Raw genomic sequence first — 57,449 nt, forward strand, 5'->3', positions numbered from 1 at the left:
ATGGCTTCAGCGAAGACCATGTTCTCGCGAGCCTTGGCCTGCCCCCTGAGAAGTGGTCCTCCCTGAGGTATGGCTTTGAGCCATGTGGAGGATGTCATCATGGGACGGAAGAAGCATACGGCAGAAGAGATCGTGGCCAAGCTGCGTCAGGTGGATGTCTTGGTCTCGCAGGGGCGCAGGGTTGCCGAAGCAATCCGGTCGGTTGAGGTCACCGAGGTTACGTATTACCGCTGGCGCTCCGAATATGGTGGGCTGAAGGGGGATCAGGTGAAGCGGCTGAAGTCCCTGATGACTGAGAATCAACGCCTTCGCCGGGCTATCTCTGATCTGACCCTGGAGAAGCTTATCCTGAAGGAAGCTGCCTCGGGAAACTTCTGAGCCCGGCTCGCTGCCGGGCGTGTGTCGACGACGTCGTTGCCGAGCATGGCGTATCAGAACGCTTCGCCTGTCGTGTTCTGGGCCAGCATCGTTCGACCCAACGCAAGACCGCCGTGGTGGTCGAGGACGAAGCCGCTCTGACGGCCGCGATCATCGCATTGGCCGTCCAGTACGGGCGCTACGGCTACCCCGCTTCGCTTCAAACTCCCGCCGACCCAAGCGGCGGGAGTCGTTGCGATGGGTTCTCAGCCCTCCTTGAAGCCATATTCCGGCACGCCGTCTTCGTTATCGTAATACTTGTACGGCAGGAACTTTCCCGAGAGGTTCATCTTGACCCGGTCGCCCTTGTTGTTGGGCTCGCGCTCCATGGTCATGTTGAAGTCGATGGCCGACATGATACCGTCGCCGAAATCTTCCTGGATCAGCTCCTTCCAGGTGGTACCGTAGACCATGACAAGCTCGTAGAAGCGGTAGATCAGCGGGTCGGTCGGCGGCATCTGCGGGATGGAGCCGCGATACGGCGCCTCGTTGAGCATCCGCTCCTCGGCCTGGGTCAGGCCGAACAGCTCGGCCGCCTTCTTCGCCTGGGCTTTCGGCAGCTTCATCTGGCCCATGCAGGCGGCGGTGATGAGGATCGGCGAGATGCCGCCGATCTCGGCCTGGATGTGCTTCCAGGTCCAGCCCTTCTCACGCTTGATGTCGAGGAGCTTCTCGGTGAGGTCTTCGCGCTTCATAGGGGGCCTCCGTTGGAATCTTCAAAAAATCAGGCGCGCCTGCCGACCGGGTCGGTCGCCGCGATCGCGGCCGCGTCGGCCTCGCTCAGGGTCGGGCGCACCACGGGCGGGTTGCGCTGGTCATACCCGGCGGGCATCGCGTCCCGCAGGGTCTTCGAGCGGGTGACGAGGAAGTCGATCAGGTGGTTGCGCAGGGCGTAGTAGCCGGGCGCGTGGTGCAGCTGCGTCCGGTCCCGGTCCTTGGGCAGCGGGTTCTCGACGATCTCGGCGACCTTCGCCATCGGGCCATTGGTCATCAGCACAATGCGGTCGGCGAGATAGATCGACTCGTCGACGTCGTGGGTGATCATGAACACGGTCTGCCCGGTCTCGACGCAGATGCGCCGGACCTCGTCCTGAAGGGTGCCGCGGGTGAGCGCGTCCAGCGCCGAGAACGGCTCGTCCATCAGGAGGATCTTGGGCTCGATCGACAGGGCGCGGGCGATGCCGACGCGCTGCTTCATGCCGCCCGACAGTTCGGACGGGCGCTTGTGCTCGGAGCCGGCCAGACCCACCGTCCGAATCGCCTTGCGCGCCCGCTCCTCGACCTCGGCCTTGGGGGCATTCCGCCAGCGCGACGACACCGCGTAGGTGACGTTGCCCAGCACCGTCCGCCACGGCAGCAGGGCGTGGCCCTGGAAGATCACCGCGCGATCGAGGCTGGTGCCCTCGATGGCCTCGCCTGCCGCGATGACGACACCCTCGGTGGGGGCTTCGAGGCCGGCCAGGATGTTGAGCACCGTGGTCTTGCCGCAGCCCGAATGCCCGATCATGCACACGAACTCGCCGCGGCGCATGGGCAGCCACATATCCTCGAACACCGTCGAGGTCTTACCGCCGGGGGCCGGATAGCGCCGGGCGATTCCCTCGATCGAGATGAATTTTTCGGACGACATGGGGCGGGTTCCGGCGGTCTTTGCTGCGGGCTCGGCTGCGGGCTCGCGCCGCGCGAAGGGAAGGATGCTCACCCGCCTCACTCCGGAAAGGTCACGAGGCGCTGGGCGCGGGCCAAAAGCTGGTCCAGGATCATGCCGACGAGGCCGATCACCAGGATCGAGACGATCACGTTGTTGATCGAGAGGTTGTTCCACTCGTTCCAGACGAAGTAACCGATGCCGGTCCCGCCCACGAGCATCTCGGCCGCCACGATCACCAGCCACGCGATGCCGATGGAGATCCGCATGCCGGTGAGGATCGTGGGCGCGGCGGCCGGCAGGATCACCGTGAAAGCGCGGCGGATCGGCCCGACTTCAAGAGTGCGGGCAACATTGAGCCATTCCTTGCGGGTGCCCGACACGCCGAAGGCGGTGTTGATCAGCATCGGCCAGAGCGAGCAGATGAAGATCACGAAGATCGCCGACAATCCGGAATCCTTGATCGTGTAGAGCGCGAGCGGCATCCAGGCGAGCGGCGAGACCGGTTTCAAGAGTTGGATGAACGGATCAAGCGCCCGACCCATCAGCGGCGACATGCCGATGAGGAAGCCCACCGGGATCGCGACGATCACCGCGAGCAGATAGCCGAGCGCCACGCGGCCGATGGAGTAGGCAAGCTGGATGCCGAGCCCCTTGTCGTTGGGGCCGCGATCGTAGAACGGATCCTTGAGGTGCTTCCAGATCGTGGCGCCGACGTCGAGCGGCCCCGGCATCGCCGACTTGCCGGTGGTGGCGGCCTGTCCCATCAGGGCGGCGTATTCGGGGTCCATCGCCTGCGTTTTGCCGACCCCGCTCACCGCGACCTGCCAGATGAGCAGGAAGCCCACGAGGATCGAGAGCGACAGTAGGGCCGCCCGTAGGGGAAGAGTGCGGGCCATGGTTCAGCCCGCCTTCCGGATCTTGAACGAGGCGAGGTATTCCTTCGGCTTGTCTGGATCGAAGGTCTTGCCCATCACCGAGAAGGTCTTGCTGGTGGTGGCCGGCGGCGTCTGTCCCTCCTGACGCATCAGCTTGGCCGCATCGGTCGCGAGGAAGACCTTTTCGGCCACCGCCTTGTAGTCGACCTCGCCCTTGAGCTGCCCCCAGCGCTGCATCTGCGTCATGATCCAGACAGCGAAGGATGACCAGGGGAAGGGGTCGAAATCGACTCGGTCCGGTGCCTTCTTCACGTTGCCGAGGCCGTCGGCATAGGTGCCGGTTAGCACCTGCTCCACCACCGTCACCGGCTGGTTGAGGTAGTTCGCCGGCGCGATCTGGGCGGCGATCTCCTTGCGGTTTTCCGCCTTCGAGGCGTAGGCGGTGGCCTCGATGATGGCGCGCAGGAGGGCCGCGTAGGTGTTCGGCGTCTGCGTGATGAAGTCGTTCGAGGCCGCGAAGGCGCAGCACGGGTGCCGGTCCCAGATGTCCTTCGACAGGATATGGATGAAGCCGACGCCGTCATAGACCGCGCGCTGGTTCACCGGATCGGGCGCCAGGAACCCGTCGATGTTGTCGGCGCGCAGGTTGGCGACCATGTCCGGCGGCGGCACCGCGCGGATCTGCACGTCGGTGTCGGGGTCGATGCCGGCTTCCGCGAGGTAGTAGCGCAGCAGGTAATTGTGCATCGAGTAGTCGAACGGCACCGCGAGCTTGAAGCCCTTCCAGTCCTTCGGGTCGCGCCGGTCCTTGTGCTTCATGGCGAGCGTGATCGCCTGACCGTTGACGTTCTCAATGGCGGCCGCCGTGTACGGCGTCGGGTTCGAGCCGACGCCAAGCGAGATGGCCAGCGGCATTGGCGCTAGCATGTGCGCCGCGTCGTATTCCCGGTTCAGGGTCTTGTCGCGGATCACCGCCCAGCCGGCGGTCTTCACGACATCGACGTTCAGGCCCTGTTTCTCGTAGAAGCCCATGGGTTTCGCCATGATGATCGGCGTGGCGCAGGTGATCGGGATGAAGCCGACCTTGAGGTCTTTCTTCTCCGGCACGCCCGCGGCCGCGAAGGCCTCGGCCGCGAACTTCGTCGGAAAGAACTGACTGACGGCCGCCATCGCGGTCGCCGCGCCGACGCTGCGCAGGAACGCTCGGCGCTGGGCATCCTCGGGGAACAGCGCACGCATCACCGCGCCGTCCACCACCCGCTGGATCTCGGCGTCGGGCGAGAGCGCCGCCTCGTGCGCGGCCTGACTCGCATGCTCGCCGCAGGTGCAGCCGCCGCGCGACAGGCGTCGCTTTCCGTCGAAGGGATTGTCGAACAGGGCCATGGGGTCCTCGCGCACCATCGGTGATGGCGGCTCCAGCGCAATCGGCGTGCCACTCGAAAAAGATTCGGAAAATCGTTGTCTCTCAGTCGATTACATCGGAGCGGACAGATCACGAGATTTCGTGTAACCTGAGATCTCGTAGTATAATTACGACATCTCGTGATAGGGGCGTGTGATTTGGTGATTGAGACGGGTCACGACGATTTCGGCGCGGTGTTCGAGCAGCTCCCCGAGCCGATGCTCGTTCTCGACCCGAATGCAGACCGGATCGTCGATGCCAATCCGGCCGCCGCACGGCTGCTCGGCTACGACCGCGAAACCCTGCGTGTCATGGCGGCGAGTGCCCTTCATCCGGGACAGGTCCCGGCCCTGATCGTGTTCACGCAAGGGGCGCTGGCCAAGGGGCATTGGTGGTCGCAGGCCCTCATACCCCGGCACGCGGACGGCAAGAGCCTGCGCCTCGAATATGCCGCGAGCCCCCTCTCGGACGGCCGCCTCCTCCTGACGCTCTCCGACCTCGACGCGCGTCGCCGCCGTGTCATCGACGGGCAGGCCGACCAGCACATGCGGGCCGGCATCGCCGAGTGGCAGCGGATGGAACGGATCTTTCGCGACATCGAGCGCGAGAACCAGCTCATCCTGCGCGCGGCCGGCGAGGGCATCTACGGCGTCAACGCCGACGGCATCACCACCTTCATCAACCCGGCCGCCGAGCGCATGCTCGGCTGGCTCGCCACGGATCTGGTGGGCAAGGACATGCACGCCACCGTGCACCACACCCGCCCCGACGGGGCGCATTATCCCCACCACGACTGCCCGATCTACGCGGCCTTCCGGGACGGCGCCGTGCATCAGGTCGACAGCGAGGTGTTCTGGCGAAAGGACGGAACGGCGTTTCCCGTCGAGTACACCTCGACGCCGATCCGCGACCGCGGGCAACTGCTCGGCGCGGTCATCGTCTTTCGCGACATCAGCCAGCGCCGCGAGGCCGAGGAGCGCCTACGTAGCGCACTCGCCGAGGTGGACTCGTTGCGCGAGCGCCTGGAGCTCGAGAACGCCTACCTCAAGGAGGAAATCCGATTCGAGAGCCATCACCAGGGCATCATCGGGCGCTCCCTCGCCATCGAGGCGACGCTCCGTCAGATCGATCTCGTCGCCGGCACCGATGCGACGGTCCTCGTCACCGGCGAGTCGGGCACAGGCAAGGAGTTGATCGCCCGCGCGATCCACGAAGCGAGCCGGCGGCGAGAGCGCCCCCTAATCCGGGTGAACTGCGCCGCCGTGCCCCGCGAGCTGTTCGAGAGCGAGTTTTTCGGTCACAGCAAAGGCGCCTTCACCGGCGCCCTGCGGGACCGCGTCGGGCGCTTCGAACTCGCCGATGGCGGCACGCTGTTCCTCGACGAAGTCGGCGAGATTCCCCTCGACCTTCAAGGCAAGCTGCTGCGGGTGCTGCAGGAGCGCTCGTTCGAACGCGTCGGCGAGGAGCGCACGCGCGCCGTCGACATACGGCTCGTCGCCGCGACCAACCGAGACCTCAAGGAGGAGGTCCGTCGTGGGCGCTTCCGCGAGGATCTCTACTTCCGGCTCAACGTGTTCCCCCTCGCGGCGAGCCCTCTCCGCGAGCGTCCCGAGGATATCGCGCTGATCGCCCAGCATTTCCTGAAAGGGGCCGCGCGCCGCCTCAACATTCCCGAGCCGCGCTTGACCGAAGGCGACGCCCGCCGACTCGCGCGTTACAGTTGGCCCGGCAACGTCCGTGAGTTGGAGAACGTGATCGAACGCGCGGCGATCCTCGCTGTCGGCGGGCGGCTACGTTTCGATCTCCCGGAGACCGAGCCACCCCTGCGCCTCGCCACCCCCCCAGCCGTGCTTCCCACGGACCGCCCGCCGACCGAGACCGACCGCCGTGCTCGCGACCGCGCCGAGATCGCGGCGGCGCTTGCCCTCACGGGCGGCCGGGTGTTCGGGCCAAACGGCGCCGCTGCTCTGTTGGGATTGCGCCCCACCACTCTCGCCTCGCGGATGAAAGCTCACAGACTAGAGAAAAGATGATGTCGATCGCTCCCGAAACGTCGGGATTCAAAGACTTGATAATCGTGAAAATCACAAGCTCTATCGATCATCACTTCCGCCAAAACCCTACCGTTTCGGGACCCGCTCGGTCTTCGCCAGCCAGGGGCAATCGGTAAGCATCGGCGGCGTCGCCAGCGATCCGTTCTGCGTCGCCGGCATGCCGCCCGAGGCGGTGCGCTTTTGCCTCGGCGGGCCCTCGACCCGGCAGCAGATCAGGCAGAGCCTGAAGGTGCTCGCCCACGCGCTGGAAGGTTCGCCGGCACTGGCATCAACCTATATCTAAGCGACACTCCGCCGGGCGTACCTGTTTCGTGGATGCGGCACGAACGTCTGCTTCCTTGACCGATTTTCCGGGGAGCAGCCAGTCGGCAAGCCACCCGACCCGGTCGTTGGCCTCTGTTTCGACAGCCTGGAAGCGGACCTTCCGAGGGTTGGCCGGGGATCGACAGCTGCCGATCTCAGCTGAGCATTGCGCCATCGGGTACGACGGGCGCGATGATGGTGTGAAACGAGATAGTTTGAGGCGAGCCCCCGCCTGCGCGGCCGGCTCGCTGAGGAAGACGGGGATCAGACAGGGACAATCTGGCGAAGGCACCTTCGCTAAAAACCCCTGGAGGACAGGAAGAACGGACCGCGGCGCTCGAACAGCGCCCGCGGGACGTCGGTGAGGCGCCTTCGCCCCTCTCCTCAACGATGAAGATCCTCAAATGACACACCATGACGTGCCCACCGGCGTGGACGCTTCCGCTTGCGCCTTCGAGCCGACCGGCCTCTCTCTCGGAGCGGACGCCAGTCAGCCCCCAGGCCATCCGGGAGCCTGGCTGTTCAAGGCGCGAGCCCTCGACAGCCACCGGCCCGGACCGCTCACGCTCTTCGTGCCCGGCCACTTCACCACCCTGATCGAGCAGGCTTCAGGGATGCTACTGCATCCGGAGGATCTCGTCGGGTCTCACACCCTGATGGTGACCCTGACGATGGACCCGGTGCTCGGTCTCACCGTCCGCGTCATCGGCCTCGACAGGGGCATCACGCTGCGGACCTGGGCAAAGGACGATGCCGCCGTCCGGGGAGCCCTCGAAGCGGATGGATCGTGGAACGCCCAGCGCGCCCTGCCGGTGCCGCGGCGCCTGCGGAGGGTGATCCTGATCGAACCGGATGACGGCGCACCGCACCCGGTGGGGACCCAGCTCGACCGGTGGGCCGAACGCGGCATGCTCGTCGTGCATCGCGAGCGCGTCGCGTTCGAGGAGCCCGGGGCGGTGGACTGCCTGCGGCAGGCGTTCGAGCGGGCCAAGGACATGCACGACTGGGTCGCCGTCGATGCGGTGATCCTGACACGGGGATCCGGCTTCGCGTTCCGCGTCCTCTCGGACCGGGACATCGTGCGGATGTGCTGCAGCCTGGGTGTTCCCGTCCTGGTCCAGCGCGGCCGGCTGCCGACGCTGATCGACGAGGCCGCGTGGCGCTCCTTCAACACCGGTGAGGGCATCAACCAGGCGCTGCTCGAGATCCTCCGCACGGAGGTGAGAGAGGCCAACCTTCCGCGCCTCAAAGCGATCGTCGACGAACTGGCCCGGGACCAGGCCGACCCTGCCGCTGACCCGCAGGGGTCCCTGTACGACTGAGGTTCGCGATCCGGCCGTCCACTTGGACGGTCGGATCATCCGCCACCTCCACCAGCCACGCACGAAACGCCCAGCCCGGAACCCGGGCGGGATGCCTTCGCACGTCCCTCACCACCCCTCCACGAGATCACGCTTACACAATCATGAGACATCATAGATTCTACAGCCGGAGCGAGCCGCCATCGCGGTCCCTACTAGGCCGCACCGAGGGCGACCCCGGAGCCGGTCGAACGCCACCGCCGGGCGCCCCCTCGCAGCCACGACCATCCGTGGTCGAGATGGGCGACTTCATCGGCTGGCTGCGACAGAGGCTTCAGGGCGAGCACGCGGTGCGCGCCTGCGTGCTTGGCATCGAGCCGGCCGGCGGCGACAGCGTCCTGCTCGTCCTCGGCGAGGCGGATCCGACCGGCACGGCCGACCCGCCCCGCATCAGGGCGCGCCTCAACCCGGCAGAGCGCTCGGCCATCGCGGCGGAGCGCGGCGGCACCTTCGATCCGGCATCACTCGTCAATCGAACCGTCGAGATTCAGCTCCGAACCAGCCTGCGTCAGCGCTTTGGCCGAGGGGCCGGTGTCCAGGCCAAGGTCGTCGGCCTCATCGCGGTCGGCGACGTGCCGATCGAGATCGTGCTCCAGCGCGAGGCCGTGCTGCAGCGTCTGCGGTCGGACGGCGTACCGTTCGGACCGAAGACGTGGCAGGAGCCGGACGATCCCTACCATGTCGCGCTGATCGTCTCGGAGCACGGCGATGCCCGTCGCGATGTCGAGACTTCGCTCCAGGCTCTGGAGGCCGCGGGTCTCCTACGCATCCACCGGATCTGGGCGGTCTTCGAAGGACCCAGCGCCGAACGCTCGCTCGTGGCGGCGATGACCGAGGCGGAGGCGCTGCATGCCGAGCACGGCCTCAGCGCGACCCTGGTTTGTCGCGGCGGCGGGCCGGTCTCGGCATTCGGCCCGCTGAACAGCTGGGCGGTGGCCGACAGGGCGCAGCGGATCCCGAACCTCGTCTGCGGGCTCGGACACGCCGCGACCCCGCGAACGGCGCTGGATGAGGTGGCATCGCTGTCGGTGGCGACACCCACGGCAGCGGCGGTGCTGATCCGGGACTTGGCATACAGGACGGCCGTCCGTGCCTCACGTGCCTTGGCCGGCTTCGACCAAGCGGTTCAGGACGACATCGAGAAAGCCGGCCGCATCGCGCTGGCTCGGGCGACAGCCGGCTTCGAGGAGGCTGTCCGGCTGTGCCTGACCGAGGCTGAGATCCGGCTCGGCATCGTCGGACAGGAGATCGAACGCAGCCTTCTCAGCTCGATCGCCGGGCTCGCTATCGCCAAGGCCGATGGCGGCGCCCACGCGCATGATCAGGAGGCTTCGCCAAACCTGCCCGCGTCCGAGGTCGTACCCGAGGAGGATGGGGTCGCCCTGGTGATCGAGGCCGGCACCGGCCTCGTCATGACCAGCGCTGCTCAGGCTCAGCAGGCGTCGCATCTCATGCTGCAGTTCCTAGACGGGGTCGTCACCGTCCAGGTCACATCCCAATCCCCCACCGCACACTGAACCGCAAAGGATAGAGAACCATGACCCAGACCGAGACCACTCCGATCCCGTTCCTCGAGGCGCTGCAGCGGATCGAGGAATTGACTCGCATGATCCGCATGGAGGGCCTCGAGGCCTTCGAGACCATCGAGGGCGCGTTCGAGGAAGTTCGAGAGCTTCGCGCCGTGCTCAATGCCCGGGTTACGGACATGCGCCGACTTGTGGCTTGAAATAAAAATCACGCCCTCGAAGCATAAAGCCGCGGATTTACTAATGACCTGACATTACGAAACCGTGGCGAACGGGACCGTGTTCGAAAGGGCACTCCCCGCGTTCGCCACGTGTGGCTACGCCACCAAATCCCGAAATTCTCCGATCCTTCAGCCGCCCATGCTTGAATTGAAAGAGCGCAAATCCTGACCCCAATCCTCGGATCCGCGCGAGCAGATGATCGCAGCGATCGGTTTCGGTCAAGGCCATCTCAGCCCCGGATCGAGGGCGGCGGATTAGCCTGATACCGACAAGAAGCCGGCGAAGCCAAGCGTTCAACCCAATGATTTGATCGCAACACTCACAACCCTTCGCTATACTTTTCTGTTGAGGGTTCTCAAGTGGCTTCGGTCCCCGCGAACAGGCCTACGTTGTATTCGCGGAGTCTTGCATGCCGGTCCGCGCCTTTTTCTCGACTCTGAACAGACAATTTCGCTTTTCTCTCCAGAGCTGAACAAATTAACTTCCAGTCATGCGGATGCAAGATCTGAGTAAGGTCTGGTATGGCAGCAATCGCAGTCTTCAAGTCCGCAGCGCGGAGGCCCTTCTTGTAGATACGCGAGTTCACTGTCTTGCCCTCATGACCCAGCGTCGTCTCGCGAATGGGGTCGATGACAAGTTGCTTGATCATTTCTGTGTTGCCGAAATGCCGGAACGAGTGGAACGTCTTCTCCTCTTCCCGTGCCGTCGGCACAGCCTCATCCAGAACAACCGTCCATCGCTTGTCGAACAGGTTCGACAATGGCGTTTTATCGCCGAGCTGCGCAATGTCGGAGAATATCAGATCGTGCGGTGATCCAACCTTATTCCGCACGAAATCAAGAAAGCCGAGCCTGATCAACTCGGGATGAATTGGGATCGTTCTTCTCGAGACCCGATTTTTAAGTCGCCGTCTCGTTGTCGGTCTGATCTGGAGGGATTGCTCTTTTGGATCGATATCGCCCAACTCTAGATAGACAAGCTCGGACAATCGTCCACACGTGTAGTATCCGAGAAGGGGCAACCAATAGACAGCAGCAAAAATTTCCTGGTTCGTAGCGACTTTCAAAGCCTCATTTGTCGATACTCCTAAAGTCCAGATCGTGTGAGAGAATAACTTCCTTACATCGTCGTGTTCGAAAGCTGAACGCTTCTCGCCATCGCGCTCGGGATCGATCAGTCGAAAATCGCTCAGAAGCTCGACATGTCCGATGGGCCGCTCATGGCCACGACAGTATTTTGCGATCGTCGAAAGCTGCGTGATGTGACGATTGATCGTCGGAGGACTGAGCCCGACCTTCTCGCCTTGTTCCGCTGTCCTCATCTCGGTTCCGCGTGCAACCAAGTCCCATATGGAACGGTCTTTATCCCGCGCACTCTTCCCGTACGATTTCGGCAGATTCGAGAGGTTCTGGATATAGCTGACCAGATGGTCGTGCTTGATATGCCGCAGGTCATCGGTACCGGCAGTGTCACCCAGCAGTTTCGCGACAGCGCGATGCTGATCCGCAGTCTTTTTATCCCAAGTTTGGCCCTTGTGCGCAATCAGCCGCTCGGTGATCTTCGTCAGAGAATTCGTGGTTGTACCAGTCTGCGAATCTGTCTGATTGGCCTCGATCGGAGCGGATTGTTGTGCTGGATCCGCATTCTGCTCCCATGGTTTCTCAACGTCATCTCGCCGGTCACCAGCATAAGGTGAAGGAGGAATGTCGTCGGCCGTGACTGCTTCGGGCATCGTAGTTTTAGATGGGTACGACACGGGCACAGGTGTGGATGAGTGATCCGCCTCAGATGCGCCTCTCTCAGCGACGAAAGACGGATCCTGCACATCCTTGATGCTGTCGGTCGCTCCGTCCTTGTTTTCTACGGCATTCGATTCCGACGTCGTCGCTCGTACGTCGAAGTTCCCCCATTCGAACCGGTCAGCGCCATCGAAGTCAGACTTGGCCCAACCGAGTTCATCGGTTGGTATTTCGCCCTTGGCGCGCATCGCCGAGAGCTTCGTCCGAGCTTCGTGCGGATCGAGCTTGGCTTCGTCGTAGATCTCGGAGAATTCCTGCGAAACGAGCGCCGAGATCGCCGCGAGCCTGCGCAGGCATTTGGTGATGCCGCTCTCGGTCAACGGCTCGCCCATGGCGGCGAGCATCGCCTGGAGATAGGCGCGCGGCGGCGTGAACCGACCGGTTTCGTCCGGCCGCCCGAGATCGCGCAGGTACCCGTTCTCGATCCGACGCTTGATCGCGCCGCGCTCGGGGAAGGTGAATCCCTCCTGCTTCAAGCGGCCATCCAACGCCGTGTCGTACCCGGCCTCGAAACCCTCCTCTGCGGCCAGCCTCTGCAGCCGTCCGAAGATGCGGTACTCCCGTGCCCGACCACCCATCATCGACGGCCAGTCGCCAACAAGGGGTGCATGCTGCGGCCAGAGATCGCGATGGAGCCGGGCGAAGCGTGCGCTGCGCTCCCGGTCGAGGAAAGCCCTCAGGTGGTCGCGGATGTCGGTCGCAGAGCGCATGGAAAATTCCTCCCGAACGCGGAGACTTTCTGCGTTCAGCGCCCAGCCGAGTGTGCGCGCACTGGCCGGGTCGGAGGTGCCAAGGCTCAAAGCGATCGTGATGGATGTCCTCGCTTCCGAGGCCACCAGGTCTCGCGTCCGCTCATCGCAACGGAATCGCCTACGCCACCAATATACCGCCCCGCGGCGGTAAACGTTAGAACAAATCGTCAACGGCCTGCCCCTGTGGACAAGCGCGTGCAACACCTCTGCGTACAATCGGCCAAGCCGCGACAGCGGCTGAGAACCAAAAGCAATCAGATCAACGACTTAGCGGAGGCTTGGCTGGGGCGCCAGGATTCTCAGCCAAAACCGATTGGGTACAACAACAAGGGGTTAGCCTCTCAGTCACCCGTCTCCAACGGCATCGAACCCGGGGAATGGACCATCCCAGCGGACCTGGGTCAACACCATAGCCCCTCGAACTTCACAGAGAGAAAGAGCCAGTCCAGCGGCGGTGTTGGGCTGGTTGGAGTGGCGCGGAAAGGAGCCTCTACGACTTCGATTGATATTCTGGTTATCGCCATAAGCAGACATCAACCTACGGCCCGGCAACAGACATTCACGTTCTGCTGAACGACCGTCCGGTGTTGACCCTAAGCGGGCTTTGGAAATGTCCGCTTCCTAGCAGCCCAATCTGCGCACGGACGACCGCGATGGGTGGTTTGCTGCCGGTCTGCTTTTCGCAAGCAATATGGCAAAACCGGACGTCCTTCCAAATCGCAACCGTTGGCGGCTGTGCGCCATAAACGGAAGTTTGCTGCCTGCCCGGAAGCGGACGTTCCGCATGCGACCCAACCCAGCCGCCCGAAGCGCAGTCGGAATTACTTCATAGCGGCCGTTCGTCAGCCATCCGGCAACTTCGGCTCGGAGCAGGAGACGATAGTTGGCCCCACGCCTAGGAACCGACGTTCAACGCCACTTGCGCAGTTACCGTTGTCGTTCTTGGAATGCCAAGCATTGATGACGTAGCCTCAGCCTGGGTGTATGCGCCTATCGCCGCAGCTTCGCCTGCAAGAATGGGAGCCCTTCGCGTGGAGCGAGCCGCGAACCTCACCACCGACGACTTCCGCGCCCTCGCCGACGCGTTGCCTCAGATGGCTTGGGTCGCCGATCCGAACGGCGACATCATCTGGTACAATCAGCGCTGGTACGACTACACCGGAACCACCATCGAGCAGATGTTCGGCTGGGGCTGGCGCGACGTCCACCACCCCGATCACGTCGAGCGCGTCGTGGAGCGCATCAGCGAGGCGTTCCGGACCGGCGAGCCGTGGAAGGACACCTTCCCGCTCCGCGGCGCCGACGGCGAGTACCGCTGGTTCCTGTCGCTGGCACAACCCCATCGCGGGCCGGACGGGGCCATCCTGCGCTGGTTCGGGACCAACACCGACATCACCGAGCGCAAGGGACTGGAGCGCCGGCTCGCCCGCCACGCCATCGACCTGCGCCGTTCCAACGAGGAACTGGAGCAGTTCGCCTACGTCGCCTCGCACGACCTCAAGGCGCCGCTGCGCGGCATCGAGAACCTCGTCGGCTGGATCGAGGAGGACCTGGAGGGTTCGCTGATCGGCGACGTCCAGACCAACATGGAGTTGCTCAAGAGCCGGGTGCGGCGGCTCGACAGCCTGCTCGACGACCTCCTGGCCTACTCCAGGGCGGGACGGGCCGACGCGGCGATGGACACGGTCGACACGAAGGCGCTCGTCGAGGAACTCGCCGTCCTGGTCAGCCCTCCCGAAGGCTTCGCGATCACGGCGGACGATTCCTTGCCGACGTTGCGGGCGGCCCGGGCCCCGCTGACCCAGGCCTTGCAGAACCTGATCGGCAACGCCATCAAGCATCATGACCGGCCGGCCGAGGGGCATATCCGGGTCGAGACCAAGCCTGCGGGGGACGCGGTCGAGTTCGTCGTGACCGACGACGGGCCAGGCATCCCCGAGCAGTTCCGCGAGCGTGTCTTCGGCATGTTCCAGACGCTCAAGCCCCGCGACGAGGTCGAGGGCAGCGGCATGGGGCTGGCCATCGTGCGCAAGTTGGTCGACCGCCAGGGCGGCAAGGTCTGGCTCTCCGACGGGCCCGACGGGCGCGGCTTGGCGGTGCATTTCACGTGGCCGCGCGACGGCCGGAAGGGACAGGCAGATGGGCTCGACGGTTAACATCCTGCTGGTCGACGACGACGAGGTCGACGTTCAGGGGCTCAAGCGCGCCTTTAAGAAGAGCAAGATCGGAAACCCGATCACGGTCGCCCGCGACGGCGTCGAAGCCCTGGAGATCCTGCGCGGCGAGAACGGGCATGCCAAGCTGCCGAGGCCTCACCTGATCCTGCTCGACCTGAACATGCCGCGCATGAACGGCATCGAGTTCCTGGAGGCGATCCGCGCCGACCAGGACCTGCGTTCGGCGGTGGTGTTCATGATCACCACGTCGAAGGCCGACGAGGACCGGATGCGGGCCTACGGCCACAACGTCGCCGGCTACATCGTCAAGCGCGACCCGGCCAACACCTTCATGGAAGCGGTGGCGCTCCTGGAGCACTACTGGAAGGTGGTCGAGTTTCCTGCATAGTCCCCATCGTGACGAACCCGACCCGCATCCTGCTGATCGACGACGACGCGGTCGACCGCGCGGCCGTGCGGCGGGCGCTCGCCAAGTCCGGCCTCGCCCACACCCTGACCGAGGCCGCCGGCGGCGAGGATGGCGAGCGCCTCGCCTCCGAGGAAACGTTCGACTGCATTCTGCTCGACTATCGCCTGCCGGGCATCGACACGTTCGCGCTCCTGAAGACCCTGCTGGCGGCCGAGGGCGAGACGCGGGCAGTGCTGATGCTGACCGGCGAGGCCGATCCGGATCTGGCGATGCGGCTGATGCGGACCGGCGCGCTGGACTACATCGACAAGGCCGAGGTCACACCTTCTGGGCTGGCGCGGGCGATCCGCTTCGCCGAGGCTCGGCGCGCCTTCCAGGCGGAACTCGCCGAAGCCCGTCGCGAGGCGGAGGCGAAGTCGCTCGAACTCGACACGCTGAACCGGCAGAAATCGCTGCTGTTCTCGATCATCGCCCATGACCTGCGCAACCCGTTCCAGGCGCTGCTCGGCCTGTCGGAAGTGCTCGGAAAGGCCGTCGCGGCGCGCGACCCCGCCTCCATCGAGCGCCGCGCGAAGGGAATCCACGAGGCGGCGACGCAGGCCTACGCCCTGCTGGAGAGCCTGTTCTCCTGGGCGAGCCTGCAGATGGACACGTTGGCGGTCACCCTCACCGACGTCGACCTCGGCATCCTGGCCGGAGACGTCCTGAAGGGAGCCGCCGAGGCCGCCTCGGACAAGGGCCTGAGCTTGGAAGCATCCTGCGACCGCACGGTGGTGCGTGCGCAGCGGGACATGCTCGCCACCGTGTTGCGCAACCTCGTCAGCAACGCGATCAAGTTCACGCTGCCCGGCGGCACCATCAGGGTCGCCGCCCGGCGTGAGGGCGACGAGGTCGAGATCTCGGTCACGGATACCGGCGTCGGCATGCCGCCAGGCAGGGTGGACGACCTGTTCAGGCTGGACCGTCGGACGACGACGAACGGGACGGCGGGCGAGCGCGGGAGCGGCCTGGGCCTGCTGCTCTGCCGGGATCTCGTCGAGCGCCAGGGGGGCGTGCTCGAAGTCAGGAGCGCCGTCGACCGGGGGACGACCTTCCTGTTCCGGCTGCCCGTATCCGGCACCGTGCATGCCGCAGCGTCCGCCATGGCATCCTGAAGGTCTGATCAGACCGGGCCTTGCAAGACGGGTTTCATGGCTTCGCCGCCGGTCGCGGGCATGCGGGCGGCGGCGCGGGGCCTGCGTGCAGCCGAAGGTGCGCTCGACCCGCCGGCACAGGAGTGTCCCGTCGCCGGGGGCGTGTTCGGCGCCATCCCAAGCAAGACGAAGCGGCGGTCGGTGAGCCCGTGGAAATCGAATCTGTCGTAATCCGTATCTCGACGGTCTCGGCACTGGCGCGACATCGTGCCCTTGCACGTCGTCGTGAGGCTGGTGTCGCGACTGCGACACCACAGAGCCGAGCCGTTAAAGGTTCCAGGATGGCCGCCAAGCATTCCCGACACATCGCCCTCACGGAACCGTTGATCGCCTACGTCGAGGCCCAGGTCGCCAGGGGCGAGTCCACCTGCATCAGCGAGGTCGTCAGGACGGCGCTGCGCCAGATGATCGAGCGCGAAGTGGCTACGGTCGTCAGCGTGTCAGCCAAGTCCGAGGCCCTTCGTGACCGCGCCTGACGACGACACCCGCGATCCGGCCCGCCTCGCGGCCCTCGACGGGTACCGCATCCTCGACACGCCGGCGGAGCAAGGCTTCGACGATATCGTGCTGCTCGCCTCGCGGATCTGCCAGACGCCGGTCGCGCTGGTTAGCCTCGTCGCCGGCGACCGGCAGTGGTTCAAGGCCCGGGTGGGGTTTGATCCGTGCGAGACACCGCTGTCGCAATCGGTCTGCGCGCATGCCCTGCGCCAAACGGACCTGCTCGTCATTCCCGACCTGACCGCGGACCCACGGACCTGCGACAACACCCTGGTCACCGGGGAGCCGCATCTCAGGTTCTATGCCGGTGCGCGCCTGGAGACGCCCGAGGGTCAACCACTCGGGACCCTGTGCGTGATCGACGGAAAGCCCCGGCCCGAGGGGCTGACGTCGGAGCAGTCCGAGGCGCTGGAGGCGCTGGCCCGTCAGGTCGTGGCCCAGATGGAACTGCGCCGGTCGATGACGGCCCGGGACGATGCGTTCGAGGCGCTGCGGCGCCAGACCGATCTTCTGCAGACCGTCACCGACCATGTCAGCGAGGCGGTGTTCCAGCTCGACCTCGACGGCGTGGTTACCTTCGCCAACCGGACGGCACACACCCTTCTGGGATGGGACGACGACGCGCTGGTCGGGCAGGACCTGCACGAGGCCGCCCACCACCACCATCCGGACGGGCGCCCGTTCCCCGCATCGGAGTGCGGGTTCGTCGAGGCCATCCGTGAGGGTCGGACCCTCCGACAGCGCGATGCCACCTTCTTCCACCGGAGCGGTGCGTCCGTCGAGGTGCTCTGCTCGAACGCCCCCGTCCTCGAAGGCGGAAAGGTCGTCGGGGCCGTGCTGACCGTCTCCGACGTCACCGGCCGCAGGCTGGACGAACGGCGCCTGCGGGAGATGAACGCCGAACTGGAACTGCGGGTCGCCGAACGTCAGGCGGCCGAGGCGCGCCAACGGTTCCTGCTCGACCTGGCCGACACGCTTCGGGAGCAGGGCGGTCCGCGTGGGCGGATGCAGGCGGCGGTGGACGCCCTCGGGCGCCACCTCGGCGTCAGCCGCGTCGGCTACGGCTTCGTCGGGGAGGACGGCGTGTCCGTCACCCTCGGGACCGAGTACGTCGACGGCGTTGCGGCACTGGCCGACACCTACCCGCTCGACGCGTTCGGGCCGGGCAACATCGCCAACCTCCGGCAGGGCCGGACGTCCGTCTATCCGGACGTCGAGGCCGATCCGGATACCGCAGGCCTGGGATTGGGTACCTTCGGCATCGCCGCCATCGTCGCCGTGCCCCAGGTTCACGAGGGACGCCTGCGCTCGGTCGTCTACGTGAACCACAGCGGGCCGCGGGCCTGGACGGACGACGAGGTCTCGCTGATCGAGGAGGTCGCGGCCCGGATCTGGGACGCCGTCGAGCGGGTCCGGGCGCAGGGTGCGTTGCGGGCGCTGAACGACACGTTGGCGGCCCAGGTCGCCGAGCGCACCAAGGAGCGCGACCGGATCTGGCACGTGAGCCAGGACATGCTCGGCGTGGCCGACGCGAACGGCGTCTGGGTCAGCATCAACCCGGCCTGGGAGCGCATCCTGGGATGGGGCTACCACGACATCATCGGGAAGACCTCGGAGTGGCTGGAGCATCCCGAGGATCGCGAGCGGACCCGGGCCGAGGTCGCCCACCTCGCCGCGGGCGGCCTGACCCTGGCGTTCGAGAACCGGTTCCGGGCACGCGACGGCGGCTACCGCACGCTGTCGTGGACGGCTGTCCCGGTCGAGGGGCTGCTCTACTGCGTCTCCCGCGACGTCACCCTGGAGAAGGAGCGCGCGGCCAGCCTGCTCCAGACCGAGGAGGCGCTGCGCCAAGCCCAGAAGCTGGAGGCGGTCGGGCAGTTGACCGGAGGCGTGGCGCACGACTTCAACAACCTCCTGACCGTCATCAAGTCGTCGACCGACCTGCTCAAGCGACCGAACCTCCCGGAGGAGCGGCGGGTCCGGTACATCGGCGCGATCTCCGACACGGTCGACCGGGCCGCCAAGCTCACGGGGCAGCTCCTGGCCTTCGCCCGGCGCCAGGCGTTGCGGCCGGAGGTGTTCGACGTAGGCCGGAGCGTGAGGGCCATCGGCGAGATGGTGGGCACCCTCACCGGCGCCCGGATCGCGGTCTCGATCCACGTCGGCGACGAGGCGTGCCACATCAGCGCCGACCCGAGCCAGTTCGACACCGCGCTGGTCAACATGGCGGTCAACGCCCGCGACGCGATGGACGGCGAGGGCCGCCTCGACATCGCGGTGGAGGCGGTTGGCGTCGTGCCAGCGATGCGCTCTCATCCCGCGATGATCGGCGAGTACGTCCGGATCGCGCTGACCGACACGGGTTCGGGTATTCCCGACGATCAGGTCGACCGAATTTTCGAGCCGTTCTACACGACTAAGGGCGTCGGCCAGGGCACCGGGCTCGGGCTGTCCCAGGTGTTCGGCTTTGCCAAGCAATCGGGCGGCGAGGTGATGGTCGAGAGCGAGGTCGGGCGCGGCACGACCTTCGCGCTCTTCCTCCCGCGTGCGGCCGCGACCGCCTCCCAGGTCGAGGAAACGATTTCGGAGGACGCCGTCGTCGACGGGACCGGCACCTGCGTCCTGGTTGTCGAGGACAACCGGGACGTCGGCACCTTCTCCACCCAGACGCTGCAGGAGCTTGGCTACGGCACGCACTGGGTCGGGAACGCCGACGAGGCGCTGGCGGCGCTGGTCGCCAAGCCGGACACCTACGACGTGGTGTTCTCGGACGTGGTGATGCCCGGCATGAATGGGGTCGAGCTCGGGCGGGAGGTCCGGCGCCTGTATCCGGGCCTGCCGGTGGTCCTGACCAGCGGGTACAGCCACGTCCTCGCCGAGGAGAGCGACCACGGGTTCGAGCTCCTTCAGAAGCCCTACTCGGTCGAGGCGCTCTCCCGCATCCTGCGCCGTGCGGCCTCCAAGCGACGGCGCCGCAGGCAGGCGGCCGAGTAGGAAGCCGCCCCGGACTGGACACTCCCTGCCGGTTTGAGCGCGGGATTCGCGACTCCGAGAGAAGCGGGCAAGGGGAAGCGCTTCCCCTTGCCCGCTTCCGGAATCAACGTTTCATTAAGCATGTAGCGGTTGGTCGAACTCGGCGGAGGGGTGTTGAGCCGAGCCCGGGCGCACTTCCGTGATCGCCTTCGATGCCTTCGGCATTTGCACGCGCTGGAATGTTACGGGTACCGCTGCCCTAGGCGCCCAAGGCGCTCTTGCGCCGACGCCACGTCGCGACCTTGCGCAGGATGCGTGAGAGCTGCTCCACCGAGTAGGGCTTGTGGAGCAGCTCGAAGCCGTAGGTGCCGTTCTTCGCCAGGACGTGGCTGTAGCCGCTGGTCAGCACCACCGGCAGGTCGTGATAGAGCCGCCGGATCTCATGGCCGAGGTCGATCCCGTCCATGCCCGGCATCACGACGTCGGAAAAGACCACGTCGAACCGTTCCGCATCCGTCGCCAATTCGGCCAGGGCCTCGTCGGCGTTGGCGGCCCAGACGGTCGCGTAGCCGAGTTCGGCGAGCGCCTGGGTCGCGAACCTGCCCACGTCGACGTTGTCCTCGACCACCAGCACGCAGGTCCCGTGGCCATCGACGAGGGGCTCCGGTTCGACGTCCGGGGCGTCGGAGGCACCGGGATCGGCCACGCGCGGGAGGTAGAGCGTGAAGGTGGTCCCGTGTCCGACATCGCTCTCGACATGGACATCGCCACCCGACTGCTTGGCGAAGCCGATGACCTGCGACAGGCCGAGGCCGGTTCCGTGTCCGACACCCTTCGTGGTGAAGAACGGCTCGAAGATCCGGTCCATGTCCGCCACGGCTATGCCGCCGCCGGTGTCGGTGATGGAGACGGCGACGAACGCCCCGGACACGGGAGGATGCGCCTGGACCGCAGGGATGTCGGACGCCTCGGTCATCGCGATCACCAGGCGTCCCTGGCCGTTCATAGCGTCACGGGCATTGATCACCATGTTGACGATGGCGGTATCGAACTGGCTCGGGTCGGCATCGACGAAGCAGGCCGCGGCCGGGACGCGCACGTCGACATCGATGCGCGATCCGGTCAGCGTGCCGACCATGTCGCCGATGGAGGTCAGGCTGCGCCCGAGCTCGAACACCTCCGGCTTGAGCGCCTGCCTGCGGGCGAAGGCGAGCAACTGCCCGGTGAGCTTGGCAGCTCGGTCCACCGTGTCCGAGATCGCGCCGACGTAGCGGAGGCGCCGCTCCTCCTGCAGGTCAGGGCGCTTGAGCAGGTCGGTCGACGACTTGATCACGGTCAGGAGATTGTTGAAATCGTGCGCGACGCCCCCGGTCAACTGGCCGATGGCCTCCATCTTCTGGGCTTGGCGCAAGGCGTCCTCGGCGGCCCGGAGCGCACCGGCCTTGGCGCGCTCGTCGGTGAAGTCACGCCCGACGGCGTTGATGGCGCCCTCATCCGGTCGGGTCGACCATGAGATCCATCGGTATTCCCCGTTCTTGTGACGGTACCGGTTGTCGAAACGCGCGAAGGATTGGCCATCCGCGGATGCGGATGCGCCTTCCACCGTATGTGCAAGATCGTCAGGGTGGATGAGTTCGAACAGGCTGCTACCGACCAGATCTTCCTCGCTCCACCCAAGCACCTCGTTCCACGCCGGATTGACGGCGATGATGACCCCGTCGAACCCGCACCGAAGCATGATGTCCGACGAGAGCTGCCATAGGGCGTTGCGGTCCCGGGTTCTCTCCGCGACCCGCCGCTCCAGGATGTCGTTCATCTCACGCAGGTTGCGTTCGGCCTGCTTGCGGTCGGTGACGTCGAGGACGAAGACGTAGAAGCCATCGACGGTCCCATCATCCGCTTGGCGTGGCAGGTAACGGATGTCGGCGATCCTCGGGCGTCCGTCGCGATGCGGCCAATCCAGTTCCAGCCTGACCGGCTCACCGGCCAGAGCGGCTTCGAAGGCGGCGCGCCGTGCCGCGATGCCGGCCTCGTCAAGGAGGTCGCGGACGCTCAGTCCCACCACCTCTTCCGGCGACCGGAAGAACCAATCCTCGTAGGCCCGGTTGGCGAAGCGATAGACGAGATCCCGGTCGATGAAGGCGATCAGCACCGGAAGCGTGTCGGTGATGAGCAGGAGTTCCTTCTCGCGCGCCTGCAGGGCACGTTCGGACAGGACACGCTGGGTCGTCTCCGTCACGACGCAGAGGAAACCGCAGACCTCTTCGTCCTCGTCCAACACCGGCGAATAGGAGAATGACCACCAGGTCTGCTCATCGACGCCGTGCCGAGCGGTGGTGAGTGGCAGGTCGTCATAACGACTCGCGGTACCGGCCAGCGCGAGTTCCACGATGGGCCGGACCTGTTCCCAGGCATCGGGCCAGACATCGGGGAGCGACGACCCGAGCGCCCGCGGCAGCCTCGGACCGAGGATCGGGCGGTAGGCGTCGTTGAAGAAGAACGTCAGGTCCGTGCCCCAGGCCAGGAACATGCTTTCGGGCGAGGCCAGGATCAGGTTGACGGCAACCCTGAGCGCGGCCGGCCATGCTTCCGGAGAGCCCACCGACGTGCGCTCCCAGTCATGGGCGCGCATGAGAGCGGCCATTTCACCGCCGACACGCGGGAACGGCTTCGTTCGTGGGTTGGGTTCAGCAAGCATGCAGCGAAGGTTCGGGGCGTCCGTGGAGGCTGGGCCGCAGCGACAACGTCAAGGTCGGGCCGGTGTTGCAGGACGATCTCAAAGCGCATCCTGGAAGTTGCGCAATGGTGCCTGGACGACACATCGGACGCCGTCGGGGGGATAGGTCAACGACACCTTCCCGTCCACCGCACCGACGAGGCCGCGCTCGATCAATCGCGTCCCGAACCCTTTTCGCGATGGCGGGACGACGGCGACGCCGCCGCTCTCGCACCACGAGATGGCGAGCGTCCGAGCCGCGTCATCGCCCTCCAGGGTCCAGGCGATGTCCACATGGCCTTCCGTCGTCAAGAGCGCGCCGTACTTGGCCGCGTTCGTGGCGAGCTCGTGGACCATCAGCGCCAGCGCGAGCGCCGCCCTTCCCCCGATCTCGACCTCGGGGCCGCTGTAGCGCACCCGCCCCGAACCATCGTCCTGAAGGCCGACCGCCCCGCGGATGACGAGTTCCATTCCGGCATGCTCCGCCGCGCCTCCCAACAGAAGGTCGTGCGCCCTGCCAAGGGTTATCAGGCGGTCGGCGAGCACCTCCTTGGCGACGTCGATGTCGGTGGCTCCGCGCAGCGTGTTCGAGGCGATGGCCTGCACCATCGCCAGGAGGTTCTTCATCCGGTGGCTGAGTTCGTTGTTGAGCAGGTCGCGCTGTTCCTCGGCCCGCTTGCGCGCGTCGATGTCGGAAATGGCCGCGACCACCCCGGTGACGTTCCCGGCCGCGTTCCGGACCGGCGTGGCGACGATGAGCGTCCAGATACGGCTGCCGTCCGGCCGTTCGAACTCGGCTTCCAGCTCGGCGCGCTCCAGGCCCTCGCGGATCACCCGCGCGACCGGGAACTCGGTCGGGGCGACCCGCCTCCCGTCCACATGGCGGGCGACCCACTCGCGGTAGCTTTCCACGCCGTCAAGCTCGATGGTCGACCGGCCGGTCACCCTCTCCATGAAGGCGTTGCCCCCAACCACGCGGCCGGAGGGGGCCTCGGCGAACAGGATGCCCACCGGCACGGTCGCCAGGATCGAGCGCTGGCTCGCCTCGCTTGCCCTGAGAGCGTCCTCGGTGCGCTTGCGCGCGGTGATGTCGTTGAACAGGACTGCGACCTGATGGGAGCCGGGTCCGCCGAACGGATAGGCGTAGACCTCGAACCAGCGGTCCCCGAGGGCGTTCGCCACGTGTTCGAACCGCTCAGGTGCCCCGCCGCGGGCGATGCGGTCGTAGATCTCGAACCAGGGCTTCTCGTGGCCGTCGGCAAGGCCGCGCATCCATTGGCCGGGAACGCCCTTAAGTCCCGACTGCCGCTCGAAGGCGGGGTTCACCTCCACGAAGCGATAGTCCAGCGGGCGTTCGGTCGCGTCGAGCTTGACCTCGATGACGCAGAAGCCCGCGTCAATGCTGTCGTACAGGTCGCGGTAGCGCGTCTCGCTGGCGAGCAGGGCCTCCTCGGCCTTCCGGTTCGCGCTGACGTCGCGGGATACGGCCAGGAGCTTGGCGACCGCACCGTCGCCGTCCCGGATAGGCGTCAACTGCACGTCCCACCACTTCCGGGTGCCCTTCATCGTGCAGGCCGGCCCGGTGAAGCGCCCGACGCCACCCGACACGGCTGCGTTCACGGCCGCCCGGGCCTCGGCCTTGTCTGCCTCATCCCAGAACCCGGTCCAGTCCATCCCGGCGATGCTGGCGAAGTCGTCGATCTCCATGACGCGCCGGCCGCCCTCGTTCATGGACTCGATGCGGGCGTCGAGATCGAGCACCTTGATGCAGTCGGCGGAGGAAGCGAGCACGCTGCGTAGGAAGCCCTCGCTTGCCTGCAGCCGGGCGGCGGCTTCGCGCTGCTCGGTGCGGTCGCGCAGGATCTTGAGGAAGCCGATGGCGGCGCCGGTCTCGTCGCGCAGCGCCATCATCTCGCCGTTGGCCCAGAAGCGGCTGCCGTCCTTGCGCAGGTGCCAGCGCTCGTCGACGCCGCGACCATGGTCGAGCGCGGCCTGCATCTCCTTGGCGGCGATGCCGTTCGCCCGGTCCTCCGGCGTGAAGAACACGTCGGCCGGCCGCTGGACCATTTCCGCCGGCGACCAGCCGAGGATGCGGGTGGCGCCTTCGTTCCAGTCGTCGACACGCCCGTCGAGGCCCATCACGATGATCGCGTAGTCGATGGCGCTGTTGAACACCGTCTTGTAGCGGTTGTCGGCGTCCTTCGCGCGGCTCCGGGCCTCGGCCTCTCCGACCTTGTAGAGCCCGGCGGCGACGGTGCCGGCGAACAGGCCGACGACCTCGACGTCGCGCTGCGAGAAGGCTCCGGCCCGGCTGGACTGGACCTTGAGGACGCCGATGCCCTCTCCGTCCCGCGTGATCGGAACGACCACGCACGACCGCAACGCGAGGCGCTCGACGAGGTCGCGCTTCACGTCGGGGTCTTCAAGCACGTCCGACACCGCCCGCGCCCGTCTGGACAGCAGGCACGCACCCGCCAGGCTGCCGTGGAGCGGCAGGCGAAGGCCGGCATGGCGGAGCAGGTTTCCGGCGGCGTGCCGGTAGACGAGTTCGTCGCCCTCCAGCATCTCGACGACGCCGCCCTCGGCCTGGGGCAGGGCCCGCAGGACGCCGCCGACGACCGCGTCGAGGACGTCGGCGTGCCGGCCGCCCGAACCCACGACGGCGGCCTGGGCGGCGAGCAGGGCCTCGTGCTGGGCCACGGTCGCACGCTGGATGGCGATCATGCCGTCGCGTTCGGCCAGCGACCGCCGGAGCTCCAGTTGGGCCATGACCTGGCGGGCCAGGGCCCGGAGGGACTCCGCCTGGTCCGTGGTCAGGCCATCGGGTCGCGGCTCGACGTCGATCACGCACAGGGAGCCCAGGCATCCGCCATTCGCCGCATCCAACGGCGCGCCGGCGTAGAAGCGCAGGAACGGGTCACCGGTGACCAGAGGATTGTCCCGGGTGCGGTGGTCTTCCCTCAGGTCGGGGATGACGAGCAGGTCGGGTTGCCCGAGGACATGCGCGCACACCGACTTGTCGAGTGTGGTCTCGCACGGCTCGAACCCGACGCGGGCCTTGAACCACTGCCGGTCGCCGGCCACCAGGCTGACCAGGGCCACAGGCGTCGCGCAGGCTTTCCGGGCCAGGTTGACGATGTCGTCGAACCCCTTCTCGGGAGGGGTATCGAGGATGCCGTAGGCGTCGAGGGCCGTCAGCCTCGACGGTCGGGAAACCTCGAACGGGGTGGCCGTCGGGACGGTCATCGGCCGGCCTCCCGGAGTTCCGGAAGGATGGCATCGGGCCGGGGCGGCGGCTCCGTTCCGGGCTCCGTCGCCTCGACGGCGACGATCTCGCCGTCGGGCGCGTAGATCGCCCCGAGGACGGTGCGGAAGTGCCCGCGCACCCGGGCGTGGCAATCGCAGCAGGCGGCTTCCGTCCGCGCCCGGTCGAGCATGTGGATGCGGCCGCGCCCGACGTGGATCAGGCCCTGGTCCTGCAGCTTGGTCAGCACCGTGGTGACGTAGGTGCGTCCGATGCCGAGCATCCCGGCGAGCACGATCTGGGTGACCGGCAGGGCGTCGGTGCCGACCCGCTCCTGGAGGCCCAGGAGCCATCGCAGCACCCTTTGCTCGATGGGGTGGGCGGCGTTGCAGGCGACCGATTGCAGGACCTGCGCAAGAAGGCAGTCGGCGTAGCGCACGAACAGGTCGTTCAGCGTCGGGGAGGCGCGCTTGGCCTCGCGCAAGCGGTCCGCGTCCATGCGCAGGACCGCACCCTCGACCTGGACCATGCATTGGGTGAAGGCGGGCAGGTAGCCGTGGCTGACCACGCCGCCGACCGCCCCCTCGTGCCCGACCGTGGCCGTCTCGGCGGTCCGACCACCGCTCAGCGGCACCATCAGGGTGGCGACGGTCCGGTGGAGGGGGAAGGTGACGTGGGAGACGTCCTCGCCGACGCGGAACAGCAGGTCCCCCCGGGCATGTTCCTGCCGGGCGAGATGCGGCACGAGAAGGGCCACGTCGGACGCCGCGAGCGCGGCAAGGAGCAGGTTTCCCTCGAACGGGTGACCAGGTTCGCTCGCCATGAAGATGGAGTTTCCAGTCGACGGCCGCTCGTCGACGAGGCGCATTGTCGACGACGCGCATTCATGTCATGGACTACGTTCGCACACAATCCTACAATTGACGGGTTATGACACGATCTCGCCATGCCTCGGATCGGGGATCCGTCCGTGGCATGGCGGCATCGGGGCGAGCGACCTGGAACCTCGCCCGGATGCTGGGTCTTTGGTTCGAGCGCCGGCATCCGACCGGCCATGAGGGACGCCATGTCGAGCGATACGGAAAAGCACCACGCGCTGCTCAGCGGGCTCCAGGCGGCCATGGGCAAGGGCGACGGGTCCTTCGAGCAGGCCGTGACCAACGCCTTCGAGCACGTCTTCGAACATCTGGATCGCCTGAACTCGCACGTCTCGGTGGGTGGGCGCGACGGCGAGGATCGTCCCCTTCAGGATGGCGAGTCCTCGACCCTACGATAGGGCATTGCCCCACCCTCGTGGCAAGCAGGCTTGAAAATTTGCGATATCGACATCGATCTGAAGCGCTTCAGGTCAGCAGTCTGAAGCCGTTTTAGACTTTCCACTGACCAGCGGAAAAAAGCCGCCCTCGCTGGAGGAGCGGCTTTTTCTTTGCTCTAGGTTGTTACGAAGCAAAACTCTGAGGTCTGAACGCGGATCATTGGGTCGGCTATCATAGACCTGACATCTAGCTCTGCAATCGCGCAAAGGCGCGATGATGTTGATGATCTTGATTGCCGTGTTCAAAGCGGGTGCTTATGCTTTTCTTTAGGGTTCGCTGATGCTGGCAGGCTCATAGCATTCGCCGCCTTGCCGATGAAAGCAGCTAAGCTAGTCGTCTGGCACCCGTCGCTTGAGCCTATGTCTCCTTGAACACAGCACGCCACCGGAAGCAGCCGGACTGCTCTCCACCCCGAGCGGTCCTACGGCTTGCGACCCAACATGGCCATAGAAATTATATGACGTACCGCCCGAAAGCGGCTGTTCAATCGGCTGCGGTTAGGCCGGGCTCTCGAAGAAGAAGGCCAGCCCGAATAGGACGTAGACGCCGACGAGGAGCAGACCCTCGAACCATGTCGTCTCGCCGTCCCGGGCAACGGCGTTGACGATGAAGGCGGTGCTCGCGATGGCGAACAGGTGCAGCGGGTTCGAGAAGACCAACGTCATCGGGTGGCCAAGCGCCCACGAGATGATGACGAGCAGCGGCGCCAGCACCAGCGCGACCTGCACGGCGGAGCCGATGCAGATGTTGAGCACGAGCCCCATGCGGTCCTCGTGGGCGAACCAGGAAGCCGCGAACAGGTCGCCAGCCGTGCCGACGAGCGCCAGGACGATGACGCCGAGAAACATAGGCGAGAGGTGCAGGGCGCCCGCCGCCTCGGTCACCGTGCCCGAGAGCATCTCGGCCTCGAAGGCGATGGCGACCGTCGCGCCGACGAGGACCGCCAGCGCGAGCGGCAGGCTCCAGTCAGGCTCGGCCTCGCCCTTGTCCTTCGAGAACACGTCGCGGTGCGTGACCAGGGTGAAGGCGAGGTTGGCGAGGTAGAGGAGCATGAGCACGACGGAGACGCCGAGGCTGAGTTCCTCGTCGGTGATGCCGATGGTTGCCGCCTGTCCCGACATGCGCCCGGTGAGGTCGAACACGGCGGGCAGCAGCAGGGCGATGACGACGAGGATCAGGAGGGTTGAGAGCAGGCCGGCGCGCTCCGCGCTGAACTTCTGCCGCTCCCGGGTCACCCCGCCGACGATGATGGCGAGGCCGAGCCCGAACAGGCTGGTCCCCATGATCGAGCCGGCAATCTGGGCCTGCACCACCGCGACCTCGCCGCGCAGGAGTACGAACAGCGCCAGGACAAGTTCGGCGATGCTGCCGAAGCTCACGGTGAGCAGACCGCCGATGGCAGGCCCCACCCGGTCCGCGAGCTGGTCGGTGGCGCGCCGAACCCACTCCGCGAGCACGGCGATGGCGAGCGCGCTGGAGGCGAAGACCAGGAGCGGCGAGGCGCCGACGAGGTACTTCAACGCCGCCGAGACCGGGATGAGGACGAGGAGGACGGTGAAGACCATGGTGGGATCCGATGTCCGATGGAGGGTTGCGCCCGACGGTCACGGAACCGTCCGGCAAGCGCGGGCCAACGCAGCGGGCGGAGGCTGTCAGCCTTCCCGCAGCGTGCGCCGCGCCACCATGCCGAGGGTCGAGCCCTGGACGATGATGGTGAACAGCACCACCGCGTAGGTCGCCGCCAGGATCGCGGGTTTGGCGTCGCTCTCGGGAATCGAAAGCGCCAGCGCCACCGAGATGCCGCCGCGCACCCCGGCCCAGGTCAGGAAAGGCACGTTGCGCGGCGACAGGTGGCCGCCCCAGCGGAAGATGAGGAGCGGCGTCGACACCGCCACCAGTCGGGCCAGGAGGACGATGGGCACCGCGCAGGCGGCGAGGATCAATCCATTGGCCTCGAAGCGCAGCACCAGCACTTCCAGCCCGATGAGCAGGAACAGCACCGAGTTCAGCACCTCGTCGATGAGGGTCCAGAGGGCGGAGACGTAGCCTTGGGTCCGCTCGCTCATCGCGTCGCGCGGGGCGCGGTCGCCGACGAGGAGCCCGGCGGCAACTACCGCGAGGGGTCCGCTGGCATGGATCTTCTGGGCGAGCGCATAGGTGCCGGCCACGAGCGCCAGGGTGATCAGCACCTCGACGGGGAAGTCGTCGATGGTCCGCATGGCCCGGTAGGCAACGTAACCGGTGACGACCCCGAGGAGCAGGCCACCGCCCGCCTCCTGCAGCAGGAGCCAGGAGATGCCGGTGACGCTGGTGGCCTCGCCCCCGGTCCCGGCCGCGAAGGCGACGAGGACCGTGAACAGCACGATGCCGACGCCATCGTTGAACAGGGCCTCGCCCTGCATCTCGACCTCCAGCGTCTCGGGGACCTTGACGTTCTTCAAGGTGGCCAGGACCGCCACCGGATCGGTCGGGCTGATGAGCGCGCCGAAGACGAGCGCCCACGCGAGCGGGATGGGCCGCCCGATGAGGTCGGCCGCCAGCCAGAACGCGCCGCCGACGAGGGCCGTGGAGATCAGGGTGCCGAGGAGTGCCATCGTCGCCACGGCCCAGGCCCGGTCGCGCAGCGTGCGAAGGTCGAGGCTCATGGCGCCGGCGAACAGCAGGAAGGCCAGCATGCCGTTCATCACCACGTCGGTAAAGTCGACCTGGCGCAGCACCTTCGTGAGGTCCTCGTAGAGATGCTGGGACGGGAAGGCGAGGTCGAGGCCGACGAGGGCCAGCGAGGCGGCGAGGCCCATCACCAGGAGGCCGATGGTGTGCGGCATCCGCAGGAACCGGCGGTTCAGCCAGCCGAACAGGGCCGAGAGGGCCAGCAGCATCGCGGCAAGGTCGAAGATGGAGATCACGGGCGCTCCCCGCCCGCGCAGCGAGAGCCTGCCGGGACCTGTCGAAGGGTGATGGTAGTCAACGCGAGCCCAGCCGTTCTGTCGCGCCAGCCGCCGCGAGGACCGCGTTGGCCGTGGCGATATCATCCGCATCCCGCTCGGGGGGAGCCTTCGCACCTTCCCCGGCCTGACGGCAGAGGCGGACGAGGTAGGGGAAGTGGTCCGATCCGAACGCGTCGAGGCGCTCGACGGACACCGTCGCGAACCCGCCTTCGTGGAAGACGTGGTCGAGGGGCCAGCGCATCCACCACACATCGGCGTTCCAGGTCGCGACGTAGCCGTAGCCCTGCCGTGGATCGATCAACCCGGACAGTCGCGCCATGCGCTCGACCGCGATCTCCCAGGGCGTGGCATTGAGGTCGCCGGCGAGGATGCCGGGCTCGACCCGCGTCCGCAGCACGTCCGCCGCCGCGTAGAGCTGGGCATCCCGCCCGCGTGCGGATTGCCAGGCTTGCGGGGGCTTCGGGTGGATGCCGACGAAGTCGACGGTCTCGCCGGTGCGCAGGGTGACGCCGGTGACGATGGCTGGTGTGTCCTCACCCGCGAGGTGCCGGATGCTCCCGTTCACCAGAGGCAGCCGGAAGTATAGGTGGATGCCGTAGTACGACCCCGTGATCCGCTGGAGGGCATGCGGCATCGCCGCGAGTACGGGCTTGAGGGCCTCGTCCCACCAGGCATCGGTCTCCATCGCGAGGAATAGGTCCGGCTCGACCCGCGCAACGGCATCTACCAGGGGGCGGGCCTTTCGGTTCCCAAGCTGGACGTTGGCGACCATCACGGACAGCCGGCGCTCGGCGGGACATGCGTCGACCCTCAGGCTGCCGGTCGGCAGGTAAGGCCGAAGCACCCACGCATCGACGGTGAGGGCGACCGCCACGAGGGCCAGCGTCGACGTCGTCGATCTCGGGGATTCCCGCAGAAAGAACAGGAGGCCCAGGCCGACCGCGAGCAATCCCAGGGCGAATGGCAGTCGCGGGAAGTCGAGCAGGCGCACCCACCACCACTCGGTGGGCACCAACGGGATCAGGCTCGCGGCTGACAGGGCCAGCGCGAGAACGAGGATCGCGTAGCGGACGAGAGATCTCACGAACGGCCCGGATTGGGTCGGTCACGGTCGCGCGGCGGCACCCCGTCCAAGCCGTCTTCGCGGCCGGAGAGCGACTTGAGCACGCTGATCGAGCCATCGGTCTCCAGAACCACCGCCGCGGCCTGGGAGAGGTCATCCAGCCCTTCCGAGCGCAGGGCCGATAGGACGTCATCCCGGGTCAGGCGCTGGCGGCGCATCGCGCCCTCGACCAGATGGCCCTTGTGCGCGAGGAGGGTCGGCTCGGCCTTGACCAGCGACCGGACCCGGGCGGAGCGCACGCTCGACCAGGTGATCGCGTATTGCAGGCCGATGAGGGTCGCGAGGGCGAGGACGCCCTCCAGCAACGCGACCGACTTTGTCAGGACAATGGAGGACAATGTCGAGCCGAGCGCGACGGTGACCACGAGGTCGAAAGCATTCAGCTTCGTCAGGGTGCGCTTGCCGGAGATCCTGAGGAACAGGATCAGGGCGACGTACGCCAAGGGAGCGACGACCACGACCCTTAGCAGGCCCGACCAGGTATCGAAGAACATCGCGGAGGTCCTTGTCGCGACACCTGCTGATAGGCGGCGGGCCTGCAGGCCATCGGCCCATCGATCCGGGGCTTGTCATCCCGACCGGCTGGCGCGCGCCTCAGCGCATGTCCTTCGGGAGGTGCTGGATCGGGTTGGTTCGACCGCCCTGGCCCTTGCCCTGGACCGAGCCTTCGGACTGAATGACGTCCGTCGAGGACTGGATCGCGCTCGGCGGTGCGACCCCGCCGGTGCCCTGGTGGCGCGCGGCGTCCGATCCCTTCGTGGTCGACGTTCCCGATTGGAGCGTCCCGGGCGTGGGTTGGTCGATGGAGCTGCCTACGGACTGCGCAAAAGCTGGCCCCGCGAGGGCGAGGCCGACGATGACGGCAAGGGCGCCGGCGAGGCGCGAGGCGGAGCGGCCCCTTGCAGGGTGGGGGCGGTCCAAGGCTTGCATCGGCGGGGTTCCGGTCGGACGCCTGGGCGTCGAGGTTGTCGAACCGAAGCGTTGCCCGCCGACTTTAGTTCCTGCCCGAGGCACACACGCCGACCTGGCGGCACGCTTCCGGGACCGTCCCACCCCCGCTTACGGAGATAGGGCGGCCGACGTTTGGGTTACTTCGGCATCAGCACGCTGTCGATGACGTGCACGACGCCGTTCGACTGGTTGACGTCCGCCTGCTCGACGAAGGCGCCGCCGCCCTTCTGGTCGATCAGCGACAGCCGGTTACCGTCCATCTTCACGGTCAGGACCTGGCCCTCGACCGTCTTCAGGTTGGCGTCGGCGCCGCCCATCTTCGCCTTGGCCATCAGCTCCTTCGCATCGAGCTTACCCGGAACGACGTGGTAGGTGAGCACGCCCGTCAGGGTCTTCTTCATCTCGGGCTTCAGCAGGGAATCCACGGTCCCGGCCGGCAGCTTCTTGAAGGCGTCGTTGGTCGGGGCGAAGACCGTGAACGGGCCCTTTCCGCTTAAGGTGTCGGCGAGGCCCGCGGCCTTCACGGCGGCGACGAGGGTCGTGAGGTTGCTGGCCTTGGACGCGTTCTCGACGATGGTCTTGTCGGCCATCATGGGCGCGCCGCCGACCATGGGGGACGTTTCGGCGAAAGCGGGGGCGGCCACGGTCAGGCCAACGGCGAGGAAGGCGGCGTTCAGGGTCGAGCGCATCATGGAAAATCCTATAGGTGAGATGAAGCTTCGGGAACCGAGGCTCATGCCAGCTTTACGCATCGACTTATCTGTAGGTTTCAAAATTGCGGATCACGATAAAATTGAAATAGGCACGTGAATGACGCCCTTGAGATCAGTATCATCCGTCCCATGGGATCATCTTAAAGCCGGGCGTCGTAGCCTATCCTATGCTTTGCGCCGGTCGATTGACATGAACGTTTCCTGAACGGGCGCGTTGAACCCACGAGCCGATCGACCGAGCGTCGGTCAATCGCAGTCCAGGCCTCGCGGGCATTCCCGTCCGTTCAGGCCCGTTTCCAGGAGATCCCCTTGTCACATCGCGCCCTCGCCGCCGCCCTCGCGCTTACCTGCCTGTCGCTGCCCGCTGTGGCCCAGACCACTCCGGCTCCGACTGCGCCCACTCCCGGCACCGCGATGCCGGCATCCTCCGACATGGGGATGAAGATGGCCGACACGGCGACGGTGAAGCTGAAGTTCATGACCGTGAAGCCCGCCGACGTGATGTCGTCCAAGCTCGTTGGCACCACCGTCTACAACAACAAGAAGGAGACGGTGGGCGAGGTCGAGGATCTCGTGATCGAGAACGGCAAGACGCTCACCGGTGTCGTCGTCAGTGTCGGCGGCTTCCTAGGCCTCGGCGAGAGCTACGTCGTGCTCGACCCGTCCTCGCTCGCTATCAGTAACAAGGACGGCAAGTGGATGGTCCACGCCGATACCGACAAGGACACCCTGAAGAACGCGCCGAAGTTCGAGTATTCCAAGAAGAAGATGTGATCCCCGGCGACAGAGGAGACCTAACTATGAAGCATACCCTTCTCGCCTCGGCGCTCCTGGCCGGCCTCGGCCTCTGCGCCTTCAGCCTGCCGTCCTCCGCCCTGCCCATGAACGCTTCCGGCGTCACGACCTCGGACGGTGGCGATTTTGTCCAGGTCCGCATGTCGCGGCGTGAGATGCGTCGTCATCGCATGACGCGCCAACACCGCATGCGGCAGGGCTCGGCCAGCCGCGGCAACGCCAGCATGCCCTCGCGCAGCCAGTTCGGGGGACAGCAGTACGGCGGGACGTCGGGCGGCCCGCGTCGCTGATTTCACCGTAACGAGCACGCGCGGTCGGTGACGGCGCGGATAGCTCTCTGAGACGCCGCCGGATGGCATACCCGCCACCGGCGGCTTTCCCATGACCCAAGAGTTCTCATGATCTTCTCGGAAGCGCTCGGGCGCCTCGAAGTGTTGGGCCGTTCGGCCGCCGCCCTCCTGCCGGGGCTCGCCGTCGCCCTCGTGCTGTTCGGCCTCGGCCTGCTCGTCGCCCGAGGGGTCCGTGCCGCCGTTCGCCGCGCCGCCACGTTACGGGAGGCCTCGCCGGGTTCCGCCTCGGTGCTCGGGCGCATCGCGGGCGGCATGACCATCCTGGTCTCGTTCCTGGTGGCGGCATCGGTGGCCTTCCCTTCTGTTTCCGCCGCCGACCTGTTCAACCTCCTCGGCATCGGCGGCGTCGCCATCGGCTTCGCCTTCCGCGACGTGCTGCAGAACCTTCTGGCGGGCATCCTCATCCTGCTGACCCGCCCCTTTGTCATCGGCGACCAGATCCGGGCCGGTTCGCACGAGGGCACAGTCGAGGACGTCTGGGTGAGGGCGACGGTGCTGCGCACCTACGACAACCAACGCGTGCTGATCCCGAACGCCACGCTGTTCGTCGACAAGATCACGGTCATTACCGCGCACGACAAGCGCCGGCTCGCCTTCCCCCTCACCATCGGCAACGGGGACGACATGAAGGAGGCGCGCCACGTCATCGCCGAGGCCCTGCGCGGGACCGAAGGGGTGCTAGCCGACCCAGCACCGGAGGCGCTGGTCACAGGTCTCGGGGCCGCCGGCGTCGACATGACGGCGCGCTTCTGGATCGACCCGCCCCGGCGGCGGGACGCCGTGGACGCCCTCGACCATGCCATCTCCAACGTCAAGGACGCGCTCACCGCCGCCGGCATCGATTTGCCGTACCCGACGAGCCAGGTGCTCCTGCACGACCAGACCGAGGCGGCGGATGGCGACCGCACGCGCCAGCGCGAGGGCTGGCCCGCCGGCAAGAGCCCGCCGCGCGCGCGTTGGGAGGTGCTGCGCGAGGACCGGGACGACGTCCAACGTAGGGACCCCGAACGCCGTGGTTCGGAAGGAAAGGATGAACCGGCATGAGGGCACGCCTGCGCGCCTGGATCGAATCCCTCGGCGACCAGTTCTGGCTCCGGCCCGCCCTGATCGTGCTCGGCTGCATCGGCCTCGCCCAGCTCGGGATTTGGCTGGAGACCGCCCATGTTGCCGGGTACGACGCCTCCTCGCCGGACCAAAACTGGGGCTATTCCGGCGGCGCCGAGGGGGCCCGGGCGCTCCTGAGCGCGGTGGCCTCCTCGACCATCGGGGTCGCCGGCACCACGTTCTCCATCACCATCGCGGCCCTGACGCTGGCCTCCGGGCAGATGGGCCCGAGGCTGCTGCGCAACTTCACCCGCGACGCCCGCAACCAGATCGTCCTGGGCATCTTTCTCGGCACCTTCGCCTACGCACTCATGGTCCTGCGCACCGTGCGCACGGTGCAGGAGAGCCCGTTCGTCCCGCACCTCGCCATCACCGGGGCCATCGCGCTCGCGCTGCTGTCGCTGGCCACCCTGGTCTGGTTCGTCCACCACATCGCTACGAGCATCAACGTCGAGACGGTGGTCGACGCGGTCCACCGAGATCTCTGCTCGGCGGTGGAGGCGCGCACCCTCGACAGCGCGGGCATGACGCCTCCCGCACGCCTGCCCAAGGCCGGCGGGATCACCGTCACCGGCAGCGGCTATCTTCAGGCGGTCGACGAGGACACGCTGGCCGAATGGGCCCACGGGCACGGCGCGACCGTCGCCCTGCGGGTGCGGCCCGGCGACTATGTGCCGAGCGGGTTCCCGGTCGCGTTCCTCTCCGCCGGTATCGAGGATGCAGAGGCGGCCATTACGCGTGCGCTGACCTTCGGCCGTCGCCCGGCCGCCCTGCAGGACCTGGAATACTCGATCCGGCAACTGGTCGAGATCGCGGTGCGGGCGCTCTCGCCCGGCATCAACGACCCGTTCACGGCCGGCAGCGTCGTCGACCATCTCGGCGATGCCCTGTGCCGGGTCGCGTCGCGTCACCTGCCGACCGGCGCCGTCGTCCGGGAGGGCCGGGTCGCGCTCGTCCTGCCGGTGACCGACTACGATGGCCTGTGCGACGCCATGTTCCACTCGATCCGCCAGAACGCCGCCGGCTCGGTGCATGTGCTCGCCCGGATGCTCGACGTGCTCACCCGCGTCGCCGAGGTCGAGCGGCTCACGAACCGGAGCGCCGAGCTGGCCCGTCACGCGGACCTCGTCATCGCCGCGGCCAGACGCGATGTCGCCGATCCCCACGACCTGGCCGACCTGGAGGCAAGGCATGTCCAATTCGTAGCGATACGTGAAGACGGCCGTCCCGCGTGAGACCGCGAGGCAAACTCCCACCCGGATTCCCGAACTCGCTCCGACGCATGCTTCCTGCGGACCCAAAGGACCGATGAATGACCCGTTTTGCCCTCCTGTTCCTGGTCACCGCATGCCCGACGCTGGCTTCCGCCGCACCCGGTCCTGAGCCGGTGAAGGACGACGGCGTCCGGACCGGTGGGATGGGTGTTGGGACCCGCCCCACCGGCGAGGTCACGCGACCGGGCACGGACATGACGACCACAGGGTCGGGCGCCGGGGAAGGGAAGCCGGGTGCGAAGGCCGGTGCGGTGGAGTCGAAAGGTGGGGAAACAACCAAGCCGCGCTGACCGTGTGCAGGGGCCAGCCCGCGCGCGGTCGCATCGTCGCCGGCCGCGGACATCCGTCAGACCCTGCCGGCCTCGGTCCGCCTTCCTTCGATGGGGAAGGCCGACCCGACGTCACAGGGCCAAGCCGACGTGCGACCAGAACAGATAGTAGGCGGCGAGCATCAGCGCCGCGTAGGCGGGAGCCAGGAGCGCCCCCAGCCTGAGCAGGTCCGTCGAGGTCCAGGCCGGTCGCTCGGCGCCCTGGAAGATCAACAGCGCCTTCGAGGAGACCGGCAGGGTTAGGCAGTAGTCCATCCCGACGTTCGCCAGGAAGGCGACCGCGACCGGGTTGAGGCCGAGCCTGTCCGCCAGGAGCAGAAGCGGGGGCAGCAACGCCACCACCCGCGCGGTATGGGACACCATGTACAGGTGCGCCGTCATGCCGAGCGCCGACAACCCGAGCAGGATCAGGAGGGTCGGGCTGTCACCGTGCAGGCCGCTAGCCGACAGCGCCGAGCCGATCAGCCACTTGGCCGCCCCCGTCGAGATCAGCGCGCGGCCGAGCACCAGCGAGGCGGCTATAAACAGGACCAGCGACCAGTTCACGGCCTCCACGCCCTCATCCCAGTCAAGGACGCCGACGACCGGCATCGTCAGGACCACCGCGCCGACGACCGCCACGGTGGCGATGCCGAAGGGGTGATACCCCTCCGTCAGCCAAAGCCCCAACATGGCGAGCACCACCGCACCCGTGCGCCACTCTTCAGCGGAGAGCGGACCGGACGGAGCCTCGACCTCGGCCACCCGCCGCGACCGCGTCTCGTCGTTGAGGAACAGGCGACCGATCAGGAAGGTCGTGATGAGGCAGGCGACCAGGCCGAAGGGCAGGCCCCAGAGTATCCATTGCCCGAAGCCGATGCTGTGGTCGGAGAGCCGTTCAAGTAGATCAACGGTGACGAGGTGCGAGCCGGCGCCGGTAAGGCTGCAGATCGTCGAGATGACGATGAGGGCGGGGATCAGCAGCCCGATGGCCTTGGCCAGGCGCGGGTCGTCGTCGGCCTCGGTCAGGCTGCGATGGAGCGGGAGCAGCACCGTCGCTCGCCCGGAGGTGGAGGGGATCAGGAAGGCCAGTGGGACGATGCCGAGCGTCAGGCGCCACATCAGGCCGCCGACCGTGGTCCCGCGCCCGGCGATCAGTGCAGTGAGCCGGCCGGCAAGCCCGCTCCTCTCCACCGCCGCACCGAGAACGAAGGTGCCGATGACGAGCCACACCACCTTCGAGCCCAGGCCCTCGATCAACGCCCGTTGCTCCACGGCGCGGACTGTCACGAGGAAGACGGCCGCTGCGACGGCGACGTAGGCCGCGCTCAGTCCGGTCAGGACCCAGAGGATGGCGGCCCCGCCGAAGGCCAGCAGCGCAGCCCGCGCCGGCCAATCGAGACCCTCCGGCAGATACACGGCCACGCAGAGTGCTACGAGCGCGCCCGAGGCCGCCAACGTCCGCTTGGGTAGCATGCTCATCCCTGACCGACGCCGGTCCGAGGGTGACCCAGCGCGACGCCCGCCAGGAAGGTCCGCATCACCTGCTCGGCGACGCGCTCAAGCTGGCTTCGGACGTTCCGCATGGCGTCCTTGAGCGATTGCGGTCGCCCGAGTGCCGAGAAGTACGCGCAGACGCCCTCATCCAGTACGTCGCCTGAGTGCTCGCCCAGGGTGCCGGCCAATACGATGACGGCCTTGCCCTCGGCAGCGCCGCGCCTGCCGATCTCGGCAGGGATATTGCCGCGTGCACTCTTGTTATCCAGCCCTCCCTCGGCGGTGACGATCAGGTCCGTATATTCGACCGCCTCGCCGACCTCGAAGAACGGGAACAGGGGTTTGAAGCGCAACTTCAGCCGGCCGCCGAGCGGGGACGCCGCGACCGTGCCGGCGAGTGTGAGCGAGAGCTTCATAGGGACCGGGTTCCTGAAGGTCGGCGGATGCAATCCGGCGGCGGTGCGGCCGAAGATCCGGGCGGTTGGACCGGCGGAGGATAAGGGACCGATGCCCGCAGCGTTAGAGTTCGGAAACACCTGCCCGCACCGGACGTTCCGGGCATCCGGACGCGGGGTGGCTTCGCAGGCGTCGATGACGGCGTCAGGACCTCGATGCGGTCCTTGACCTTGCCACGATGGGAAACCCCACTTTGGATCATCGATGGTCGTCGCGACGCATGCCGGGAAGCCGACCGCCCCCTCTCGCGTTACCAGGGCTAGGGCTCCCCGAACCCCGACGCATTCCGAAAGGATTCCGTGATGCTAGACAGTACCCGCAGGGCCACCATCCATCGCATGGTGATGGAGAAGCACGTCTGTCCCTATGGCCTGAAGGCCAAGGACCTGCTGGAACGCGAGGGCTTCCAGGTCGACGACCACTGGCTGACGACCCGTGAGGAGACCGACCGCTTCAAGGCGGAGCAGGGGGTCAAGACGACGCCGCAGACCTTCATCGGAGGTGAGCGCATCGGCGGCTACGACGACCTGCGCCGTCACCTCGGCAAGTCGGTCGCCGATCCGAAGGCGACCAGCTACACGCCCGTGGTCGCCGTCTTCGCGATGACCGCATTGATGGCGCTGGCGGCGAGCTACGCGGCCTTCGGTACGCCGCTGACGCTGCGGGCCGGCGAGTGGTTCATCGCCTTCAGCATGTGCGTCCTGGCCATCCTCAAGCTGCAGGATGTCGAGAGCTTCTCGTCGATGTTCCTGGGCTACGACCTGCTCGCCCGGCGCTGGGTCCGCTATGCCTACGCCTATCCTTTCTGCGAGGCTCTTGCCGGCATCCTGATGGTCGCGGGCGCCCTGAAGTGGCTGTCGATCCCGGTCGCCCTGTTCATCGGCACGGTCGGCGCGGTCTCGGTGTTCAAGGCGGTCTACGTCGAGAAGCGCGAGATCAAGTGCGCCTGCGTCGGTGGATCGGCCAATGTACCCCTCGGCTTCATCTCGCTGACCGAAAACCTAATGATGGTCGGCATGGCCGTATGGATGCTGGGCGCCGGGCACTGAGCGGAGCGTCTGAAATCCTTATAGTTGCAGATTGCCGTTCCGTCGCCGGTGACACGCCTTGGCGGTCGCGAACGTTCCCGCCTTCTCGACCGTTGAGCCCTGCCTTGCGAGCTTTCCACGTTCGCGAACGGAGGGCTTGTATATGCCTGTGATCGCGGGGACCGAGTTCACACCACCACCGACGGTCGATGCCGGGCATGCCCCCAGGACGGGGTTCTTGGCACTGACCGTCGGCTCGGTGGGCGTGGTCTACGGGGACATCGGCACCAGCCCGCTCTACGCGCTCAAGGAGTCCCTGCACGCAGCGGCGGGCGGTGGGCACGCGCCCACCCGCGAGATGGTCTTCGGCGTCGTCTCCCTGATTCTTTGGGCGCTCATCCTCATCGTCACGCTGAAGTACGTGCTCCTGGTCATGCGGGCCGACAACGACGGCGAAGGCGGCACCCCCTCCCTCGTGGCGCTGGCCCAGCGCGCGCTCGGCCATTCCGGCGGGTTCGTCATCGTGCTGGGCATGATCGGCGTTTCGCTGTTCTTCGGCGACGCCATCATCACGCCGGCCATGTCGGTACTCTCAGCCGTCGAAGGACTGAAGCTCGTGACGCCGGCCACGGACCCGTACGTCCTGCCCATCAGCCTCGCCATCCTGATCGGGCTGTTCACCCTGCAAAGCCACGGAACGGCACGAGTGGCCACCTTCTTCGGCCCCCTGACGGCGTTCTGGTTCGTCGTCATGGCCCTCGGGGGATTGAGCCACCTCGTCGACGATCCGAGCATCCTAGGCGCGTTCAACCCCGCCCACGGCGTCTCGTTCATCCTGAGCCACGGCACGGCCGGCCTGCTGGCGCTCGGCGCCGTATTCCTCGCCGTGACCGGGGCGGAGGCGCTCTACGCCGACATGGGCCATTTCGGGCGGTCGCCGATCCGGACGGCCTGGTTCGGCCTGGTGCTGCCGGCCCTCGCCCTGAACTATCTCGGCCAGGGTGCCATGCTGCTCGCCCACCCGGAGCGGATCGAGAACCCGTTCTTTTTGCTCTACCCGGCCTGGGCCCTGCTGCCGATGGTGCTGCTCGCGACCGTGGCGACCGTCATCGCCAGCCAAGCGGTGATCACCGGCACCTTCTCGATCACCCAGCAGGCCATGCAACTCGGCCTGCTGCCGCGCATGCGGGTCCTGCGCACCTCAGAGACCGAGAAGGGGCAGATCTACATCCCGCGGGTGAACTGGTGGCTGCTCGTCGCGGTCGTGTTCGTGGTCGTGCTGTTCAAGTCGTCGAGTGGCCTGGCCGCGGCCTACGGCATCGCGGTCACCGGCGACATGGTCATCACCGCCTGCCTGCTGTTCGTCGTCGCCTGGAAGGTCTGGCGCTGGTCGCCCGCGGTCGCGGCCGCGGTCATCGCGCCGTTCCTGCTCATCGAGTTGGTGTTCCTCTCGGCAAATGCTCTCAAGGTCCTGCACGGGGGCTGGGTGCCTTTGACCATCGGCGCCGCCCTCGTCACGGCGATGTGGACCTGGCGGCGGGGATCGGCCCTGATCGTCGCGGAGATCCACCGCCAGCGCGTGCCGCTATCCGAGTTCACGCGCATGGCCGAGGCCGGCTCGATCCAGCGGGTGCCCGGGACGGCCGTGTTTCTGACGGGCACGCCCGACGACACGCCCGGGGCCCTGATGCACAACGTCAAGCACAACCGCGTGCTGCACGCTGGCAACGTCGTCCTGCACGTGGTCACGGAAGACCTGCCGCGGGTGTCCCATGCGGACCGCGTCACCGTCCGTCAGCTCTCCGACGCCTTCTCGTGCGTGACGGTGCGCTTCGGTTTCACCGAGCTGCCCGACCTTCCGCGGGCGTTGGCAACCGCAGGTCTGGACAAGGGCGACCTGTCCTACTTTCTGACGCGAAGGGTGCTGGTGGCCTCGCCTGAGACCGGCATGCCCGTGTGGCAGGATCGGCTTTACATCTCCATGGCCCGCGCGGCCACGGACGCGTCCCGCTACTTCCGCATCCCGGCGGACAGAGCCGTCGAGATCGGCGCTCGGATCGATATCTGATCCCGGGGAGACAAGGCGTGGTCGAGGACGCTTCCGGTTCCCTGTGAGCGGAGGCGTGCTCGCGACGCGTCAGATTAGGCAATTTTCTTCGCCCACGCATCTCACGGCTATCCTGGATGACCGTGAGACTTCGGCTCGTAGCCCGTTCGCGCAGACGCACCGCGGTGCTTCTGCGGTCGGCAGGGCCACCTATGTCTGCTTTAGCAAAACACGCCACCGAAAGCGGCCAGACTGCTCTGGGTGGATCTCAGCTGGTCCGCTTTGGGGCACCGATGTGACGAAGCGGACATCGTCGCCGAGCCCGCTTCCGACCCTTTGGCGACCCTCGGAAGGTCCGCTTCGAGGTAGCTCGATGGGGATGATATACGACTGGATTGGGTGGCAAGCAGCATGGCTGCTTTCAGTCGCAAGACGTTCTAAAGCGGACCAAGGATGAATCACCGTCTCCGGATGGTCGGCCCAACTCATCTCAGGGTCGAATTTCGTTGAAGCCGGATGCCGACTTCATCAGAGGCGATGCCACCAGCGCGAAAGTGCTCTGCCTCGGGAGACAGCGTGTTTCACGATTGCAAAGCCCCGGTCACGCGACGTCTCGTGCTGGTCCGGCATGGCCAGAGCGTAGCCAACCGATCCGGCCTGTTCACGGGATTGCTGGACTCGCCCTTGACCGAGCAGGGCCGGATGGAAGCCGAGGCAGCCGGCCGGCGTTTGGCCGAGCGCCGCTGGCGCTTTTCTGTTGCCTTCACCTCGACGCTGACGCGGGCCGTCGTGAGCGGCCGGCTTATCCTCGATGCGCTCGGGCAACCCGGATTAATCCCCCAACGCTTCGCCGCGCTCGACGAGCGAGACTACGGCGACCTCAGCGGGCTCGACAAGACCACCGCCGATGCGCGCTGGGGGGCGGTGCGGATTGAGACCTGGCGCCGCTCCTACGCCGAGGCGCCCCCGAACGGCGAGAACCTGCGCGATACCGTCGCCCGCATCGTGCCCTGCTACCTCCGATCCATCCTACCGGCGGTCATGAGCGGGGACGTGCTGGTTGTCGCCCACGGTAATTGCCTGCGGGCCCTTGTGATGGCGCTCGAAGACCTCAGCCCGGCGGAGGTCGAGGACCTCGAACTCGCAACGGGCTCCGTCCGGATCTATGAGTTTGCCGCGGACACGACGATTAAGGCCCGCTGGATCGACGCGTGAATCCACCTGTCGACCTCGCAGCATGGGGCTCTGCAAGCTGCGAAGGGGCCATCTTTTCATCTATTTCGTTGATGGAAAACATCTGATCATTCCGTTGGAGTGAATGAAAGGGACATGGGATTCTCTGGCATCACATCGGAGCCATCCATGTCCGTGCCCAGACTTTTCTCTCACCCTCGATCGATGGGCGCCTTGGCCGGCACGAGAGCCATCCTTCCGGGACTGGGCCTCTGCGTGGCGGTCACCGCCGCAGCGGTCGGCTTCGAGGCCGTCGAGGCGCATCTGTTGGGTCGCGCCTGGCTCGAAGCCCTGGTGCTGGCGATCCTGCTCGGGAGCGCGATCCGCACCGCCTGGACCCCGTCGCAGCAGTTCTTTCCGGGTATCGCCTTCGGGGCCAAGACCGTACTGGAGATCGCAGTCGTTCTGCTCGGGGCCTCGCTCAGCCTCGCGACGATCCTGGCGGCCGGTCCGGGTCTGCTCTTCGGCATCGCGGGCGTCGTCGTGGTGGCGATCCTGTCGAGTTACGGCATCGGCCGGGCGCTCGGGCTGCACCCGCGCATGGCGATCCTCGTCGCCTGCGGTAACTCGATCTGCGGCAACTCGGCCATCGCCGCCACGGCGCCGGTGATTGGTGCCGACGGCGAGGACGTCGCCGCCTCCATCGCCTTCACCGCGGTTCTAGGCGTGCTGGTGGTACTCGGGCTGCCGCTGCTGGTGCCGCTGCTCGGTCTCTCGCCGATGCAGTACGGGGTGCTCGCCGGCCTCACCGTCTACGCTGTTCCGCAGGTTCTCGCCGCCACCGCGCCGGTCGCGGCACTCAGCGTCCAGGTCGGAACCCTGGTGAAGCTCGTCCGGGTGCTGATGCTCGGCCCGGTCGTCCTGGTACTCTCGCTCGGCGCGAGCCGGCTGGGCGAGGAGACCGACGAGGCCGCCCCCGGCGTCACCGCTGGCGACCGCCCGGCCCGCGGCGGCCTCGCGATCCACCGCCTTGTGCCGTGGTTCATCCTCGCCTTCCTGGCAGTCGCGGGGCTTCGCTCGGCCGGACTGATCCCGCAGGTCGCCCTCGCGCCGATGTCGGAGACCGCCAACGTGCTGACGGTGGTCTCGATGGCGGCGCTCGGCCTCGGGGTCGACGTGCGCAGCGTCGCCAAGGCCAGCATGCGGGTGACGCTGGCGGTGGTCGCCTCGCTCCTCGCGCTCGGCGCCGTCAGCCTCGGCCTGATCCAGGTGTTGGGTCTTGTCTGATCCGCGTGAGGATCCGGCTCCACCACCGTTCCAGGTTTTCATCCGGCGCGATGCCCCGAAGAATTCCGGACCAGGCGAGAGATTGAAAATTCTCGAACCATCGCACCGGGAGATCGTTCGCATCGCGAAAGACCGTTGGAGGGAATAAATCGCTTTCCGTAGCATCTCCCTTGTCGCGAGGAATCGCCACGAGGCCCGATGCCCTCGAACGCATCGACGCCGACATTCTTCAAGGGGAGAGACCATGCACGGACTGGACAGACCGATGAACCGCCGCCTCGCTTTGGGCGGACTCGGGCTCGGAAGCCTCGCCGCCGCGCTGCCGGCCTGGGCCGCGGGCTCGGTGAAGCTTCCCCTGTCGGGCGGCCCGGACGAGCGGGCGCTGACCACCGCCTTTCCGGGCAAGGGCGAGATGATCCTACAGCGTACTCATCCTCCACTGCTGGAGACGCCGTTTTCGGTGTTCGACGAGGGCGTGTTCACCCCCAACGACCGCTTCTACGTGCGCTGGCACTGGGCCTCGATCCCGACCGAGGTCGATGCCGGCGCCTTCCGGCTCAAGGTCCACGGCCATGTGGAGAAGGAACTCTCGCTCTCCCTCGACGCCATCGCCGGCCTGCCGCGTTTCGAGATCGCCGCGGTCAACCAGTGCTCGGGCAATTCGCGCGGGCTGTTCGAGCCGCGAGTGCCCGGCGCGCAATGGGCTAACGGCTCGATGGGCAACGCCAAATGGACCGGCGTACGCCTCAAGGATGTGCTCGAACAGGCCGGGGTGAAGGCCGGTGCCGTGCAGGTGCGCTTCGACGGCCTCGACGCGCCGGTGGTCGACGACGCGCCCGACTTCAAGAAATCGCTCGATCTCGATCACGCCAACAATGGTGAGGTGATGATCGCCTATGCGATGAATGGCGAGCAATTGCCGCTGCTCAACGGCTTCCCGCTCCGGCTCGTGGTGCCGGGCTGGTACTCAACCTACTGGGTCAAGATGCTGTCCGACATCGAGGTGCTGGATAAGCCCGACGAACAATATTGGATGAAGACCGCCTACCGTATTCCCGACGTGCCGGGTGCTAACATCATGCCCGGCCAGACCGGCTTCAAGACAGTGCCGATTAACAGGATGGTGCCGCGCTCGTTCGTCACCAACCTGACCGACGGCGCCAAGGTGGCGGCTGGAACGCCGGTGGCCATCCGCGGCATCGCGTTCGGCGGCGATTGCGGGGTGAAGGCGGTCGAGTTCTCCGGCGACGGCGGGGTGACGTGGTTCCCGGCGCAACTCGGTGCCGACGAGGGCCCCTACAGCTTCCGCCGCTTCGACGGCAGCCTGCCGGCGCTGGCCGCCGGGACCCATACGGTCAGGGTCCGCTGCACAAACACCAAGGGCGTCGCGCAAGGCATGGACCGGATCTGGAACGCCAACGGCTTCATGCAGAACGGCATCGAGACCGTGTCCTTCCAGGCCGCTTGAGGAGAACAGCCATGAACACGATCCGCCCTGCGGCCCTCATCACCGCGCTCATCCTGTCTCCCCTGGTGGCGCTCGCGGCGCCTGCTCCCGAGCCGATGCGCTTCAGCTCGCAATCGATCGAATTTCCGACGTCCGACCGGATCTTTACGGACGGGCCGGGAGCCGAGGCGGTCAATAACAATTGCCTCGCCTGCCACTCGGCCGGGATGGTGCTGACCCAGCCCAAGCTCACGAAGGCGCAGTGGACCGAGACCGTGAACAAGATGGTCCACGTCTACAAAGCGCCGGTCGATCAGGCCGATGTGCAGACCATCGTCGACTACCTCACGGCGTTGAAGCCCACGCCCTGAACCCTCGAATCCCGAGGCCGCCGTGCTTTTTTCACCGGCCTCGGGGAATAGACCGCCCTCGCTGGCATCTCCCTAAGGCGATGCACGGCCTGACCGGTCCCGCACGACGCAATCCGATTTCGAACTCGCCCGCACGGCCGGCCCCAGGCCGCCGAACGAGGGCGCATGCCCGAGAGACACGCTTCATGACTGACATCCGCACCAGCCTCCGCGCCCTCCTCGCCGGAGCTGCCTTGCTTCTCACCCAGAACCAACCTGGATTCGCCGCCGGCTTCGACGGCGCAATCAAGAACAACGCGCTCGCCTTGAACGCCGCCGGCACGGTCGCCGCGGTGTCGAACAGCGAGGAGAGCGCCGTCATCGTCTACGACGTCGCGAAGGGCACGGTGCTGCGCCGCCTCGACGGCTTCGTCACGCCGCGCAACATCGTGTTCGCGCCGGACGGCGCCCGCTTCTACGTCTCCGACAGCGGCACGGGCCGGATCACGGTCTACGAGACCGGCACCGGCAAAGAAGCCGGCGTTCTTGCCGCGGGCCCCGGTGCGTTCGGCACGGTGCTCTCGGCCGACGGGACAAAGCTCTACGTCAACAACGAGGCCGCGAGCACGCTGACCGTATTCGACACCAAGACCCTGCTGGCAGACGCCGTGATCCCCGGCTTCGCGCAGCCGCGCCAGGGCGTGAAGCTGTCGCCGGACGGCAAGACCGTGTTCGTGACGAACTTCCTCGGCGACAAGATCACGTTGGTCGACACCGCCACCAACAAGATCACCGGCGAGATCGTCGGGTTCGAAAAGCTGCGCGCCATCTCGATCACCAAAGACGGCAAGACGCTGTTTGCCGCCAACAGCGGCCGCAACACCATCGGCGTGGTCGATGTCGCCGCCCGCAAGGTCACCTCTGAAGTCGCGGTGGGCAAGGACCCCTATGGGGCCGCGCTGACCCCGGACGGGCGCTTCGTCTATTCGGGCAACCTCAAGGACAACTCCTTGTCGGTGATCGACACCGGCAGCCTCAAGGTCGTCGCCACGGTGACCGGGCTGAACGAACCGCGCCAGGCGATCGCATTCTCCAGTGACAACGCCCACGCGTACGTCCTCAACCGCGACCTCAGCGTGGCCGTGGTCGACCGCGCGAAGAACGTGGTAATTTCGACGATGAAGCCGTGAAGCGTCGCGCGTCGGGTGCCTTATCGGCGCCCGGCGCGTTCTCGATCTCGACACGTCGCGAACGCAGGACAAAGACCCCATGCTCGGCCTGTTCCAGCGCAAGGACCGCCTCATCGTCCACGGAAAAGCGCCCTACAACGCCGAGCCGCCGCTCGATCGCCTGCGGGCCGCCTTCCTGACTGATCAAGCCGACTTCTACGTCCGCAGCCACGGCGACATCCCGGACCTCGACGCCGACGGCTACCGCCTGACCGTCGACGGGATGGTCGCGACGCCCCTCGACCTCTCCCTCGCCGATCTCAAAGAACGCTTCGCGCCCGTCACCGTCACGGCGGTGATACAATGCGCCGGCAACCGCCGGGCCGACATGCTGGCCGTGGCGCCGGTCTCCGGCGACCCGTGGGCGCCCGGTGCCATCGGTAATGCGGAATGGACCGGCGTGCGGCTCGCCGACGTGCTGCGCGCGGCCGGCATCGATGCGGATGATGAGCGCCACGTCGCCTTCGAGAGCCACGACCGGATCGCGGACACGGACACGCGCTTCGGTGCCTCGATCCCGCTCGCCAAGGCGCTGGCCCCCGAGACGCTGCTCGCTTTCGCGATGAACGGCGAGCCTCTTGCCCCCGAGCACGGCCATCCGTTGCGCGTGGTCGTTCCGGGATTTGCCGGTATCCGCAGCCCGAAGTGGCTCGCCCGCATCTCGGTTCAGGACCGGCCTTCCGACAACCCGATGCAGGCCGACGACTACAAGCTGTTTCCGCCCGACGTGACGGCCGAGACCGCCGACCCGGCCCACGGCATCACCATCGAGGCGATGCCGTTGAACAGCGCGATCTGCGAGCCCGCCCGCGGCGCAGCGTTGAAGGCCGGCCGGCACGCGATCCGCGGCTACGCCATCGCCAGCGACCGCGCGGTCGCCCGCGTCGACGTTTCGACGGATGGCGGCCGCAGCTGGGCGCAGGCCCGGATCGAGCGCGATGCCGACGCGCCCCACGCCTGGACGTTCTGGGAGATCGAGCGCGAGCTGACCGCCGGCGAGCACGAGCTCGCGGTGCGGGCCTGGGATTCCGCCGGCCAGACCCAGCCGGCCGCCCCCGACGACACCTGGAACTACAAGGGCTACCTCAGCGCCGCCTGGCACCGGGTGCGAGTGACGGTGGCCTGACCCTCACGCCCAGAGCAGGGCGGTGGCCGCGAGGCCGGAGATCGCGATGAGCAGGGCCGCAATCCCGACGGTGAGGAGGCGCGGCATCATCGGGATCTCGGAATGGGCGAGCCGTGCCCGGATCGCTCTGTCACGCCACACGGCGCCGGCGAATGAGGCGAGTGCGCATGCGATCAGGGTCAGCGACAGCACCTTCAACGGCCAGACCGCCAGAACCTCCCGCAGGAAGCGCTGCGCGGCGAGGCCGACGCCGAGGAACGCGAGCCCGGTGCGAAGCCACGCCACGAAGGTGCGTTCGGCCGCCAGAACCGTCCGATCCTCGGCGAGCCTCACCCGGGGATCGTCGGGGGGCACGGGTTTCGCGGGCTCGCTCATCCGGCATTCGCTGCCGCGATCAGGTCGAGAAGCGCGTCGGCGGCCCGGCTGCGGTAGCGCTCCTTGTGGCGCAGCACCCGGAACGGCCGGCTCGGCAAGTCGAACGCCGCCCGCACCAGGGTCCCGGCCCGAAGTGCTGCGGCGACCACGGTCTCGGACAGTACGGCGGCCCCGCCCCCGGCCTCGACGGCAGCGCGGACCGCCTCGTTCGAGGGCAGTTCGAGCGTGACCCGAAGCTGAGCGGCTGCGAGGCCGGCCGCACCCAGGGCCGCCTCGAAGGCCGAGCGGGTTCCCGATCCAGCCTCGCGCAGCACCCAATCGACCCCGGCGAGGTTTTCGGGTTCGAGGTCGGTCGCCCCGGCGAAGGCATGGCCAGGGGCGACCACGAGGACCAGTTGGTCCTGCGCGATGGTCGTACTCGCGAGCGTCGGGTCGTCCAGCGCCCCCTCGACAAAGCCGAGTTCGGCCTGCCCCGCGCGCACCGCGTCGGCGGCGTCGGTGGTGTTGCCCACCGCCAACCGGATGGCGATCTCAGGGTAGGCCCGGCGGAAGGCGACGAGGTGGCGCGGCAGCCAGTCGCTGGCGATGGTCTGGCTGGCGTAGACGGCCAGCGTCCCGCGTCGCATGCCACTGAGGTCGGCGAGCACCAGTTCGGCGGCCTCGGCCCGGGCGAGCACGGCGCGGGCCTCGACGAGGAACACGCGTCCCGCCTCGGTCAACTCGATCCCGCGGCCGACCCGGTGGAACAGCTTCGTCGCGTGCCGTCCCTCAATATTGGCGATCGCCGTGCTGACCGCCGACTGGACGAGGTTGAGCGCCTCGGCGGCCCGCGTCACGTGCTGCCGCTCGGCCACCGCCACGAAGATGCGGAGTTGGTCGAGGGTCATGGTTGCCGCGGCGGAACCGGCAATCCACGGATCTGCGCATCAATCGCCTGCGCGACGGTCAACAGCCGCGCCTCGTCGGTGCGACCTGTGACGACGTAGGACATGCCGCCATCGACCCAGGAGAAGGCAGCAACATCGCCCTCGCGGGCGAAGCGGAACACCGTGCGGCCATCCGCATCGCCCACGCGGCTGTAGAGCGTCAGCCGGGTGCCGTGATCGTCATCGTACATCAGCATCGCGGCGGATTCGGAACCCGCCGGCAGCAGCCGGCCGCCCATCAGGCGGAAGCCGTAGGCCGTGAGGTCGGGGGTGGTCACCGCCCGGCCGAGGCGCTTCGAGAGCCACGTCACGAGGTGTGGCTTCTCGTCGGCGCGCACCTCCACCGGATGCACCGACTCAACCACGTAGGTGCGGAAGGCCGCCACCGCGTCGTCGGTCGCCGGCTCGGTTCGCGCGAGCGTGACCGTGGGTACCTGCCGCACGGCATGGCCGAACCAGCCGGCGGCACCGCCGACCGCGAGGCAGAGCACGGCAGCCGCCGCGACCGGAAGCCAGCGCCCGGTTATCGGGCGATGTCGCGAGCGGATATTGGCCACCCGGAGCCGCGCCGGGATCGCCTCCTCGGCGATCGGCGCGAGGCGGGCACGCAAGCGCTCACGCAAGGCGCGATCCGCCGAGACCTCGGCCGCCCGCGCGGGGTTTCCCCTGAGCCATGCCTCGACCAGCGCCTGCCGCTCCGGTTCGAGACGACCGTCGATCAGGCCGTGCAGGTCGTCCTCGCCGACCGGGCGCGGATCCCCGCTCATTTCACCCTCCTCAACAAGCCGGTTCGGCCCGTTTCCAGAAAACTTCGCATCCGCTCCCGGGCTCGGCTTAACCGCGACATCACCGTGCCGAGCGGTACTCCGAGCACCTGCGCCGCTTCGGCATAGGACAGATCCTCAACCGCGACGAGGAGCAGCACCGAGCGCTGCTCCTCGGGCAGCGCATCGAGCCCGGTGAGCACGTCGCGTGCCCCCATAGCAGTCTCGGGGTCGGCACCCGGATCAGGCACCTGCTCCAAAGCCTCAGCGCCGACATCGATGCCGCGCCGGCCCCGGCGTCGAATAGTGCCGAGGAACAGGTTGCGCTCGATCGTAAACAGCCAGGCTCGCAGGTCGCCGTCGCGGCGACGTCCGGACCAGCCGGACAACGCCCGCTCCAGGGTGTCCTGGACGAGGTCGTCCGCCGCTTCGCGGTCCCGCAACAGCGCGACGGCGTAGCGCCGCAACGCTGGGATCTGCGGTTCGATGAGGGCGGCGATCTCGTCCACGAGGCTTTACCGATCAGGGCTTGGCGATGTGCCATGCACCGTTAAGGAATCCGTCGCCGGTGATGTCGCCGGGCTTCGTATCCTTGGCGAAGGTGTAGAGCGGCTTGCCCTTATAGGCCCACTGCATCGTGCCGTCGTCCCGCGTCACCATCGTCCAGTCGCCACTAGCAGCCGAGCCGGAGGCGGCCATCAGTGCCGGCCAATTGGCGGCGCAGGGGCCGTTGCACATCGACTTGCCGCCCATGTCCTTGTCGAAGGTGTAGAGTGTCATCCTCTTGGAATCGACGAGCGCCGGCCCCTTGGCAGTCTCGGCCGTCATCGCAGGCGCAGCGGCCTGGGCGGCGACGGCGGAGAAGGCGAAGGCCGCAATGGCGGCGCGGATCAGCATGGTGCGCATGAGTGAAGTCTCCGGCGGTCGACCATGACCGCATTGGAGAGATGCCGAACGGGCGCGTCTATTCCACTGACATTTGGAAAAGATCGATCACATCGGCAGGGCCGCCAATTCGTCCCCGGCCAGGGAATAAAACCGTTTTCCCGGCATCTCTCCCCTCGACAACGAACAGGGAGGACGGCTCATGCGCGGAGCATTGGGATTTGCGCTCACGGCCGCCGTGATCGCCGGCGGCCTCGTCGGCGGCCGGATGATGATGCCCCCGACGCTGGCCGCTGCCGAGCCGCCGGCCGTCGTCTCCGCGTCCTTCGACGCGATGATGGCGCAGTCGATGACGCGGATGCATGCCGACATGATGGTCCCGCCCTCGGGCGATCCGGACCGCGACTTCGCCGCGATGATGATCCCGCACCACGAGGGCGCGATCGCGATGGCCCGGGCTGAGCTGCTCTACGGCAAGGATCCGGTCCTGCGCCGCCTCGCGCAGGGGATCATCGTCGAACAGGGCCAGGAGATCGCGGTGATGCGCCGGGCGCTCGCCGATCTCCCTCCAGCGCCGGATCCGTCTACCGCAGCCACCCACCTTCACCACCCTGGCACGGCCCCTGCCGCCGAGATGCCTTCGGAGAACCGCCGATGAAGACCGCCCTGACCGTCCTCGCCCTCGCGTTGCTCTCCGGCTCGGCTCTCGCCGGGCAGGTTCCGGGCGCAGCCTCCGCACCGGACGTGCCGGTCAGCGGCAGGGACCGGTTCTATACCTCGGACCAGTTCTCCAACACGGTCTCGGTGGTCGATCCCGCCGCCAACACCCTGCTCGGCGTGATCCGGCTCGGCGACCCGACGCCGATGAACCTGAGCCCGCTCTATCGCGGCCAGCTCCTCGTCCACGGCATGGGCTTCTCGCCCGACCACAGGACGCTGCTCGCGGTCTCGATCGGCTCGAACTCCGTGAGCTTCATCGACACGGCGACCAACACGGTCCGCCACACCGCCTATGTCGGCCGCGCGCCGCACGAGGCCTTCTTCACGCCGGACGGCCGGGAGGTCTGGGTGAGCGTGCGCGGCGAGGACTACATCGCCGTGCTCGATGCCGCGACCGTCAAGGAGACGCGCCGAATCACCGTGCCGAACGGGCCCGGCATGACGATCTTCTCGCCGGACGGCGCCTACGGCTATGTCTGCTCCAGCTTCAGCCCCGAGACGGTGGTGATCGACACGAAGACCCACACTATCGTCGGGCGCGTGAAGCAGGAGAGCCCGTTCTGTCCCGACATCGCCGCGACACCGGACGGCAAGCAGGTGTGGTTCACCCTCAAGGATGTCGGCCGGACCCAGGTGTTCTCTGCGACCCCGCCATTCGCGCCGCTGAGGACCATCGAAACCGGGCCGATCACCAACCACGTCAACATCGTCTCGACCAAGGCCGGCCAGTTCGCCTACGTGACGATCGGCGGCCTGAACCAGGTCAAGGTGTTCCGCACCGACGACTTCACCCAGGTCGCCACCATCCCGACCGGCGCCCTGCCGCACGGGCTCTGGCCCTCGGGCGACGGCAGCCGCGTCTATGTCGGCCTGGAGAACGCCGACAAGGCGGCGGTGATCGACACCGCATCGAACACGGTGATCGCCGAGGTTCCGATCGGCCAGGGGCCGCAGGGCGTGGCCTACGTCCCGAACGCCGTGCCGGAGGGGGACGGAAAGCAGAACCTCCAGCCGCTGGGCGCCGCCGGCAAGACCAGCGCGCTGACGCTCGCAGGCACCGATGGCAAGCCGGCAACGCAAGTGACCCTCTTCGACCAGGGCGTGTTGCAGACGCTGCAGGCCGCGGTCACGGGACTACCCGCGAAGATGCCGTTCGTGCTGGCGCTGGCCGCCGATCCGAAGGGGGCCGCCGGCCTGGAGCCGCTCGCCGCCTTCATGACCAACCCGGCCGGCGCGGCCATCGTCAACGCCATCGGCCCGATCCGCCAGATCACCCGCACGGATGCCGGCGCGAGCCGGCGCTACCTCGTGGTGGTCTCAGGCAAGCCCGGTGAACTCGGCGGCGTCGTCCAGATGCAGACTGTGGATTGAACGGGCGGCCTCACGAGCGCAGGAAGCAGGAATCCGAGAGCAGACATCGCAGCACGCGTCCGGCTGCGATGTCTGCTTTCGAGGCCGCCATTGGATTGCTTCTATGACCGAGTAGGGTCGGGACCCGTCCGGCCGTTCTACGACCGAGTCGGGTGGGTCTCTGCCGGTCTGCTTTTGAAAAGCAATCCTGAGAAACCGGACGTTTGTGCGGAATGCGGTGCATGTCGGCTTTTCGCCCATTCCGATCGGTCGAGAACGCCAGAGAGTATCCGACAGCCGATGCCTTAGGATCGTGGCGGTCTGGGCGGCTCGAAGGGCGGAGGGCCGGCACCGTGCCGACCCAGCAACTCGACCTTACCGCGGTTCTCGATGGGTTGCCGGACAGCCCCCTAGGCAGCCTCTCGCGCAAGGTTGGGCAGGTCCGCCCCGGCCTCGATCTCGGTCGCCGAGGGCAGACGCTCGAGGCTGAGGAGGTGCAGGAAGGCCGTGAAGGCACCGTTGCGACCGATGCTGCAGGCGGCGGTCACTCGGTCGCCCGTGACGTAATAGGCGATGAAGTCGAGGGTGTCGGGGTCCCCCTGCATGAGGATCCGGTCGAACTCTTTGGCGTATCCTCCGTAATCGAGGCGCTTGTCGCCCTGATTGCTCCAGAAAAACGGCGCCCCCGCGAACACGCCGCTCCGGCCGAGGATGGCATGGGCCACATGCGTGCCGTGCTGCTGCGCGAGACGCCAATGCTCGATCCGCGCTGTCTCGCCGCTCGCCTTCTCGGGGAAGGCGGCGATATCGCCTGCGATCCAGACGCCCTCCGCGAGCTTGAGGTCGCCGGCGACCGCGAGGCCGCCCGATTCATCGAGCTCGACGTCCGAGATCAGGCTGGTTTCTGGACGTGCGCCTGCGCCGACGAGAACGATGTCGGCCGGAAGGCGCCGTCCGTCCTCCGTCTCGACGGCTTCGACGCGGTCGGTGCCAGCGATCCTGGCGACGGAGCCGGTCTCGAAGGTGATGCCGTTGCCAGCGTGATACCGCTTCAGCGCCGCGCCCACCGCCTCACCGAAGCGCTTGGCGAAAGGCGTTTCCTCGCGCGCCAGCACGGTGACAGACAGCCCGCTCTTGGTAAGGAACGCAGCCGCCTCCATGCCGATGAAGCCAGCGCCCACCACGACGACAGACCTGCCCTCGCCCGCCGCCTCGCTCACCTGGAGCGCATCGTCGAGACTGCGCAGGGTGAAGACCCCGCCGAGGTCCTTGCCGGGGAAGTCGGGCACCACCGCCCGGCTTCCTGTGGCGACGAGGATCGCGTCCGCGCTTAAGGTCCGGCCGTCCTTCAGGGTGATGTCGCGTTGGGTGGGATCGACCCTGGCGACCTCCGCAGTGATGCGCTCGACCTTGTTGATCCGGTCGAAATCGGGCTCGATTAGCACCTTCTCCGGCGGGGTCGGCTTGGCTAGGAATTGCTTGGAGAGCTTGGTCCGGTCGTAGGGCGGGTGCGCTTCGCGACCGACCATGGTGATGCGACCGGCGTAGCCTTCGCGGCGCAGCGTCTTGACGCAGGCGACGGCTGCAGCACCCGAGCCGACGATGAGCACGCTCCCCACGGTCGCGCCCGCCGTCTTCGTCGGCGACGGCTCCGGCGTGAGAGTCGCGACGGCGTCGGTCCCCTCGATGCGGACCGGGTAGCGCGTCAGGGAGTCGAGGGCCGGCGGCTCCTCCAGGCTTCCGTCGGCCAGCGCAAAAGCGGCCTTGTGCCAGGGGCAATAGAGGCGTCCGCCGCAGATCTCGCCTTTGGCGAGCGGCGCCCCGAGATGCGGGCACTTTGCCTGAAACGCCCGCACGCCGGAGGCGTCGCGCACGAACAGCACTTTCTCGTCCCCGGCCGCCCCCTCCTTCATACCACCCAGCGGGATCGCGTCGAGGGCAAGGCGGATCTCGGTACCGGGCATGGCGGGCGTCCCTTCTGGCGAGCGCCATCGCGCCCGGCCTATCAAGTCTCCGAACACGTTCCGGTTGCCTCTTGCCTGGCCGGGAACACGGTGGAAGGTGGACCCGTGAGATCGTTTCGAGCATCGGCCGAAGTCGTCCGTTTGCGCGGCGACTGAACCGTTGTCGGGGCGCTTCGAGGGAGCACACAGCGACAGTGCATTCCTAGCAGAATGATACTCGCAGCGCAGGATCGAGAACCTGAGCTGATCGGACGTCCGCTTGTCGGACTGATAGAAATCCCCTGCGAGGGCGCAATTGGGTCGGTTGCGGGAGGACTGCTCAGGGTGGATCTTTGCCAGTCCGCTTCCGGGTGGCAAGATGGGTAAAGCAGCCGCGCGGTGAATAACAAAAATTGCGCCCCGGAAAGGACCAGAATGCTCTGATGCTAACTAACTTACGTCAACATGCGCCGTGCTGCCATGCTGAATTGCGTGCCGGAGTCAGACTGAATACAGCAAGCAACGGCCTGCAAGTCACAGAGGGCAAGGCCACGCTCCGGACCGAGGACGAGGATCGCCGTTGCGAGGGCATCGGCGATCATGCAGGAGGGGTGGAGGACGCTGACGCTCCGGGCGGCATGCGTCAGCGGGCATCCCGTGGCGGGGTCGAGGGTGTGGCCGAAGCGGCTGCCGGATAGACGCAAGGATCGGCGGGAATCGCCGGAGGTGGCCACAGCGAGATCGTTCAAAGCGACGACGATTCCGGTCTCGGAATCGTCGAGGCCGACCCACCACGGGCGGCGGTCGGGCTTCAAGCCGCGCCCGCGCAACTCGCCCCCGATCTCAACAAGGTGATGGTGGCAGCCCAACCCGGCGAGAAGATCCGAAATCCTATCGACCACATAGCCCTTGGCGATGGCCGAGAGGTCAAGGGCGAGGCCTCCGAACTGGAAAGCGCTGCGGTCAGACGGGTCGAGGGCGAGGCGGTGCCAGCCGGTATGCGACCGGGCGGCAGCGATGGCGCAGGCATCTGGAATGGTATCGATGGGCCCAGGTGGGCCGAAGCCCCAGAGATCCACGAGGGTTCCGAGGGTCGGATCGCAGGCGCCCGCGCCGGCCTCCGCGAGCGCGCAGGCCGCGGACAGCACGGTGAACAGGTCGTCGGGCAGAGCCTGCCGGGTCCCGGCCGGCGCCCGGTTGAACCGGCACAGGGCCGAGTCCGGTTCCCAATGGCTGAGCTGCGACAGGAGACGGGCGAATTCCACCTCGATCCGGTTACGGATCCCACCGAGGTCTCTCGCCTCCGGCGCGACAAGGCGCACGGACCAGGTTGTGCCCATGATCCGTCCGCCCAAGATCCTCACCGCACCGCCGGGACCCGAACCGGGTCCGATCGGCGCCAGAACGGGCGGGATCAAGAGATGGCGCATGGCGGGGCCGCTTATTGCGGCAGCACCTCGAAGGTGGCGTTGTAGACCGCGCGCCGCCGGGCCCCGGCGGTCCTGGCCTTGTCGTCCTGCGTCTCGGCGCCGAACCAGTACAGGCCGGCCTGGGCGAAGGGCACCGTGACGGTGCCGTCGGGGCCGCTCTTCAGCTTCACTTCCTCGGACTTGTCGCGATAGCGGCTGCCGCCGCGCACGACCTCCACGTCGATGCCGGGGGCGGGCGCACCGTCCAGCAGTAGGGTGAACCGGGCGGACTCACCCGCCGCGAGGTTGTTCGGATGGGTGTCGAACCGCAGTTCCAGCCCCTTTCCGCTCGGAGCGAAGGCGGCGGCGTTGGGCTTGCCCACGGTGACGAAGGTCTCCGTGCGCTGGATCGATTCCGTAAGTCTCACGTCCTGGGCGTCCGCCGGAATCTCGCGCGCCATGGAATCGGCCTTGCCGCGCCAGCGCTTCTGTTGGCCGCCGACCTTGTAGCTCGCGATCAGGCCCTCGTTCGTCACCGCCGCGCGGTAGCTCCCGGGCTTGATCAGGTGTAGGTCGAAGGTGCTGCGAAACTTTCCCGTGGCAGTGTTCTCCGGAGTGACGGCGGCTCCGTCCGGGCCCGTGACGTTGAGGCCGTCGAGGCGAAGCGGCACGTGCTCGAACACGAACAGGTCGTTCGACACCGCCGCGTCCAGGGTGACCCAGGCATCCGTGCCGGACAGGACCGTGGACGAGGGGAGCATCCAGACGCGGTGGGCGGCGGCGGGGCCGGCCAGGGCCAGGCTTGCGAGGACCGCGAGGGTGAGACGGCGCATGGGAAGAGTCCTTACGGCTTGAGGTCGAGGGCAACGGTGCCGAGTTCGTCCTTGCCCTGCTGGACGGCCTGGCTTGGGGCGGTCAGGGGCCAGGCGAGCGGCAGGCGCACGACCTCGCGGCCGCCCACTTCCCGGGCGGCCTCCACCACG

General features: G+C 67.1%; 49 protein-coding genes and 2 pseudogenes (1 of these 51 running past the window's edge). 26 read left to right on the forward strand and 25 right to left on the reverse strand.

From position 1 onward, the window contains the following. Positions 1-99: 99 nt before the first annotated feature. Positions 100-566: pseudogene (locus tag MFF01_RS19195) on the forward strand (transposase); the annotation flags it as partial. Positions 567-623: 57 nt separating this feature from the next. On the opposite strand, the gene cynS reads toward MFF01_RS19195, so the two are convergent. From cynS to MFF01_RS19215, 4 genes are all read right to left on the reverse strand, one after another. Further along, a complete protein-coding gene (gene cynS / locus MFF01_RS19200; protein ID WP_238227804.1) occupies positions 624-1,112 on the reverse strand; it encodes a cyanase in 489 nt (162 codons plus the stop codon). Positions 1,113-1,141: 29 nt separating this feature from the next. Further along, positions 1,142-2,047 (reverse strand): ABC transporter ATP-binding protein, encoded by a 906-nt coding sequence (locus tag MFF01_RS19205; RefSeq protein WP_238227887.1) that lies wholly within the window; start codon positions 2,045-2,047, stop codon positions 1,142-1,144. Between the two features lie 77 nt (positions 2,048-2,124). Continuing rightward, positions 2,125-2,964: a nitrate ABC transporter permease gene (gene ntrB / locus MFF01_RS19210; protein WP_238227805.1), complete on the reverse strand. Its 840-nt coding sequence runs from the start codon at positions 2,962-2,964 to the stop codon at positions 2,125-2,127. 3 nt (positions 2,965-2,967) lie between these two features. Further along, positions 2,968-4,326 (reverse strand): CmpA/NrtA family ABC transporter substrate-binding protein, encoded by a 1,359-nt coding sequence (locus tag MFF01_RS19215; protein ID WP_238227889.1) that lies wholly within the window; start codon positions 4,324-4,326, stop codon positions 2,968-2,970. Between the two features lie 180 nt (positions 4,327-4,506). Here MFF01_RS19215 and MFF01_RS19220 point away from each other — a divergent pair, with 180 nt between their 5' ends. The 5 genes and pseudogenes from MFF01_RS19220 to MFF01_RS19240 all read left to right on the forward strand — a co-directional run bounded on the left by MFF01_RS19220 (position 4,507) and on the right by MFF01_RS19240 (position 9,789). Then, entirely contained in the window at positions 4,507-6,378 is a 1,872-nt protein-coding gene (locus MFF01_RS19220; RefSeq protein WP_283207213.1) for a sigma 54-interacting transcriptional regulator, read from the forward strand. Positions 6,379-6,478: 100 nt separating this feature from the next. Further along, a pseudogene (locus MFF01_RS19225) lies at positions 6,479-6,682 on the forward strand (PLP-dependent aminotransferase family protein); the annotation flags it as partial. A gap of 424 nt (positions 6,683-7,106) precedes the next feature. Further along, a complete protein-coding gene (locus MFF01_RS19230; protein ID WP_238227806.1) occupies positions 7,107-8,024 on the forward strand; it encodes a hypothetical protein in 918 nt (305 codons plus the stop codon). 278 nt (positions 8,025-8,302) lie between these two features. After that, positions 8,303-9,580 carry an exodeoxyribonuclease VII large subunit gene (locus MFF01_RS19235; protein WP_238227808.1) on the forward strand — a complete coding sequence of 426 codons (1,278 nt, stop codon included), beginning with the start codon at positions 8,303-8,305 and terminating at the stop codon, positions 9,578-9,580. A 20-nt stretch (positions 9,581-9,600) separates the two neighbouring features. Beyond that, a complete protein-coding gene (locus MFF01_RS19240; protein WP_238227810.1) occupies positions 9,601-9,789 on the forward strand; it encodes a hypothetical protein in 189 nt (62 codons plus the stop codon). 377 nt (positions 9,790-10,166) lie between these two features. Here MFF01_RS19240 and MFF01_RS19245 read toward each other — a convergent pair whose 3' ends face one another. Next, entirely contained in the window at positions 10,167-12,446 is a 2,280-nt protein-coding gene (locus MFF01_RS19245; RefSeq protein ID WP_238227814.1) for a site-specific integrase, read from the reverse strand. 947 nt (positions 12,447-13,393) lie between these two features. Between MFF01_RS19245 and MFF01_RS19250 the strand changes: the two genes are divergently transcribed. The 5 genes from MFF01_RS19250 (at position 13,394) to MFF01_RS19270 (ending at position 19,633) form a co-directional block, all read left to right on the forward strand. Continuing rightward, on the forward strand, positions 13,394-14,518 hold the full coding sequence (locus MFF01_RS19250) for a sensor histidine kinase (protein ID WP_238227815.1): 1,125 nt from the start codon (positions 13,394-13,396) through the stop codon (positions 14,516-14,518). After that, on the forward strand, positions 14,502-14,927 hold the full coding sequence (locus MFF01_RS19255) for a response regulator (RefSeq protein WP_012322125.1): 426 nt from the start codon (positions 14,502-14,504) through the stop codon (positions 14,925-14,927). Before MFF01_RS19250 ends, MFF01_RS19255 begins: the two co-directional genes overlap by 17 nt. 8 nt (positions 14,928-14,935) lie before the next feature. Beyond that, positions 14,936-16,102 (forward strand): hybrid sensor histidine kinase/response regulator, encoded by a 1,167-nt coding sequence (locus MFF01_RS19260; RefSeq protein ID WP_238227816.1) that lies wholly within the window; start codon positions 14,936-14,938, stop codon positions 16,100-16,102. A 320-nt stretch (positions 16,103-16,422) separates the two neighbouring features. Continuing rightward, positions 16,423-16,617: a ribbon-helix-helix domain-containing protein gene (locus MFF01_RS19265; protein WP_238227817.1), complete on the forward strand. Its 195-nt coding sequence runs from the start codon at positions 16,423-16,425 to the stop codon at positions 16,615-16,617. Then, positions 16,604-19,633, forward strand: a complete 3,030-nt coding sequence (locus tag MFF01_RS19270; protein ID WP_238227818.1) for a GAF domain-containing protein — start codon at positions 16,604-16,606, stop codon at positions 19,631-19,633. The genes MFF01_RS19265 and MFF01_RS19270 overlap by 14 nt, the downstream gene beginning before the upstream one ends. Positions 19,634-19,871: 238 nt before the next feature. Here MFF01_RS19270 and MFF01_RS19275 read toward each other — a convergent pair whose 3' ends face one another. The 3 genes from MFF01_RS19275 to MFF01_RS19285 form a co-directional block, all read right to left on the reverse strand. Further along, positions 19,872-22,256: a PAS domain-containing hybrid sensor histidine kinase/response regulator family protein gene (locus MFF01_RS19275; protein ID WP_238227819.1), complete on the reverse strand. Its 2,385-nt coding sequence runs from the start codon at positions 22,254-22,256 to the stop codon at positions 19,872-19,874. A gap of 132 nt (positions 22,257-22,388) precedes the next feature. Continuing rightward, positions 22,389-25,574: a PAS domain S-box protein gene (locus tag MFF01_RS19280; RefSeq protein WP_238227820.1), complete on the reverse strand. Its 3,186-nt coding sequence runs from the start codon at positions 25,572-25,574 to the stop codon at positions 22,389-22,391. Beyond that, on the reverse strand, positions 25,571-26,395 hold the full coding sequence (locus MFF01_RS19285) for a Crp/Fnr family transcriptional regulator (RefSeq protein WP_238227821.1): 825 nt from the start codon (positions 26,393-26,395) through the stop codon (positions 25,571-25,573). Before MFF01_RS19285 ends, MFF01_RS19280 begins: the two co-directional genes overlap by 4 nt. Before the next feature lie 243 nt (positions 26,396-26,638). Here MFF01_RS19285 and MFF01_RS19290 point away from each other — a divergent pair, with 243 nt between their 5' ends. Further along, a complete protein-coding gene (locus MFF01_RS19290; RefSeq protein ID WP_238227822.1) occupies positions 26,639-26,848 on the forward strand; it encodes a hypothetical protein in 210 nt (69 codons plus the stop codon). Positions 26,849-27,385: 537 nt separating this feature from the next. Here the strand turns inward: MFF01_RS19290 and cax are convergent. The 6 genes from cax to MFF01_RS19320 all read right to left on the reverse strand — a co-directional run bounded on the left by cax (position 27,386) and on the right by MFF01_RS19320 (position 32,599). Further along, positions 27,386-28,453 (reverse strand): calcium/proton exchanger, encoded by a 1,068-nt coding sequence (gene cax / locus MFF01_RS19295; protein WP_238227824.1) that lies wholly within the window; start codon positions 28,451-28,453, stop codon positions 27,386-27,388. 87 nt (positions 28,454-28,540) lie between these two features. Beyond that, positions 28,541-29,794 (reverse strand): cation:proton antiporter, encoded by a 1,254-nt coding sequence (locus MFF01_RS19300; protein WP_238227826.1) that lies wholly within the window; start codon positions 29,792-29,794, stop codon positions 28,541-28,543. Positions 29,795-29,852: 58 nt separating this feature from the next. After that, positions 29,853-30,920: an endonuclease/exonuclease/phosphatase family protein gene (locus tag MFF01_RS19305; RefSeq protein ID WP_238227828.1), complete on the reverse strand. Its 1,068-nt coding sequence runs from the start codon at positions 30,918-30,920 to the stop codon at positions 29,853-29,855. Then, positions 30,917-31,453, reverse strand: coding sequence for a DUF421 domain-containing protein (locus tag MFF01_RS19310; RefSeq protein WP_238227829.1), 537 nt, complete (start codon positions 31,451-31,453; stop codon positions 30,917-30,919). Before MFF01_RS19310 ends, MFF01_RS19305 begins: the two co-directional genes overlap by 4 nt. Before the next feature lie 100 nt (positions 31,454-31,553). After that, positions 31,554-31,889, reverse strand: a complete 336-nt coding sequence (locus MFF01_RS19315; RefSeq protein ID WP_238227830.1) for a hypothetical protein — start codon at positions 31,887-31,889, stop codon at positions 31,554-31,556. Between the two features lie 158 nt (positions 31,890-32,047). Further along, positions 32,048-32,599 carry a fasciclin domain-containing protein gene (locus MFF01_RS19320; protein ID WP_373319817.1) on the reverse strand — a complete coding sequence of 184 codons (552 nt, stop codon included), beginning with the start codon at positions 32,597-32,599 and terminating at the stop codon, positions 32,048-32,050. 333 nt (positions 32,600-32,932) lie between these two features. Between MFF01_RS19320 and MFF01_RS19325 the strand changes: the two genes are divergently transcribed. The 4 genes from MFF01_RS19325 to MFF01_RS19340 all read left to right on the forward strand — a co-directional run bounded on the left by MFF01_RS19325 (position 32,933) and on the right by MFF01_RS19340 (position 36,107). Continuing rightward, on the forward strand, positions 32,933-33,397 hold the full coding sequence (locus MFF01_RS19325; protein ID WP_238227832.1) for a PRC-barrel domain-containing protein: 465 nt from the start codon (positions 32,933-32,935) through the stop codon (positions 33,395-33,397). A gap of 26 nt (positions 33,398-33,423) precedes the next feature. Then, a complete protein-coding gene (locus MFF01_RS19330; protein WP_238227833.1) occupies positions 33,424-33,708 on the forward strand; it encodes a hypothetical protein in 285 nt (94 codons plus the stop codon). A gap of 108 nt (positions 33,709-33,816) precedes the next feature. Continuing rightward, entirely contained in the window at positions 33,817-34,812 is a 996-nt protein-coding gene (locus MFF01_RS19335; RefSeq protein WP_238227834.1) for a mechanosensitive ion channel family protein, read from the forward strand. Beyond that, on the forward strand, positions 34,809-36,107 hold the full coding sequence (locus MFF01_RS19340) for a DUF2254 domain-containing protein (RefSeq protein WP_238227835.1): 1,299 nt from the start codon (positions 34,809-34,811) through the stop codon (positions 36,105-36,107). The genes MFF01_RS19335 and MFF01_RS19340 overlap by 4 nt, the downstream gene beginning before the upstream one ends. 440 nt (positions 36,108-36,547) lie before the next feature. On the opposite strand, the gene MFF01_RS19345 is transcribed toward MFF01_RS19340, so the two are convergent. Beyond that, entirely contained in the window at positions 36,548-37,930 is a 1,383-nt protein-coding gene (locus MFF01_RS19345; protein ID WP_238227836.1) for an SLC13 family permease, read from the reverse strand. A 2-nt stretch (positions 37,931-37,932) separates the two neighbouring features. Beyond that, positions 37,933-38,367, reverse strand: coding sequence for a glycerate kinase (locus tag MFF01_RS19350; RefSeq protein WP_238227837.1), 435 nt, complete (start codon positions 38,365-38,367; stop codon positions 37,933-37,935). A gap of 342 nt (positions 38,368-38,709) precedes the next feature. Here MFF01_RS19350 and MFF01_RS19355 point away from each other — a divergent pair, with 342 nt between their 5' ends. From MFF01_RS19355 to MFF01_RS19390, 8 genes are all read left to right on the forward strand, one after another. Further along, the gene (locus MFF01_RS19355) at positions 38,710-39,456 is read left to right on the forward strand and encodes a MauE/DoxX family redox-associated membrane protein (protein ID WP_238227838.1); all 747 of its coding nucleotides are present in this window, start codon (positions 38,710-38,712) and stop codon (positions 39,454-39,456) included. A gap of 142 nt (positions 39,457-39,598) precedes the next feature. Further along, a complete protein-coding gene (locus tag MFF01_RS19360; RefSeq protein WP_238227839.1) occupies positions 39,599-41,503 on the forward strand; it encodes a potassium transporter Kup in 1,905 nt (634 codons plus the stop codon). A 555-nt stretch (positions 41,504-42,058) separates the two neighbouring features. Further along, positions 42,059-42,697: a 2,3-bisphosphoglycerate-dependent phosphoglycerate mutase gene (locus MFF01_RS19365; RefSeq protein WP_238227842.1), complete on the forward strand. Its 639-nt coding sequence runs from the start codon at positions 42,059-42,061 to the stop codon at positions 42,695-42,697. 183 nt (positions 42,698-42,880) lie between these two features. Next, positions 42,881-43,942, forward strand: a complete 1,062-nt coding sequence (locus MFF01_RS19370; protein ID WP_238227844.1) for a YeiH family protein — start codon at positions 42,881-42,883, stop codon at positions 43,940-43,942. Between the two features lie 244 nt (positions 43,943-44,186). Further along, positions 44,187-45,410 (forward strand): molybdopterin-dependent oxidoreductase, encoded by a 1,224-nt coding sequence (locus tag MFF01_RS19375; protein WP_238227845.1) that lies wholly within the window; start codon positions 44,187-44,189, stop codon positions 45,408-45,410. A gap of 11 nt (positions 45,411-45,421) precedes the next feature. Next, positions 45,422-45,760 (forward strand): c-type cytochrome, encoded by a 339-nt coding sequence (locus MFF01_RS19380; protein ID WP_238227846.1) that lies wholly within the window; start codon positions 45,422-45,424, stop codon positions 45,758-45,760. An 80-nt stretch (positions 45,761-45,840) separates the two neighbouring features. Continuing rightward, a complete protein-coding gene (locus MFF01_RS19385) occupies positions 45,841-46,929 on the forward strand; it encodes a beta-propeller fold lactonase family protein (protein WP_238227847.1) in 1,089 nt (362 codons plus the stop codon). A 79-nt stretch (positions 46,930-47,008) separates the two neighbouring features. After that, the gene (locus MFF01_RS19390) at positions 47,009-48,094 is read left to right on the forward strand and encodes a molybdopterin-dependent oxidoreductase (RefSeq protein WP_238227848.1); all 1,086 of its coding nucleotides are present in this window, start codon (positions 47,009-47,011) and stop codon (positions 48,092-48,094) included. 3 nt (positions 48,095-48,097) lie between these two features. Here the strand turns inward: MFF01_RS19390 and MFF01_RS19395 are convergent, their stop codons facing one another. Genes MFF01_RS19395 through MFF01_RS19415 form a run of 5 tightly spaced genes read right to left on the reverse strand, consistent with a single transcriptional unit; the run spans position 48,098 to position 51,065 of the window. Further along, positions 48,098-48,469 carry a YidH family protein gene (locus MFF01_RS19395; RefSeq protein WP_238227849.1) on the reverse strand — a complete coding sequence of 124 codons (372 nt, stop codon included), beginning with the start codon at positions 48,467-48,469 and terminating at the stop codon, positions 48,098-48,100. Continuing rightward, positions 48,466-49,356, reverse strand: a complete 891-nt coding sequence (locus MFF01_RS19400) for a LysR family transcriptional regulator (RefSeq protein ID WP_238227850.1) — start codon at positions 49,354-49,356, stop codon at positions 48,466-48,468. The genes MFF01_RS19395 and MFF01_RS19400 overlap by 4 nt, the downstream gene beginning before the upstream one ends. After that, the gene (locus tag MFF01_RS19405; RefSeq protein ID WP_238227851.1) at positions 49,353-50,162 is read right to left on the reverse strand and encodes an anti-sigma factor family protein; all 810 of its coding nucleotides are present in this window, start codon (positions 50,160-50,162) and stop codon (positions 49,353-49,355) included. The genes MFF01_RS19400 and MFF01_RS19405 overlap by 4 nt, the downstream gene beginning before the upstream one ends. Next, on the reverse strand, positions 50,159-50,668 hold the full coding sequence (locus MFF01_RS19410) for an RNA polymerase sigma factor (RefSeq protein ID WP_238227852.1): 510 nt from the start codon (positions 50,666-50,668) through the stop codon (positions 50,159-50,161). The genes MFF01_RS19405 and MFF01_RS19410 overlap by 4 nt, the downstream gene beginning before the upstream one ends. 13 nt (positions 50,669-50,681) lie before the next feature. Continuing rightward, on the reverse strand, positions 50,682-51,065 hold the full coding sequence (locus tag MFF01_RS19415) for a COG4315 family predicted lipoprotein (protein ID WP_238227853.1): 384 nt from the start codon (positions 51,063-51,065) through the stop codon (positions 50,682-50,684). 181 nt (positions 51,066-51,246) lie between these two features. On the opposite strand from MFF01_RS19415, the gene copM reads away from it, so the two are divergent. Both copM and MFF01_RS19425 read left to right on the forward strand, forming a co-directional pair. Continuing rightward, positions 51,247-51,702, forward strand: coding sequence for a CopM family metallochaperone (copM, locus tag MFF01_RS19420; protein WP_238227856.1), 456 nt, complete (start codon positions 51,247-51,249; stop codon positions 51,700-51,702). Further along, positions 51,699-53,135, forward strand: coding sequence for a YncE family protein (locus MFF01_RS19425; RefSeq protein WP_238227858.1), 1,437 nt, complete (start codon positions 51,699-51,701; stop codon positions 53,133-53,135). Before copM ends, MFF01_RS19425 begins: the two co-directional genes overlap by 4 nt. Positions 53,136-53,524: 389 nt before the next feature. On the opposite strand, the gene MFF01_RS19430 is transcribed toward MFF01_RS19425, so the two are convergent. The 4 genes from MFF01_RS19430 to MFF01_RS19445 form a co-directional block, all read right to left on the reverse strand. Further along, positions 53,525-55,078, reverse strand: a complete 1,554-nt coding sequence (locus MFF01_RS19430) for an FAD-dependent oxidoreductase (RefSeq protein WP_238227860.1) — start codon at positions 55,076-55,078, stop codon at positions 53,525-53,527. A gap of 434 nt (positions 55,079-55,512) precedes the next feature. Continuing rightward, positions 55,513-56,397, reverse strand: coding sequence for an FAD:protein FMN transferase (locus MFF01_RS19435; protein ID WP_238227862.1), 885 nt, complete (start codon positions 56,395-56,397; stop codon positions 55,513-55,515). 101 nt (positions 56,398-56,498) lie between these two features. Further along, complete coding sequence (locus tag MFF01_RS19440) at positions 56,499-57,299, reverse strand: DUF4198 domain-containing protein (protein WP_238227864.1); 801 nt, start codon at positions 57,297-57,299, stop codon at positions 56,499-56,501. A gap of 11 nt (positions 57,300-57,310) precedes the next feature. Continuing rightward, positions 57,311-57,449, reverse strand: partial view of a DUF2271 domain-containing protein gene (locus tag MFF01_RS19445; protein ID WP_238227866.1) — the end only. It continues 377 nt past the right edge of the window; 139 of the gene's 516 nt are visible here — the last part of the coding sequence; its start codon lies off the right edge, out of view; its stop codon occupies positions 57,311-57,313.

It is taken from the genome of Methylobacterium adhaesivum (genome assembly GCF_022179065.1).
GTDB lineage: Bacteria > Pseudomonadota > Alphaproteobacteria > Rhizobiales > Beijerinckiaceae > Methylobacterium > Methylobacterium adhaesivum.

Excerpts from the sequence above, each read along its gene's own strand:
- cynS (WP_238227804.1), bottom strand. The coding sequence starts at position 1,112 with ATGAAGCGCGAAGACCTCACCGAGAAGCTCCTCGACATCAAGCGTGAG.
- MFF01_RS19205 (WP_238227887.1), bottom strand. The coding sequence starts at position 2,047 with ATGTCGTCCGAAAAATTCATCTCGATCGAGGGAATCGCCCGGCGCTAT.
- ntrB (WP_238227805.1), bottom strand. The coding sequence starts at position 2,964 with ATGGCCCGCACTCTTCCCCTACGGGCGGCCCTACTGTCGCTCTCGATC.
- MFF01_RS19215 (WP_238227889.1), bottom strand. The coding sequence starts at position 4,326 with ATGGCCCTGTTCGACAATCCCTTCGACGGAAAGCGACGCCTGTCGCGC.
- MFF01_RS19230 (WP_238227806.1), top strand. The coding sequence starts at position 7,107 with ATGACACACCATGACGTGCCCACCGGCGTGGACGCTTCCGCTTGCGCC.
- MFF01_RS19235 (WP_238227808.1), top strand. The coding sequence starts at position 8,303 with ATGGGCGACTTCATCGGCTGGCTGCGACAGAGGCTTCAGGGCGAGCAC.
- MFF01_RS19240 (WP_238227810.1), top strand. The coding sequence starts at position 9,601 with ATGACCCAGACCGAGACCACTCCGATCCCGTTCCTCGAGGCGCTGCAG.
- MFF01_RS19255 (WP_012322125.1), top strand. The coding sequence starts at position 14,502 with ATGGGCTCGACGGTTAACATCCTGCTGGTCGACGACGACGAGGTCGAC.
- MFF01_RS19265 (WP_238227817.1), top strand. The coding sequence starts at position 16,423 with ATGGCCGCCAAGCATTCCCGACACATCGCCCTCACGGAACCGTTGATC.
- MFF01_RS19275 (WP_238227819.1), bottom strand. The coding sequence starts at position 22,256 with ATGGCCGCTCTCATGCGCGCCCATGACTGGGAGCGCACGTCGGTGGGC.
- MFF01_RS19280 (WP_238227820.1), bottom strand. The coding sequence starts at position 25,574 with ATGACCGTCCCGACGGCCACCCCGTTCGAGGTTTCCCGACCGTCGAGG.
- MFF01_RS19285 (WP_238227821.1), bottom strand. The coding sequence starts at position 26,395 with ATGGCGAGCGAACCTGGTCACCCGTTCGAGGGAAACCTGCTCCTTGCC.
- MFF01_RS19290 (WP_238227822.1), top strand. The coding sequence starts at position 26,639 with ATGTCGAGCGATACGGAAAAGCACCACGCGCTGCTCAGCGGGCTCCAG.
- cax (WP_238227824.1), bottom strand. The coding sequence starts at position 28,453 with ATGGTCTTCACCGTCCTCCTCGTCCTCATCCCGGTCTCGGCGGCGTTG.
- MFF01_RS19310 (WP_238227829.1), bottom strand. The coding sequence starts at position 31,453 with ATGTTCTTCGATACCTGGTCGGGCCTGCTAAGGGTCGTGGTCGTCGCT.
- MFF01_RS19315 (WP_238227830.1), bottom strand. The coding sequence starts at position 31,889 with ATGCAAGCCTTGGACCGCCCCCACCCTGCAAGGGGCCGCTCCGCCTCG.
- MFF01_RS19320 (WP_373319817.1), bottom strand. The coding sequence starts at position 32,599 with ATGCGCTCGACCCTGAACGCCGCCTTCCTCGCCGTTGGCCTGACCGTG.
- MFF01_RS19330 (WP_238227833.1), top strand. The coding sequence starts at position 33,424 with ATGAAGCATACCCTTCTCGCCTCGGCGCTCCTGGCCGGCCTCGGCCTC.
- MFF01_RS19335 (WP_238227834.1), top strand. The coding sequence starts at position 33,817 with ATGATCTTCTCGGAAGCGCTCGGGCGCCTCGAAGTGTTGGGCCGTTCG.
- MFF01_RS19340 (WP_238227835.1), top strand. The coding sequence starts at position 34,809 with ATGAGGGCACGCCTGCGCGCCTGGATCGAATCCCTCGGCGACCAGTTC.
- MFF01_RS19345 (WP_238227836.1), bottom strand. The coding sequence starts at position 37,930 with ATGCTACCCAAGCGGACGTTGGCGGCCTCGGGCGCGCTCGTAGCACTC.
- MFF01_RS19350 (WP_238227837.1), bottom strand. The coding sequence starts at position 38,367 with ATGAAGCTCTCGCTCACACTCGCCGGCACGGTCGCGGCGTCCCCGCTC.
- MFF01_RS19355 (WP_238227838.1), top strand. The coding sequence starts at position 38,710 with ATGCTAGACAGTACCCGCAGGGCCACCATCCATCGCATGGTGATGGAG.
- MFF01_RS19360 (WP_238227839.1), top strand. The coding sequence starts at position 39,599 with ATGCCTGTGATCGCGGGGACCGAGTTCACACCACCACCGACGGTCGAT.
- MFF01_RS19370 (WP_238227844.1), top strand. The coding sequence starts at position 42,881 with ATGGGCGCCTTGGCCGGCACGAGAGCCATCCTTCCGGGACTGGGCCTC.
- MFF01_RS19375 (WP_238227845.1), top strand. The coding sequence starts at position 44,187 with ATGCACGGACTGGACAGACCGATGAACCGCCGCCTCGCTTTGGGCGGA.
- MFF01_RS19380 (WP_238227846.1), top strand. The coding sequence starts at position 45,422 with ATGAACACGATCCGCCCTGCGGCCCTCATCACCGCGCTCATCCTGTCT.
- MFF01_RS19385 (WP_238227847.1), top strand. The coding sequence starts at position 45,841 with ATGCACGGCCTGACCGGTCCCGCACGACGCAATCCGATTTCGAACTCG.
- MFF01_RS19390 (WP_238227848.1), top strand. The coding sequence starts at position 47,009 with ATGCTCGGCCTGTTCCAGCGCAAGGACCGCCTCATCGTCCACGGAAAA.
- MFF01_RS19395 (WP_238227849.1), bottom strand. The coding sequence starts at position 48,469 with ATGAGCGAGCCCGCGAAACCCGTGCCCCCCGACGATCCCCGGGTGAGG.
- MFF01_RS19400 (WP_238227850.1), bottom strand. The coding sequence starts at position 49,356 with ATGACCCTCGACCAACTCCGCATCTTCGTGGCGGTGGCCGAGCGGCAG.
- MFF01_RS19405 (WP_238227851.1), bottom strand. The coding sequence starts at position 50,162 with ATGAGCGGGGATCCGCGCCCGGTCGGCGAGGACGACCTGCACGGCCTG.
- MFF01_RS19415 (WP_238227853.1), bottom strand. The coding sequence starts at position 51,065 with ATGCGCACCATGCTGATCCGCGCCGCCATTGCGGCCTTCGCCTTCTCC.
- copM (WP_238227856.1), top strand. The coding sequence starts at position 51,247 with ATGCGCGGAGCATTGGGATTTGCGCTCACGGCCGCCGTGATCGCCGGC.
- MFF01_RS19425 (WP_238227858.1), top strand. The coding sequence starts at position 51,699 with ATGAAGACCGCCCTGACCGTCCTCGCCCTCGCGTTGCTCTCCGGCTCG.
- MFF01_RS19430 (WP_238227860.1), bottom strand. The coding sequence starts at position 55,078 with ATGCCCGGTACCGAGATCCGCCTTGCCCTCGACGCGATCCCGCTGGGT.
- MFF01_RS19435 (WP_238227862.1), bottom strand. The coding sequence starts at position 56,397 with ATGGGCACAACCTGGTCCGTGCGCCTTGTCGCGCCGGAGGCGAGAGAC.
- MFF01_RS19440 (WP_238227864.1), bottom strand. The coding sequence starts at position 57,299 with ATGCGCCGTCTCACCCTCGCGGTCCTCGCAAGCCTGGCCCTGGCCGGC.